We start from the raw sequence: 57,671 nt of genomic DNA, 5'->3' as shown, positions 1-57,671 counted from the left end.
TTCTTAAAATATAAAAGACAACTACCTGGATCCAGATCACCTGAAGAAAGGAAAAAGGATTACCAGGAGATATATAAGCCTTTGGATGACAAAGTGCTCAATCAACAAGCAGCTAGGTGCATGGATTGTGGTGTACCTTTTTGTCACAATGGTTGTCCTCTAGGAAATGTCATTCCGGAATTTAATGACGCCGTTTACCAAAAAGAATGGGAGCTGGCTTATCAAATACTCCGTGGAACAAACAATTTTCCAGAATTTACAGGAAGAATATGTCCGGCACCTTGTGAAGCAAGTTGCGTATTGGGCATCAATAAAGATCCGGTAGCAATCGAATTGATTGAAAAGAGTATAGCGGAAAAAGCTTATGAGTTAAACTTGGTAAAGCCAAACATCCCTTCTGAAAGAACTGGTAAAAAAGTAGCCGTAATAGGCTCTGGTCCTTCAGGACTTGCAGCAGCTGACCAAATCAATCAAGCTGGGCACGAAGTAACTGTTTTTGAAAAAGACAAAGAAGTAGGTGGCTTGCTTCGATACGGTATTCCTGACTTCAAATTGGAGAAATGGGTAATTGACCGTAGGGTTGATGTAATGAATGCTGAAGGAGTAATCTTTAGCAAGGATACTGAAGTAGGCTTTAATATTAAAGCTGAAAACATCCTTCAGAACTTCGATGCCGTGGTTCTAACTACTGGTGCACAACATCCCCGAGACCTAAAAATCAATAACAGGGATGCAAATGGGGTTCATTTTGCAATGGAATTTCTAGGTAAACAAAACCAAGTAAATTCAGGAGAATTGGAAAGCAATCCTATCCATGCAAAAGGCAAACATGTAATTGTAATTGGAGGAGGAGATACAGGAAGTGACTGTATAGGTACTTCCAATAGACATGGTGCAGCTTCAATTACACAACTTGAACTATTACCTAAGCCTCCACAGTCTAGAAATACCCTAAACCCTTGGCCGGAATGGCCAATGACTTTGAGAACCTCTAGTTCTCATGAAGAGGGTGCTGATAGAGTATGGTCTGTACTTACCAAAGAGTTTACTAAAGACGAAAATGGTAATGTTACAGGACTCACAGTTGTGGATATAGAATGGAAAGAGGAAAATGGCAGAATGCAATTTTTCGAAATCGAAGGAACTGAAAGAACACTTCCATGTGACTTGGCATTTTTAGCCATCGGATATTTGGGACCAAAATCAGGTTTATTGAAAGCCTTTGATATAGAGCTATTGGAAAACGGTCTTCCGAAATCCAAAAACTATCAAAGCTCTGTTCCTAAGGTATTCCTTGCCGGAGACATGAGAAGAGGTCAATCCCTCGTTGTTTGGGCCATTGCAGAAGGGCGTGAATGCGCTGTTGAGGTAGATAAATTCCTTCAGGGAGAGTCTTCTCTCGCCAGAAGAGATCAATCCTTCTATTCATACGAAGAGACGGCACAGGGCTAAAAAACCCCGCCATATCATTTAATACATTAATAAAGGCAACTCATTTTGGGTTGCCTCTTTTTTTGCCTTCAGTTATTGTTCATTTGAGATTTAGCAAGAATAAGCGCTGAACCATTTTGTCTATTGACTTTTATCCATTTTTTTTACAATCTCTCGAAGCAGATCATTCTGCTCTTTTTTTAACGAAATGAATTTGTTGACCCAAGTATAAATCAAATAAAATGCCCCAATTACTATTGACAAATAAAAGACCATAAAAAATATTGAAACATACGGAATAAGGCTCATAAGATTAAAGGTTAAATTAGTCTACATCAATTTTATGTACCAATATAATAAAAATGTAGTTCATAATTAAACTTTATCCCCCTGAATCAATACCTTTCATGCCCACTATCTACATAATCACATAACTCTGATACAAAAAGGTATACCACCATTCTACCATGAGCATAAATGTTACATTTTTAGAAGTGAATACCATAGCTTAAAGACAATAAAAAAAAGAATCCCCTATTTTCAATTTGATAATCGGATTAGGGAAATTATGCCAACTTATAGGGTATTTTAACCTATCATAAAAGCCTTAAACATAGCTAGATTTGTAATGTTAAGAATAAAAAACAATCCCAAAACCTATTTTCGGTTGAAAAATTGCTAAGTAAACCAGGAGAAAGATAAAATAAGCGATGAAAACTTAAGAACAACGAAAACACAAGGAATACTACACTTTAACCCGAAATATGCAATAGACAATCTATTACGTGCTGAAATCGCTTCAAACAGCCTGATTTTCTTGCGATTGCAACACTCATCACGAATCCTATTACATAATCCGGCTTTAACAATATAATTTTTTTAGGCATTAATTTTTATACCTCATCAAAATGAATACCGATAGAATTAAAGTCATAAATGAGAATGGAAATGAGTTGGCAACCTCCATCGATTTCCCTAACCATCAAAAGCCAAAACAATTTGCCCTATTCGCCCATTGTTTTACTTGCACAAGTCAACTCAATGCGGTTAGAAACATAAGCCAAGCCCTTAACAATAAAGGAATTGCTGTGGTACGTTTTGATTTTACAGGACTGGGAAAGAGTGAGGGAGACTTTGCCAATAGCCACTTTGAAGCCAATGTGGACGATCTAATTGCAGTAAACAATTACATTACCAAACATTATCAGGCCCCTAAGCTAATGATTGGTCATTCACTTGGTGGTGCGGCTGCAATTGTAGCGGCATCAAAACTTGATAATATACAGGCAATTGTGACCATAGGCTCCCCGGCTGATGTACAGCACGTCACAAAACAATTTGAAGGTCAAGTCAAAGAATTGGGGAAAAATGAAGAAGCAGAGGTGCTGATCGGCGGCAGACAATTTAAAATCAGTGGGGAATTTGTGGATGGATTCAAACAACACAATTTGCCCGAAACAGTTAAAAAGCTTCGGAAACCAATTTTGGTAATGCATTCCCCCATAGATGAAATCGTAGGTATTAATAATGCCCATGAAATTTACCACAACGCTAAACATCCTAAAAGCTTTGTTTCCCTAGACAGTGCAGACCATTTACTTACTAAAAAAGAAGACAGTATATATGTTGGAGACATGGTTGCCTCCTGGGCTTCTCGATACATTGACCTTAGTCCATTTGAAACACCCAACCCTAACAATCATCAGTTGGTGGCTCATTTAAATTTGGTGGACAATAATTTCACTACATTTATAAATACCAAAAACCACAGCATTATAGCTGACGAACCCAAAAGTGTGGGAGGCTATGATTTCGGAATGTCTCCTTTTGAGTTGGTATCTGCGGGTCTATCAGCCTGCACAGTGATGACCATCAAACTCTATGCAGAACGAAAAAAATGGGACTTGAAAGAAGTGTACACCTATGTAAACCATAGTAAAGAAGTAATTGAAGGAGAAAACAAGGATGTTTTTGCGAAATCGCTGGAGTTTGTTGGCAACCTGGATGAAAAACAAAGAGAGCGATTAAGAGATATTGCTTCAAAATGTCCAGTTCACAGAACTTTGCAACAATCTTCAACAATCAAAACTGAGATGAAAAATGAACAAATCGATAAAACATAAACCTTCACAAAATCGTTTTGAACTTGAATTAGAAAAAGGGCTAATTGCCTACATTTCGTATAGAAGAAAAAACGATCATCTGGACCTGATTCACTCTGAAGTTCCACAATCGCAAAGAGGGCAAGGCATAGGAAAACTGTTGGTTCTTAATACCCTTAAACAAATAGAAAAAGAAGGCCTTACAGCCACAGCTTATTGCCCTTTTATAAAGGCAATAATCAGGGACAGTGAGAAATGGAAAAACATTATCAATTATTAAATAGGGATAAAAATGGAAGATTTAAAAAAGGCTTATTTGGCTGGCGGATGTTTTTGGGGAATGGAAGAGCTATTCCGTACACAGAAAGGCGTTGAAGATACAGAAGTAGGATATATCGGTGGAGAAAATGATAACCCGACCTATAGAAATCACCCAGGCCATGCCGAAGGCATTGAAATTACTTATGACCCAAATGAGACGACATTTAAGGATTTATTGGACTATTTTTTCCGAATTCATAACCCTACGACCGTAGATCGTCAAGGCAATGATATTGGATCGAGTTATCGCTCAGCAATCTTCATCCAAAATGAGGAAGAAAAAAAAGTAGCCGAAGAAATGATTAAAATTGTCAATAATTCAAACAAGTGGGACGGTAAGGTAGCCACTACTTTAGAACCTTTTAGTACATTCTGGCCAGCGGAACCAGAGCATCAGGATTACTTAGTAAGGTATCCAAATGGCTATACTTGTCATTTTGAACGGTTTGAAGAAAGCTACCTGAAATAGAACGAATTTGAAAACACCCTAAAATAAGTATTGGGGTGTTTTCAAATTTTAACTCCACCTCTGCACTTTTAGCCTTGATTAAGCGCTAGTTATTTCATGAATAGTAAAATAAAACTTACTACCTTTCCCCTGTTCAGATTCCATCCAGATTTTCCCCCCATGTAGGTCCACAATCTTCCTACAATGAGCAAGCCCTATACCTGTTCCTTCATAATCCTTACCTGCATGTAAGCGTTGGTAAATAATAAAAATCTTTTCTTTGTATTCAGGTGATATTCCTATTCCGTTGTCTGAAACACAAAATTTCCAATCTCCTTCTTCTTTAGAAGCAGAGACACTTATTTCAGCTGGCCTATTTGGGTCTCTGAACTTTATTGCATTGCCTATCAGGTTTTGAAACAACAACTTGATCTCTACTTCATAACCCAATATTTTCGGAAGTTCACTCACCTTTATTACAGCATTTATTTCCTTTATCAAGGGGTCGAAGTCATCCTGTACCATTGCCAATACAACATTACAATCAACTGACTCTAATTTTGTGTTGGACCCTATTCTTGAATAATCTAACAAACCCTTAATTAGCTGACTCATACGGGTGGTGGCTTCGGTAATGAAATACATAAACTTGAGCCCCATCTCATCAAGTTCTGTTGAATAATTCTCCTTCAAAAGTCCTGTAAAACTCAAAACATTACGCAAAGGTTCTTGAAGGTCATGGGAAGCTATATAGGCAAATTGCTCTAATTCTTTGTTCTTATTTTGTAATTGTTGGTTGTATTTTTCTAGCTCTTTTTCAACCTTCTTTCTCTTGGTAATATCACGAATAGCAGCACTAACAAGCATTCCTTCTTCCGTTTCCAAAGGACTCAATGAAATTTCAACGGGGAAATTTTTTCCGGATTTTTTCTTCCCATACAATTCCATCCCCTGGCCCATATTTCTGGTTTTAGGTTTAGAAGTATATTTAGATCTATTGGCCCTGTGATATTTAAGAAACTTATCAGGAATCAATAGCTCCACTTCTTTTCCTAAAAGCTCTTCCTTTTTATATCCGAAAAGTTTTTCTGTCTGTGCATTAATCAATACTATTTCTCCGGCTTTATTTACAATTACCATTGCATCCGGTGCAGTCTCTAAAAGCGCTTGCGCCTTACTAATTGCTTTTTCGTATTGACTAACCAAACGAACAATACTAGAAATACCAGAAATTTTACCATTCTGATCTTTGATAGGTGAGTATTGTATTGAAGCAGCCCGTCTCTTCTTCTCTTTATTAATATAATCGGTACGAATAGGCTTTAATGACTCATTAAAGATTAAAGTTTCAACAATGTTTTCAAATCCCTGGTTTTCGCAGTCTACGAAAAACTCCTTGTAATTTCTACCTATCAATTCAGTTGCTGAATACCCTAGTAAATCACATGCTGCCTTATTGCAATAATTTATTTCCCATGCCAAGTTTAGTCCAAATATGGCATCATATGTACTGTCTAAAATGTGTTGTCCCATTAAAAGGTGTATTTACGAAGGGTTTAATAGAATACATGGAATTGAATGGCTTGTTCTTTCAATATTTCTTTGTACAATGGTAAACACATATCCGTTTTTAGATTTGAATTTATACTTTTAACAGGGCAATCTTGAATTTGCAAGCTTGAATAGCCATCCATTTATAGGTCTTGTTTAAGGTTTTTCCGAACAGCGCAAGGATTTCCAAATGCCAAAACATCATCAGGAATATTTTTCGTTACCACACTTCCAGCTCCTACGGTTACATTATTCCCAATATTCACTCCTGGCAAAATGACTGTATTTCCACCTATCCATACATTGTCCCCAATGGTAACTGGCTTCGAAGATGTCAAATAACGGGAACCATTATTTGCATCTACAATTCTTTCAGAAGCATTCAAAGGGTGGACAGAGGTATATATTTGCACATAAGGGCCAATCAATCCATTCTTTCCAATTGTGATGTAATTGTTGTCCAAAAACATGCAGTTTAGGTTTACAAAGGTATTTTGACCAATTGAAATATTAGGGCCGTAATCACAATAAAAGGGCGCCTCAATCCATACACCTATACCAATTTTCGCTAATAAAGCTGTCAGAATCTGCTCTCGCTCTTTTAAATCCTCCGAGTCAAGGTTATTGTATTGCTTTATGAGCTTCCTTGCATTATGATACATTTTCAGTAATTCCGGATCTCTGGAATTATAAAGGTCTCCATTAAGCATTTTCTCTTTCTCTGTCATGCTGATTTTTTCATTGCTCTTCTTTTCCCTTATCAAGCTTAACATTAAAGTGAGGCACCTTATAATCTTTGGGTAAATAATCGGCCGGTATGGTGGTCATGTTCCCATCCCTTGCTGCTCTGTAATGAGGCGATAAAATTTCAATATCACTTTCATTACACACGTCCTGAATGTTCTGGTGAAGGCTAGAATAGATAAGTGCCTGCTTGCTTGCCTCACGTGTATAAGCGTTGATCTGGTAGGCGACATAAAAATCTTCCAAACTGGTTTGCAGAACATAGGGCGCAGGTTCATCCAAGATCATGTCAGTCCTTCTAGCAGCTTCGATAAGCACCTTATGTACTTTTGGCCAAGGAACATCATAACCAATGGTCACCGTGGTATTTACGATTAAGCCTTTGTCTTTCGCCTCAATACTATAGTTGGTGGTGTTTTCTGTAAGCACTGAGGAGTTTGGAATGGTGATAACTTCATTTTTTATGGTCCTCACTCGAGTCACTAACAAAGTTTTTTCAATTATATCCCCAGTCACATTGTCAATCTTAATCCGGTCCCCAATTTTAAATGGTCGCATATAGGTAATCACTAATCCAGCTACCATATTAGAAATGGCGGAAGATGAACCTAAAGAGAATAAAACGCCAACAAATACTGAAACTCCCTTAAAAATAGCAGATTCCGACCCGGGTAAATAAGGGAAAATTAGCACAAACATAAAGGCGTACAATAAAAACTGAACAATGCTAAAGGTCGGCATAGCCCAATCAGAATGAAAATCGGACAAGACCAACTTCTCAGCCTCAATTTCCTGAAAGATGTACTTTACAAATTTAATGACATACTTCATCACAAAGTAAATCACTAGAATTTTAAAAAGGTTGGGAATATATGTCCAAATAGATATTAGCAGTCCTTTGAATGGTGACCAAATGAGATAAAATAGTGTATTGGCCCAATCCCGAGAAAATGGAAAAATACTGAAAATGATAGGCAAGGTGATGTATAACAAAAGGAAATAGACAAACCAACGCAAAACCTTAATTAAAAAAAGTAATATTTGGGTTTCTTGATCTACCGTAAGAAAGGTATAATCCTTATAGGATAAGTCTTGAAGCCATTTTTCCTTATTGGTATCAAAATTAATTACCAACCTCGTATAGCCCTTTCCTATAAGCCCAATGAAAACCCAGGCCACAAGAATTACAAAAAAAACCAAGCCTATCCTTGATAACAGCTTTAACCAACTGTTTTCGTCTTTGGCTTGAACAATTGCCGATTTAATTATTTGTTGAAAGTTTTCAGACAGTTCTTTCTTGCTCTTTCCGTACCAAAGCGCATCATTTTCCGATACACTTGCAATGATCAAATCCTTATAAACAATGTCATAAGTTTCTTCCGTGTCTGAAATCCGGATAGAATCCTCGATTAAAAAATCATCTTGGTAAAGTTGGTTAATTTTATTGCTGATACTTACCGCTCTTTCTTTAGGTGAAGCCGCACCCATTTTAGTGTAAATATAGAATAACGTATCATTTTTAAAACCCAATACTGGATACCCCTTGGCGGTATTTTTTAATGAATCAATTTGGGCGATTTTATTGGCAATTCTCCGTTTTTCGTTTTCTTTGATCGTTTCTAGCTGTTGGATCAAATCTATTTTTTGAAGGTTATCTGTGGTTTTAAGCTTTAATAGCTGGGCTTCTAATTCTGCCTTTTTCAAGGAGTCAGCAAGTCTCTCCTTTTCAACCTCAGCTAATTTTCTATCGTATTCGAGTAAATTCGCATTGTTAATTGAGTCATTTTTTAGGGCCAAACTATCTGTCTGCCCATAGGTAAACAAGGTCATCCCACACAAAAGAAAAAGACCTTGTAATACGTTTCGAAAATTCTTCCACATAGTAATATTATAAGTTATAAATATAGTAAAAGAAGGCTAAATAAAAAGATGCTTGCAGAAGACCCTCAAAAAGCAATAAAAATGTTTATTGTACCTTATTTTAGACATGTTTCAACATGTTTTGGTAGATTTAAGAATAAAATCTACCTTAACCTCTACCAGAATCGGCAGATGCCTGATAGATTAAATAAGATTTCTTCAGAAAAATGGAAGCAGATTTTGGAAAGAAAAAACATCTGAGGAGGCCTTTTGTTTTAATTTTTAAAGTCTTTAAAATACAAATCTATGCCCAGACCAAAATCGAAAGAAGAGCTTATAGCTTTAAGTCAAAAAAACCTTGACAAGCTTATTGGTATGGTAAATAATTACCCAGAGCAAAAAACAGTTCAAGAATTTCCTGCAGGAACATTAAACCGAAACATTAAAGATGTTCTGGCTCATTTACACACTTGGCACCTGATGATGTTAGAATGGTACAAAGTAGGAATGAATGGGGACGAGCCTGCTATTCCTTCTCTTGGATATACCTGGAAAACACTTCCTGAACTAAACAGGAAGATTCAAGACGAGAATAAAGGCCTCCCACTACCAAAGTCAATCAATTTGTTACTTGAGTCTCATGTTGAGATTCACAAAATAATGGACAAGCATACGGAGGAAGAGCTATTTGAGAAAAAAAGATACCATTGGACCGGTAGCACTTCACTGGCTGCTTACCTGATCTCGAATACTTCCAGTCATTATGATTGGGCAATAAAACTTATAAAAAAAGCACTAAAATGAAATACGGCTATACGATATTCTATGTTAACAATGTACAGGAAACCATTGCATTCTATGAAAAAGCATTTGGGTTCCAAAAGAAATTTGTGACCCCTGAAAATGACTACGGCGAATTAATCTCAGGAGAAACCACCATATCCTTTGCTTCGATAGGCTTAGGCAATGCCAATTTTAAAAAGGGATTTAACCTTTTGGACAAAAGTGATAAGCCTGTAGGCATGGAAATGGCCTTCGTGACCGAGAACATTGAAAAAGACTTTCAAAAAGCGATTGAGGCAGGTGCCAGCGAATTTGAATATATCAAAGAAAAACCCTGGGGCCAAAAAGTGGGTTACCTTAGGGACTTAAATGGTATAATTATTGAAATATGTACACCTATTGATAACAAATAGAGTTCACTCAAAATTATAGGATCTTCCTATTCACCCGCTTCATTCTTGAGCATCAGGGGCAAGTTCATAACAGCCTATGGTTGGAAAATTTCGTATTTCATTCCCCTCAAGATCAAAGAAGTTTTTTATAGGTGTAGCTGCACCAATTAATGGGGATCCATGAGCTGGGCGGTAATTTCCACCAGCCATGTCTACAAAATAAGAGGGCTTTAAAGGACTTACAGAAGTTATAATATCACCTCCACCAGAACCTGCCAACCTACCAAATACAGTATTGATAATAGTTGTAGCTGCCCTTCTATCTATTTTTCCCGGAACGGTACAGTTACTTATCACTGTGCCAGAAGTATCCTGAAAAACCACAATTCCAGGAGAATCACCAAGATTACACATTTGAATGATGGTGTCAGTAGCATCCTGAGCGATAGTAAGCCCACCTTTTGCCCTGGAAGAATTTACTACATCTATATTGATAAAATAAATACCTATTGGTGTTTTATCAGTCGGGCCATTGTTAACGGATTGACAGATAAACCGTGTACAACCATCTATCAGGATGTGTTTAAATCCTGAATTTTTAATCCTAAAGCTATCGTCTAAGCCATTATGAGATACATGTCGAAATGGGTTCATTGCATCCATATATCCTTTAAGGTAAAACCACTCATAGGTATGGGCCTCTGCTCTGATCTGAATTCCTAGGCTTCTTTTATTATCTAAACATTGCAAATCAGCATATTTTAAATCCACAAACGGTGCATTAGCAGCTGATAAAGGCGTTTCTGAGTCTATTATAGACGTATGGCATCGAAAATTTCGACCTTTTACCCCCCCTCCCTCAAACTTAATGGCTCTATGTTTACTATCGTATGTTTCAATATCCTGAAACAAGGCTTCCAAAAACCCTGAATCCTCAGCCCCTGGATGATTTTTAACCCAGAAAAAACCATCTTCCCAAGTAAGTACTGTACTACACTTCAACCTTATAAACCTATTTCCCTTACCATACATCCCGACTTGATAAGGATACCATGGCCCATCTCCATCAAAATCCGTTTCAATATCCATAATACAGATATTATGGGCTACTCCCTCTGGGTTAGTTTTCATCGTAACAGATGTCCCATTTAATCTGGCATCACCTACATCGCAAAATCGCTCAGAAGATTTATTGTTACTACCGTCAATAATCGGCCTTGGGCCTTTACCCCATGCACCTAAAGTTAGGTATGCAGGTCTCTTACCTCCAATCAAGGGATTTTGCACTTTGGTCCAATCTTCAATACGTTGACCTCTTTTCCACAAATAAAAATACCCAGCTTTACCTGTTGCAATTGCTGGGGCACTTCCATAAAAATGGTCCTGCCATCTTTTATAAGGATTATTTCTAGTTCCTTCTCCTTTACCATCTACCTTAAAGTCGAAATAAACACAGTTTTTAGCAGGAATCCTGTAAACCTTGCAAATGGTATCTTCAAAGTAGGTTTCAAATAATTTTACCCTTACCGTTAAATACCTCGTTGAAACAAAAAGCGAAGACTTTTCTATTTTCAACTCCCCCTGTGAAGAAATGGAAAAAGCCTTATCAGAATTCCCAGACCTGATTTCGAAACTATAAGAAGAGTCATCAATGGATGTTCCCCACCTTCTATTGAAAAATTTTTGATGACTCCATAAAAAATTTACCTTTCCAACATTATCTCCTTCATCACAGTCTTCTGGTAAAATATAATATTGATGGTAAATAGGTTCTTTGGAAGCAACTTCAGGAGCCGTCCGAATGTCTTCAATATGTGTAATTGGATGTTTAAATGAAGAATAATCTACCATAGTGCTCCCTATCATGCCTTTTGATAATTTTACCAGTCCTTGTATTTACCGGACTCAATTATTGAAAAAAACACCCTACTACTAAATTTAATGGTGCCTTAACTCGGAATATGCAATAGAACTTCTATTACTTGATGTAATTCCTTTGAACACTATTGCATAATCCGGGCTAAAATATAAAAATAACCCTTTGAGGTTCCCAATTCAAAGGTACAAATAATTTCTTTTAGCAAAACTCCTAGAAAGACCCCAACTAAGCTAAATACCTTCCCCTAAGTAGTAATACCCTAGAAAACCAGTCTATACAAACTTTAGAACTATCAGAAACCAGGGTCTTAAAACTATGAAAATGCTTTTTATTGTTGCCACCAATTGGGTTCACTGATAACCATACTATCCAACTCTATCTGTTCCCCAATTCTAGGTGTAATTATACCGATTCCCAGTTCCCTGGCTTTTCGAGAAACTCGCTCCACAGGATCTGTCCAGGTATGGTGAGACAACTTAAAAGCTCCCCAGTGAATCGGCATAATCATTTTAGCATTAACATCTACTCCCGCCATTGCCGTTTGTTCGGGAAACATATGCACTGTTGGCCATAATTCATTGTATTGCCCACATTCCAGTAAAGCCAGATCGAAAGGCCCATACCTCTCGCCAATTTCTTTGAAATGGGGTGCATATCCACTGTCCCCACTAAAGAAAAGGTTTTCGGTAGGTGATTGGATGATCCACGAAGACCATAGCGTTTGGGCCCTATCGGAAATACCCCGACCAGAAAAATGTTGGGCTGGGGTACAACGAAAAGTCAGTTCCTCAAAACTTACTTCTTCCCACCAATCTAATTCTACTATGTTTTCTTTTGCCACTCCCCAGGCTTCTAAATGTGCCCCTACACCCAATGGGGCATAGAAAGTCTTCACTTTGTCTTTTAACTTTTGGACGGAACCGTAGTCCAAATGATCATAATGATCATGGGTAAAAAAAACAGCATCAATAAAAGGTATTTTTTCTATAGCTATGGGAAGCTCATCACTAAAACGCTTGGTTCCCAACATCGGGTGGGGTGCAGGAACTGTTCCCAGCATGGGATCAACGAGAATGATTTTATTGCTTATCTGCAGGAGAAAAGTTGAATGACCAAACCAAACCAGTCTGGTTTTTGGCCCGTACTCTATTATATCTAAAGAATCAATTTTAAGGGTTTCAATATTTTGATCGGGAACAGAATGAGGTATGGTTTTTAACATTCCACCAATGGCTTTGAGCATGTCCCTTCCGCTTAAGTCCATATTGATATCTCCATAATTGACAAACTTTCCTTTTTTGAAGTGATCAGATTTGGAATAAGCCAATCTTTGCTCTTCACTGGCTTTTCCTCCAAATTCAGGGCTAAAATGAAGGAACAAAAACCCTCCGATGACAATTAGGGCAATGGTTCCAATGAATAATGCTATCATAGTGTATATAATCTTCTTAATTCTTTTCATTTATTTAAATTGTAATAGACTATCGCAAGTTGAAGACAGTGATTTCTAATCGGTCCTAAAAATACACGCTTTTCAAAGTAGTTCTTTAAAAATAATTCTTTCAATAAAGTTCAATTTATTCTGAGGGCAGTGTAGAAAAAATTTCATTCTTTACTCTTGTTAGAGTTTATTCTAAAGTTAACGGGTAAATAGCATTTCTGGTTGATTTAATTTTTTATATTAAAAAAGCCCCTGTTAAATCAGATCCTTCTAAAATGGAATTATAGAGCTGAATTTACAAATAGTATTTTCCAAAGGCATTTCTTCCCTGTTTTAAAATCCAACAGGATTTAATTACCTTCGTTTTTTCATCAAAATAGTTTAGAAAATGGAAATATCAGGAAAAATCATACAAGCACTTGAAGAACAATCTGGAAACGGCAGAAACGGAACCTGGAAAAAAAGAGACTATATTCTGGAAACACCTGGTCAATATCCAAAAAAGGTATGTCTTACGGTTTGGGGAGACAAAATAGACCAGTTTAACATTCAACAAGGGCAAGAAATTACGGCAAGTATAGAGGTTGAAAGTAGGGAATTTAACGGCCGCTGGTATACAGATGTTAAAATTTGGAGGGTAAATAATTCAGGAACTGCTAATGCCACTCCTACAGCTGCTGCACAAAAAAATGATATGCCAGATGTAACCACCTTTAATGACGATAGTGACGGTGATGTTTTGCCTTTTTAAAAGCTGGGTTTAAAGGGATGTTTCCTAACTAGAGCACAGAAGGTTTCAAATCGCAACTTGCTAATAGCCATTTTCCTCTACCATTTATATGGCACATTACAAATCAGAGGTTACCGGTTGGAAAACAAAAAAGGCGGGTGCTAATTAAAGCGTCCGCCTTATTTTAATTTTTATTCTTACTTACTATTTAACACCTTTTTCCAACCCAGCTCTTCAACATTCTTGGCAGATTCCTCTACTTTATCAGAAAGCGATTGCTTAAAGTTTACCAAATTTTCAGAAATTTCATCATCAAAAGCTGCAACGATAGAGGTTGCTAAAATTCCTGCATTCTTACCTCCATTTAGCGCCACCGTGGCTACGGGTATTCCTGAAGGCATTTGTAATATGGAAAGTATGCTGTCCCAACCATCTATGGAGTTCGAAGACTTAACCGGTACACCAATTACCGGCAAACTGGTTAAGGAAGCCACCATTCCTGGTAAATGTGCCGCTCCACCAGCACCAGCAATAATTACCTTAATGCCTCTTTTTTTGGCTTCTTGAGCATAATTGATCATGCGAACCGGAGTCCTGTGTGCCGAAACTATGGTCAGTTCATACCCCACATTCATCTCTTCCAGAAACTTAGCTGCTTCAGACATTATGGGGAGATCTGATTGACTACCCATGATGATTCCTACTCTTATCTCGCTCATGCTTTTATTTTTATAAGTTCTTTTATTCTTTCTGCTTTTTCCTTTAGTTGGCTTGGCTCATCCGCAAGAATTGTCACATGGCCCATTTTCCTGAAGGGCTTGGTTATCTTTTTACCATAAAGATGAAGATATACCCCCTTTTCTTTTAGGGCTTCATCCATCCCCTCCACAATAGCCTCTCCTGTAAACCCATCTTCACCTAATAGGTTGACCATGGCAGCAGGACATAGCAATGCAGTATCTCCCAGGGGCATCCCCATTATGGATCTTAAGTGCTGTTCAAACTGAGAAGTGTAGTTGGCTTCTATGGTATGGTGGCCACTATTATGGGGTCGAGGAGCTATTTCATTCACCAATAACTCACCATCCTTTGTCAAAAACATTTCCACTGCCAACAAACCGACCATATCAAGCTTTTGAATTACCTCTTCAGCCAATTCTCTGGCTTTCGCATCCACTTCAGGACTAATATTGGCTGGTGAAAATAAGAATTCTACCAAATTGTGTTCTGGATGAAAAGCACATTCTACTGAAGGGAAACTTTTTACTTCTCCTGCTTCATTTCTAGATACTATCACTGCCAGCTCTTTGTCAAAATCTATTAATTTCTCTAATAGGCCTGGCGCATCGAATGCCTTTTCCAAATCATCGGCATTCCTCATCATTTGTACTCCTCTACCGTCATACCCTTCTTTTCCAAGCTTATTTACTGCTGGTAAAAATTCAGCATTGCGTTTTACTTCCTCCTTGTTTTCTGTTAGAATAAATGGGGAGGTAGGGATGCCTTGGTCCAAATAAAATTGCTTTTGACTTCTTTTATCCTGAATAAGTGCAATAATATGCGGTTGAGGAAAGACTTTTTTTCCTTCCTCCTCAAGACGTAAAAGGGCCTCAGTGTTAACATGTTCTATTTCAATGGAAATAACATCACAATTTTTCCCAAAATTATATACAGCATCGAAATCTTTAAGGTCTCCATTTACAAAATTATTGCTAAGGTATTTGCAAGGCGCATTGGGATCTGGATCTAAAATATGAACCTCAAGGTTGTAATCAATGGCAGATTGGATAAGCATTCTTCCCAATTGTCCTCCACCCAATATACCAAGAGTTTGTTGCTGATAGTTTTTCTGCACGATGTTGTAATTTTACATTTATTATACTTCAAAATTAAGGAATATCCGGGATTATGTTGCAGTGATCAAGTGTAGCAAATAAAATTTATCTAATAAGAAGGAAGGAAATTCCCTTTAATTGGGTCCTTCAATGGCAAAATTCCTTTATGACCTAAAATAAAAAGGGCTACCCAAATGGACAGCCCTGATTTATGCTTTTTAATTCATTGCCATTGCTAGACAGATCTACCGCTAATAAGGCGAAACAATACGGCTATAACAGCCAATACTAGTAAAATGTGAATTAGACCACCTACACTATATACAAAGGCTCCTAATATCCATCCTATTACAAGAATAATCGCGATAATATACAATAATGAACTCATGGTTGTTTTGGTTAGTTTTGTTTATATATTTTAAGATTATATCTCCAATATTTATGCCAAAATAAATATCCATCCTTAACTTAACCTGCGTTCTCAATTTTTATACCCATCAATTCCATTAACTTTTGTGCATTGAAATTAGGGCAAGGTCCTTTCTTTATGGTATAGTCAAAAACAATTTCATCCTTCTGAATATCATGATGAAAGCTATAGTTAACCAAAAAGGGCAACTGCTCTTCCAAGGTGCTTAGTTCAATATCGTGTGTAGAAATAATGCCCTTCGCATTGCTATGTGCCAACTGTCTTATTAATGCCTCACTCCCAAGCACTCTGTCTGCAGTATTGGTTCCTTTCAAAATTTCATCAAGCAGATAAAATACTGGTTCTCCTGCAGATGCTTTTTCTAATACGCCTTTAATTCTTGCCAACTCAGCATAAAAGGAACTTACACTCTCCCCAAGGCTATCCGTATTCCTCATACTCGTATACAATAAGAAGGGACCGGTACTAAACGACCTAGCGAAAGGAGGAATCCCCATCCCAGTCAAAACTAAATTAACACCGAGTGTGCGCATAAAGGTTGTTTTGCCCGACATGTTAGAACCTGTAAGCAGTACTACCTTTTCATTTTCTTTCAAATCAAAATCATTGGCAACACAGGTCCCCGGGTCAATAAGTGGGTGCCTGATCTCTTTACCTATGAAAGTAAATTTTTCTTCCCACTTTACCTGAGTAGTCAAGTTCTCTTCTTCCATAAAAGCAGCCATAGAAACCAAGGCCTCCCAGGTTTCAAAGGTTTCTTCCCACTGCTTCATCTTTTGGCCTGCAAGCTGATTCCATTTTTTCAGTCGATACAAGACATAAAAATCAACCCAAAAAAGTAGGTTGAAAATCAGGTACAACATATTGGTTCTGTTCTCTACCAAGAAAGTGAGACTTTCCAATTCCTTAAGGGCCTTTGAGGCTAAAAAATCCTTTTGTTTAACAGGAGTTTGATGTTTGATAAGCAAAGGGTTTTCAAATTGCTCTCTTTCAAGGAGCTTCGCCCAGGCTTGTAATGTTTTTAGGTCATTGTCATTAGGCAAGGCCTTCATCGCCTCCATCAAAGGCTTAAATATGAATCCCAAAAGCCCCATTCCGACCAGAATGAAAATACTCAAGTATAAGGTAGAAAAGACACTGTACAGAGCACCAAATAAAACGACTAAGCCAACAATTGGCCCCAAAATCATAGGTAGAAAATACATGGAATGCCATGGCTGACTGTTCTTCAGCCAGGCATAAAACCTTGCTTTTCCGTCAGGAGCCTTGTCCTTTTTCATAAAAGCCTTTCCAAAGGCTTCAAAAACAAAAAGAAAGTCCTTTTTACCGCTCAGCTCAAACAATGCCTGTTGTTTCTCTGAAGCATTTTTTGGGTCTAGAGGCGTTTTCATCCAGCTAGCCAGTCTAGCTTTTCCTCCCCGGCTTACGGTATGATTCATCATTTGAAACAATGAATGCTCACCAAATAAATCCAAGTCACTGGCGAAAGGGTGCGAGGATTCCATAAATTCCGATCCAGTGTCAAATTCCTTCAACTCTCTCTTTTTACGCTTTTCCCTGTTCCCGTTCATCTCCTTAACAGCCTGATAAAAACGCTCTCTGTCCTTTTCCTTATTGAATTTTAGGATAAGGGATACAAAAACAAAGGTTACCGGAAAAAACAGGATGAGTAGCCAGTGTATTTCGGAGATGCCAACCACAAGAAGCACAAGCATTAACAGGAAAAGGCCAAGCCGCCCAAAGGACAACATAAGCACTTTGTCCCGGATTGTTTCTAATTTCTTATCCGGATCGGAAAGGTCAAATTCAGTATTCATGAAATAATAGATATTTTGTCAAAAGTCGGATATCTGGAAATAAACAATGGTTTTATTAATCACCAAATCAACAATTTCTCAGTCTAGGCCTATTAAAATATAAATGTAGTATAAAAAGTTAAAACTATTGGAGCGATTCCAATTAGCCCGGATGTAAAACCAAAGCCCAAAACCATTTCTTCATATTAGGGGCTTTGCATAAAATGACTCGTCGCCTACACCCTAATATGAGGGTGTAGGCGACAAGCCCGTTGGGTGACATAAAAATTCTATGGTCTATTAATAGGAGGGATTAAGCAGACACCTTTCTATCTGCAATAATAGGTCTCTGGTTTTCGGTCTTTATTTTCAAGCCAATTAACAAGGCGCTGATGGATGTGATAAGCCAAAAAGCATCTATTAGAAATATATCAGAATAGCCACTTGCCCAACTTACCCAAAGCCAATTTCCTGTTACCATTCCATTGGCCAATGGAACCAATAAGCCTAAAACACTACCCAAAATAAGGGTATATTTATTTGTCAAGGTATTGTTTCTCATAAAGGTAAAAATCAAGGTCAGTAGGAGCCAGGACCAGAAATAGGTTTGGAAAATAAAACCTACTCGATCTGCTGAGGGATCTTGAAGTCCTAGTTTTACCATAAGGAAAGTAAATGCAGTGACAGGATACATGCTTAGACATCCTGCCAGATAAAACCACACCAACCAGGTATTAAACTTTCGCTTGGCAGGGGATACATGTTTTTTATCCCTAGCCACCAACCATATCATCACCCCAGAAATAATCACAAAGCAAGTGACAATTCCCATAATAAAATAAATCAATTTGACGGCAATGCCCCCAAAATCTCCAAAATGTAGGCGTTGCAATACTGTCCTCGATCCATCTATATAAGAAACATCTTTAAAAGGATTTTCTTCGCTAACAATCTCTCCTGTGGAAACCTTATAAGTAATACTCCCTGAACTGGCGAATTTGCGGTCAAAGTCTGATTTACCTTCAAACTTAACATGCATGTTTTGGTCTCCATAATTGAAAATATGAGCGGAGCGGATGTCAAAATCTGGCCATTTTTCCTTGGTCTGTTTCAGGAATGGGTTAATGGAAAACGCACTTTGAAGGTTTTCTCCAGAAAGGGCATAGCTTGGAGGGTTAAACCCAAAATCATCATATGCCTTTTCTATATTGTCTTCATAAAGAAACTTAACAAATGCAGGTGACATCAACGTGGTTCCCACAATCAGATAAACCCCTGTCAATGCGAATATGAATTGGTACGGCAAGCCAAGAATGCCTAGCGCAGTATGGGCATCAGTCCAGAGGTTCTTGATACTGGCTTTAGGCCGAAACATAAAAAAATTACTTATAATTTTCTTCCAATGAACCAGGACACCCGTAATAACGGCAAATAAAAAAAAGAAGGCCACTATACCTGCCAGCAAATAACCTGATCTACCATAAAAATTAAGCTGCGCAAAAAAGTGTAAACGATAAAGAAATTCCCCCAAAGAGTAGGAGCTCCTATAATCATACGTTTTCATATCCTGCGTGTTCAAGTACATGAAAGTGCCTCTTCTTCGTCGTTTAGGACCTTTTTCTTCCAGGTTTATTGCTGGGGATATACTCAAAGACAAACGCTGTTCATCATAGTATTGATTAAAACTAATGTCCCTGTTTACCAAAGTATCATTGGTTTTAAGAGAATCAATCACCCGATCAAAATCCATGTCGCTCATCTTCCAACCTTGAGCCAGCGGTTCATTTCTCTCCCAACTGTTGATCTCATCTCGGAAGAAGGAAAAGGAACCGGCGAAGAAAATGACGTAAAGAGCCAGGCTGATGAAAATGCCTGATATGGTATGGGTATGAAAAAGAATATTGTAAATCCTGTTGCTCATCAGTGTGGAATTAATTGGTTGGGGATTGAAAGAAATAAACGATCGCTGAAAAACAGAGGCTTAGCAGCAAATAAACAGTCCATACTTTCCATCCTTTTTCTGCAATAAATGCCAGAATAAGTAGTGTAACCCAAAGTAAGAACCCACCAAATACAAGGGTATAAAGGACAGATGCCTTGTCCAAAAAAAAGGAAAGCGCGAGAAAGAAAGAAGAGGTAACTAAATAACCTCCAATTAAGCCCGCAGAAATCCTTGAAAAGCGGTGTAGGAAGTCCGGCGATAGGTGTTTTTTATTGGCTGGCATAACTAAAATAATTCAAGGATAAATAATATGCCAAAACCAATAAGTAACCAGACAGCTTTAATCTGTACTAGTGGAGAAATTAAAACCACCAGACTACCAATCGTCATTAGGATACAAAGGAAGGCGAAACTACCTGATCCTATTCCCAAGGCGAGAATTGAGCATATAAGTCCGATGACCAGAAAGATGGGGCCCAACGTTTTGGCTAATTTTACATTGGATATAAACCATGCCTCCAAAGCTGCCGGCCGTAAGATCACGGCCTTGCCAGAAGTTTGGTAAAAACATTCAAACCCTGCCAGGGTAAATAGTGTACTTAATGTAATCATCCTTATAACTTTCTCTAATTCTTTATTTTACCTTTTTTTATACAATCCGCCTATAATTGCCATTCTTAAACCTTAACAAGAAACACCATCAACCTATAGCAAAATAGCACTGCCTATTTTTGGCCTATATTGTTCCTTTACCAAATCCATTAATTAAACTCACATTATGCAATAGACCTTCTATTACTTAATCCGGGTTAAAACATCAGGGCGACCACGAAGCAATAATGGTCGCTCTGATGCAAAAAATTCATATAAAAAATTATAGGATCTTAGCTTAAAAGTCAGCTTAAAAAATACCCACTGTCGTAGTATGAAAGTCAATCCACCTCAATCACTTGAGTGGCACATCTCCAAATTGCTTTTAAACCAGAAGGATCATCAGCTTTAAATTTGTCTGTATAAGTTACTTCTACAAAATATTTTCCCTTACTGTCCATGTCCAACTTGGCCTTTCCTTTTTTGCCTGTAAGAAACTCCTGATTTTCTTTGTCTGGTCCCAAAACATTGATGGAAGCATCAGGCAGCACATTGTTTTTGTAGTTTACCTGGAAGGTAGATGAATTCGGTTTTCTTGTTAATGAGAGGTCCCTTGCTTGTTTTGAAACGGCTTTACCTTTTCCAGCCCATACCTGAGCAAAAGCATTGAACTGGTAAGCGGTAGTCCCTTTTAAAACCTTAGCAGTGTGACTTATTTGCAATTGGTATTCGCCTTTCTCCTCCACCTTAAAGCTACCTTCAAAATGAGCTTCTTTTGCCAATGGCTCCAGTTTGGTCTTTATCCCTGATGGGCTGATTAGCCAAAGTTCAAAATCCTCCACATCCGAATACCAGTCTGCGACCGATTCAATGGCATCTTCATGGTAATCCGCATAATAAACTTTGAACTCATGTGTATTTCCAAGCTCAGTAGTGGAAGAAGTGTGTATCCACAATGCATGAGCCTGCGCAGCAATAGCAAATAGGCTAAGCAGCAGGGTCAGGCAAACAGTATTGAATGTTGAATTTTTCATTTTTAAATAATTGTCTTATAATTTTCGAATCATTTCTATTAATTGTAGCTGTTCGTTGGCTTCGATGACTCCAGTTTTTAAGGTGTAAAACTCTTCTTCAGAGAATGAAAATTGAATGTCTTGGTGATAGGTTTCAATGATCACCCTGTCGATCCCATCAATGCAAGGGTATTTATAGGTTTCAAAATCTAATTGCTTTAAATACCTAATGAAAGCCGAAAAGTTAATCTCGTCAAAGCCTATCATTACCTGATGATACATTAGCCCCATTCTGGAACAGTCCATACATTTTGTGAAAATGAAATCCTTGTTTTGATAGATAATTTCGGTTTTACATGCTGACATATTCGGATATTTAGGGTTTTACAAGACTCTGATTTCTGATTATGTACTGATTTACCTAAGTGATCCATTTGATCCTCAAGTAGATGTTTCCTGAATTAGCTAGGTTGAATTTTTAAACTCAATTAGGGCCTGGGTTTAGTTGTCACATTCGCTGGCCGAAACAAATAGACAATTCACCCAGGACTTAAAATTTTTCTTAAGAATGGATTAATCTGCTGGGTCCAGGTGGCTGATTGCAGTAATTCTTCCTCCTTCCACTTTCAAACCTTCTTTGGCCGTAGCACTATTGGCATTGAATTCATACACCCAGCTTCCTTCTTCTGTGGTGATACCTATATAAGCCAGGCCGTCCTTTGCAGAATAATTATTGATCGTCACATTTACGATCGAAGCTTCTGCGGGAGTGCCCGTCACCCACGTAAAAGTCTTGTTATATACATCCGCTACACCGAAGCGATTGCCAACAGTATAAGCACCTTTCTCTTTATTCATGGTTACAATAAATTTACCGTTACCCGCATAGGTGTTTGCTGTGATGTAATAATCATCAGCCAGTTCCTGCACATTGAAATAGTAGGATTCGTCAAATGCTAATGTTCCCTTATTTATTCGTGTGATAGCCGAAGGAAGCGTAGAAGTCATTTGCCCATTAGAGGAAGCTACGGAACCTGAAAAACCATAGGCATCACCCTGCTCATCCACTTCCAGGCCTGAAAGAAAGTACCTGCCAAGAAAACTGGTTCGGTCATCTTTGATCACTGTATTTAATTCCATGCTCGGGTAATCAAACACTGCAATCCAGGCACTATCAGGATAGTTCGTTCCGAAAGTGTCATTGCAGCATGCTTTGATACTAAAGTAAGGAGCGAAAAGTTTGTCACCTACCTGAGTGACCCATGAGAAAAATGCTCTTTCCCCATTGTCAGCTATTTCTTCTTGATTCCAAGTGCCTTCATCGACAATCTGCAATTGATCAGCATCCATTCTATACCATGAGGCAAAAGGATTGGTCTCACTACGGCTTATTTTCACCATTACGATATCATCATCCATCGCACCAAAAGCCTGCACTGTTTCTGACTGGAAATCAGACAATTTCTCCAACTCACCTTCGGCATTCAATTCATAAGTAGTCACGGCACCCGGATTTCCCTGCCCGTAAAGCATGCTGAAGAATTTATTTTTGTGCGTCACATAATACCGGTATGTCCCGTCTTGTTCCACACCATTTCCTAGTGTGCTCACCGTTCCTTCGCTCAGGCTTTCAGCAGTCAAGAGATAATCTGCTACTCCATCAGAAGAAATAGGAGTGGATGCAATGATATAGCGGCTTTCAGCGGCCGGTTGGCCAGGGTCTGGTTCGGGATCATCTGTAGGATTACAGCTAGAGAATCCGACAGTCAAGGCTGCCGCAAAAGCTAATAGGTAGTTAAAATTGGTTTTCATAAGAATTAGTGTGTAAGAATTAATAAATAAAATATCTTATTTTGCCTGAGAAGCTTCGCCCTGGTTTCTGCAAGCTGAAATTATCATAGAGTTTATTGTCCAGTAAATTTTTGCACTCAGCAATCAGCTGAAGTCTGCCTTTTTCTCCAGTGGTAAAAGTGAGATTGACATCATGAGAAAGCTGCTGAGGTACATCAAATTTCTCAGCTCCCAAGCTTGGCCAGTAGAGGTAAAATGCATGCACATAAAGCAGGTTGTATCCGATGTTAAGGTCGTTCCCTCTGCCAAAAGCATCCTGAAGCATCAGACTTGCATCAGCATTCCCAAAGAGGTATGGCATATTAGGTACTCGATCACGATAGACTATACTTGAAGTCGTTTGACCTTCTTCAAATTCCGTATTGTTTCGAAGGTTTTGATAGGTAATATTGGCACCAGCGGAAAGCAGGTTTTTATAGGACCACCGGATTTCTCCTTCCACACCGATATTGGTCACGCTGTAGAGATTGTCCATCACTTGCATCGCTTGGTTGTTATTCAGTCTGGCACGGATGAAATCTTTTGCGTCACGGTAGAAACCATTGGCAGAAATGTCAACCCGATGATCTCTGTTGAGTTGTTTCCAGATACTCAGACCCAAGTTATAGTTGTAACTGGTTTCTGGCTTTAGGTCCAAATTCCCCTGCAGGTTCACCATGTCACCAAAGAGTTCTTCTGGTTCCGGTAGCCGGTAGCTTTTCTCGAAAGAGGCTTTGGCCTGAATATTTCCTGTGATAAAATAGGAACCAGTAATCCCATATCCCGGGTAGGTGAAATTTTCCCTTTCATTGCGATAGGCCACATCTCCATAATTCCCTGTGGGATTATAAGACAAGGTAAAATAGTTGGTCTGCTTGTAGATTTTAGTAAAAGCTGAAACGCTGGCTTTCTCTTCCCAATTCAACTGATAGCTTAAGCCTGTTATATTCTTTTGACTTTTACGAGGTTGCTCGTATTTATCATTATCTGGATTAAGTGCATCGCTCCCAATTCGATTAAAGCTATTGAATACATTGCTGATGGCAAACGTATGAATCCCAAAGTTGTAATGGGCATTTGCAGTGAGGACAGCGTTATTGTTATTAAACTTGTAGCGTGTGTACGAGCGTTCTCCTCCTGGCACCTCATATTCTTTGTACTGCTGAAACCAATTGTAGCGGCGATTGACCGTATCGATGTTTTGTTCAGATCCAAAATTGTAATTGGCATTGACATTCACATCCAATCCTTTCGTAAAAAGGTCTCTCTTTTGATATTTAAAGGTCGGCATCAGGATTGTTCCCCTGCGATGCCACTGTCCAAAGACTGACACCAATCGAGCTCCAGTCTGTACTTCTGAGTAATTTTTACCAGCAGTTAGACCAATTAATAGTTTGTCTGCATAAGATTTCCCTTGAACACCAAGTTGTGTAATTACCGTCTCATTGTGATAAGTATCGTGAAATCTACGGACCCGTTGATTTGGGTAATATTTACCTGTCTCTATATCAGCTACATCTACATTAACCCAATAGTTGTTGTCAGAATAGTTCTGAAAAGCATTCAATTGAAATATAAAGCCGGATTCTGCTACAAAAGCTGTATTGATAACGGACCTATGGGTATTGAAGGAACCATAAGAATAAGATGCATCTACATAATTTTTACGAACGTTTTTTGTAACAATATTCACAGCACCTCCAAGGGCATCAGCTCCCAAACCAATAGGAACTACACCTTTGTAAACTTCGATGCGCTCTGCAAGATTGATGGGGATATTGTTGAGTTGGAAAGAGGAACCAAAATCATCCATTGGAATCCCATCAATAAAAAATTTAACCTGCTTGCCTGAAAATCCATTAAGAGAGAAATTCATCCTTGAGCCAACTCCTCCACTTTCCCTTACCCTAACTCCAGAAACCCTGTCTAAAGCATGTCCCAGGTCCAAATTGGTATGGTGAAGCTTCCTTGCGTCTACAACTTCAACATTGAAGGCTCGTTCTCTGATTTCACTTAGCTCAGATTTGCCAAGTATTGTAAATTCCTCAAGGTCAGTAGCCTCTTCAGTTAATTGTATATTAAGGTTTTTGTTGTTACTGCTCGCAGAGATAATTTCCTCATAAGGTTCATACCCTAAAAATGAAAAAACGAGTGTAAATTCCTTATCTAAAGCTAAGTTCAATTTAAACTTACCTTCCTGATCAGTAATAAAGCCCTTATTTAAGGGTTGGACGCTTATCAAAACACCAGGAATCGCTTGTCCCTGTAGGTCGGTTACAATACCTGAAACAGTCCTGTTCTGTTGTGAAAAAACAGAGGGAGATTGCAAAAGGCATAAAAATACTAGTAACAATATTTTGTTATATTGCATTGCTTTTTAATTGGAGAATTAGGAAGTAGATTACCTGAAGCCTTACAGTTGCCGCTGTAAGGCTTCTTTTCTATCACTATTGTTATTTAGATTAATTTTAAATTAAAACAAATCTAAGGCTTGACAATTAAGTAGCCAAACGATTTAGTAATTAATTTTTATTTTTTTTCCTTGCCTACACACAAGTTATTTATTGAATGATATCCATTTAAGAAGCCGTTAATATTAACCCGAAATAGGCAATAGACATTCTATTACATGCTGAAATCGCTTCAAAATACCCAATCGTTGCTGTTTTCAATTTCACCTAGCGGTGCTATGCTAAAATCTCCAAACAGCCTGATTTTCTTGCGATTGCAACACTTCCTGTAAACACGGGACAGGCTTCAACCCTGACATTGTCAGGATTGAGAAATCCTATTACATAATCTGGGTTTAATCCAGTCACAAAATAAAAAAACTAGCTTCCCTGAGGCATTGCCTAGCCAATTAGAAGCATATAGAATTGAGATATTCAGAAAAACCATGAATTAATACCCGCATATAATTACGCATTGATAAGGAATTTGCTTATTTCTCTTCTTGTTCGGGCAAGGAAGTGTGGCCACTATTTTCTCTTTTTGCTTTCTTTTTTCTTCCCCACCATATTAAGGTGCCGGTGATCGGTAAAGATCCAATTATTGCGCTTAATAAAAAAGCAAAAATTTTGCCTGGCAAACCAGCAATGGCACCTACATGTAGGTCATAATTGATTCGCATAACCTTATCACCAATGGAGGCTTCTTCAAACCGATTGTAAATATGCTCTACAGGAAGTTCTTCCAAAGTGTTTTGGTCAAAATACAGGTAATCCATTTTCCAATAGGTCGAAGCATCAGGATTAGCATTAGCAGCAATGGCCGCGTTTTCAAACTCAGGAGGATGTACTTCTATCCATTCTGCATTTGGGTACATGCTTCTCATTTTCATCCATACAGCGTCCAATGCAGGAATCGAGTCTTGGTAAACGGCTATGGAATCTGAAAGTGGTGTATAATATTCCACATAATCTTCCCCTCCAGAGCTTACAAAAAATACCGCATCCCGAAACCAAACAAAGCCCCATACCAAACCAGTAATAGCAAAAATACTTGCAAAACCCATTACATAAAAGCCCATAACCTGATGCAGATCGTAATTCTTCCTCCTCCAACGTGCATTCCATTTGATTGTAATGCTGCTTTTGAGGTTTTTCTTTTTCCTTGGCCACCAGAGTATCAAGCCTGAAATAACCATAAACAAAAATACAAGTGTAAAGGATGCTACAACAGGTTGTCCAATGGTAGGGGGCAGCCACAAGTAAAAATGGCCATCCAGCACTATTCTAAAAAAGTCAGCGTAAACATCTTTTACCTTTAAAACTTCTCCCGTATAAGGATTGACGTATACGAAATAATAATAATGCTCTTCGAAACTATAGTAGATTGCCTGAGCAGCCCTATCTGGGCTAGGGTATAAGACCGCGTGCAAATGTTTATCTGCCAAAGCGGCATCAGCTTTTTCCCAAATAGAGCTAGGTGGTAAGATTGGGGAATTCTCTGCTGTAACAAATCTATAAGGCTGCAAAATATCCTGTATCTCTGATTGAAAAGCATATATACAACCTGTCACTGCCACAATAAACACCACAAGCCCAGAGGAAAGTCCTAGCCAGAGATGAAGTTTTCCCAGTATTTTTTTAAGCTTCATTAAAACCTATAGTTTAAACTTAGGGAAACATTTCTTGGATTTTGGGCTGTCACAGTAGACCATCCTGAGTAATATTTTTGATCAGTTAAGTTGTTTACCTTTAGCGCCAAAAAGTACTGGGAGCCGGTATAATTTAACGAGGCATTGAATACCTGATAAGCCGGTAATGCAAAACTGCCAATATTCGCCCTATTGATAGTCAGGTACTCACTGGCTGCATTGCCTCCAAGTCCAAATCCAAAACCTTTTAGGTCACCGGTCAAAAAGGAATAACTGGCCCAAAAGTTAATAAGTTGTTCAGGTCCTGCTTCCTCAGGCCTAAGACCTAAATAGCCATTTTCCTCGTAATCTTTAGTTACCTCTGATTTGTTTTTACTGTATCCTGCCACAAGGTTAAGGCCTTCTATGGGATTAGCTATTACACTTATTTCAATGCCCTGACTTTTAACCTCCCCACCTTGTATGCTATTGTTAACATTCGTTGGGTCAGTCATCACCCTGTTCCTAACATTGATATTATAAACGCTGGCGGTGGCAGCTACCTTGTTTTCATACAGATTTGTCTTCACACCCAACTCAACCTGATTGGCATTTTCTGGAGAAAATGTTTTGAGCCTTTGGTTACTCCCATCAGCATCAGCAACTGATCTAGGTGCCACATTCACAAAACCATTCATATAGTTACCAAAAACCGACACTTTATCTCGTATAGGTTGGTACACAAATCCAAATTTGGGAGAGAGTGCAGTTTGTGATTTGGCTCCATCTGCAGACCAGTTTCCTGTCTCACTTTTAAAATTGTCAACCCTTAGACTTGCCATAACAGAAAGCTTTGGCAAGACTTCCGCTACATCAGAAACGTAAGCACTCATAACGCGTGTAACACCTGTAGTATTCCCTTCAAAAGAATTTTTTAACAGATCATCCACACCCGCTTGGGTCAATACCCCTGTATCTTTTCCGTCGGAAAGCGTAACTGTTCCATTACCTACCCAACCAGTACTTCCATTGATTAAAGAAGAATGATAATAATCTAAACCAAAAACCAGTTTATTATGAATATTAGCAAGGTCAAAATTGCCAATGAAGTTTTGTTGAATATCTGTTGTTAGGCTTTGTCCATTTCTATCGGATATGTATCTGGTAAAACTATCTCCATCACTCGCATCAAACAAATAGTGGTAATAGCCATCTGATCGAGTGGAACTTCGAGAAACCACAGTTTGAGAAGTCCATTTTTGTGTGATTTGATAAAGGGCTTGCGCTTGTAATCCATAGGAGGAATTTTTCATTCCCAATTCATGGCCAGTAAATGAACGCTCATAATTTTTTTCAAACAAATCTATTTCTGAAAAGGATAAAGGGTTGGATCTGTTAAAAAAAATCATCGGAGCATTTACAGCATTGCTATTCAAAAACTCTGTATTGATCAAAAATGAAAGTCTTTCGCTGGCTTTAAACTTAAAGGATGGTGCAATAAAAAATGATTCTCTACCGCCAGCATCTTGAAAAGTGTTTCTGTTTTGGTAAGCCATATTAATCCTGACAGAAGAAACTTCATTTGATGGGGTATTTAAATCAGCCGTCAATCTATTCAAACCAAAACTTCCTGTAATTAGGCCAAGTTCACCATCAAATGTGTTCCCGGGACGCTTGGTGGTAATATTAATTAAACCGCCATATGAGATCACGGAACTTCCAAATAGCGTGCCGGAAGGCCCTTTTATAACATCTATCCGTTCTACATTGGCCGGGTCCAAGCCTCCATTGTTCAGGCTAGGCATTCCATTGACCATAGTAGGTTGAACCGAAAATCCACGCATGGAATAAAATTCTGCTCCATCACCACCTCTTCCGGTAGATTCCCAAAGCCGTGCTACTCCAGTAGCATTTTTGAGAGCCTCATTCATATTGGATACCACTTGTTCTTTAAGCAAACGAGAAGGAATAGAATTATATACCTGAGGGTTTTGTAGATCAGTCAAGGGTAATTTAGATACCGTAAATACACTGTCAGCATAAAATCGATTCATACCGATATCTGTAACAATTACCTCCGACAGATCTGAAGCCGATTCTTCCAGGCTGAATAGGATAGGCAGTCTATCGCCCGGTGAAAGCTGTATATTCTTTTCTTGCCTTTTGGCTCCAATAAAGGAGGCAAAAACTGTATATTCTCCCGGATCAATGTTTTTTATTTCAAAACCTCCGTTCCTTGCAGTAGTTACTCCTTTTGCCAAGCCAAGAATTCCAACATTCACATATTCTAAAGCCTGGCCATCTGAAGTGGTTACTACACCGTAAATACTTGCTTTTTGGGCGAAGATTGAAGTTAACCCAAAGAAGATTAATGCTATAGTTTGTAGAATGCTATGTTTCATAGAGTAATTTTTTTCAAAATTACTGACTGAAGCAATTGCAAACAAGATTAGTTTGGAATTAATCTAAATAAAACTCAATTGTTTTTAAAAATGGGATGAACGGTAAATATAGGTACTTTATTAGGCAGAAAAATATTCTTTACGTTTTCTCTTGGTAAAAAATACAATGAACTACTGGGGCAATAAATAAGAGCAAACAAGTAAGCCATTTAGGATCTTCGCATTAGGGCGTTTAAAATTCTTTGAAATCGCTTTTTTATGAAAAATATTTAACAGAGCGTACAGCTAACTGAATTGATTGATTTTGGGCAATTTTCTCTTGCAAGGCTAAAGATATCAAGCTTTTAGGGATAAATCCCCCATTATTACAAGCTTAGGTTGGGTTAAAATGCATTTTTTCCAGAGGTAATGACATTTATCAAGCAATGACCTCAGTGGTATAGCAATTTTTGCTTTTCAAAACTAAATATATGCTTTGTTAATTTATATAGTCATTTAATTGGTTTTTTATTAGTAAATGAAATAATACCACAGTACATTTCGAAAACAAAGTAACAAATCAAATCTTTCAGTATCAATCTTTGTCATGAATAATCCAAAAAAATATTTGTTCAACAGCCTCGCAATTGCCTTGCTAATTACAGCGGTTTCTTGCGTGACTTCTGATCATGAGGATATGGCACCAACTGCTAAAAGCATCCCTTCTGAAGAAATTTCAGGAATGATGGGGCTTATGGAAGAAGTCGATTTAATGGTAATGTCCGCCATGCAACAAAACTTGAGTCAGCAGAGGTTGGTACCTTTGTTAGATGAGTTAAGTTGTCCTGGAACAATTATTACAAGGGACGACAAAAAGGGAGAAATTAAAATTGACTTTGGTAATGGTTGTGTAAGCAACCGAGGAATGGAAAAACAAGGGAACTTGACAATTTATTACTCAGGAGGATTTCTAAGCAAAGGAAGCCAACTGACAATTGATTTCGAAAACTTCTCTTTGAATGGTCACCAAATGCAAGGCCAAAGGAAATTAGAAAACTTAGGCTATGACCCGATTAAAAAGTCCCTTAGGTTTTCTTCTGTCATGACCGATTTCAAATTGGTTAATTTAGAAGGACAGGCATTTAATTTAAATCAGAATTATATCAGGGATCTGGAGATTTCAACAGATTCAGACGGATTCAGAATTTACCTCCAAGGTAGTGGATCATTGTCAACTGAAAATTATATCACCGCTAAATTCGAAATCGTACGTCCTTTAAAATACATGCAAGAATGTATTGAGTCAGGAATTGCGGATCCAATCGAAGGAAGTCTTGAAATTAGTAGTGGTACAGAATACAGTACAATATTGAACTTCGAATCCGAGGGATGTAGCTCAATATAAGCATTAGACTTTTTATTATTTATTTTGTTGTGAGGAAGATTGATTGTAGATAGTTGGTTATTTTTTAATGTAGGGTTTGCCCGGAGTCTCAAAAACTTGGTAGTAACTGAGACTCCGGCATTTTTTCCTTATTTTTTTTCTACATTTTTTAATTCAATATTACCTTCGGGAAAGAAATGATGCACATCTCGTTGAGGAAACGGTACTTCAATATTATTTTCTTCCAAAGACTCTTTAATGTTTTCCATATTGTCCCAAAAAACCGGCCATAGGTCTCCAGCATCTGACCAGCATCTCACGGATAAATCTAAAGAATTGTCACCAAAATTAGTAAAATAAACCGCAGGAGCAGGGTCCGCATGAATTCTTTCATCCTTCTTTAAGGTATCAAGAATTATTTTTCTCGTTAACTTCAAATCTGTTCCATAAGCTACTCCAACAGCCATTTCTACTCTTCTTGTAGGCTTTTCGGAATAATTTGTAATGTTATTATTCGCCAGGTTTCCATTAGGAACTGTAACTACTTTATTGTCAAATTGCCTGATGGTAGTATAGAGAATATCAATTTTTTCTACAGAGCCAAGTGTGCCTTGTGCCTCTACCGTATCGCCTATTTTAAAAGGTTTGAACAATAAAATTAAAACTCCTCCGGCAAAATTAGCCAAGGAACCCTGAAGTGCTAAACCTACAGCCAAACCTGCGGCACCAAGAATTGCAACAAATGCTGTGACCTCTACTCCCAAGGTTGCAAGCACGGCAAGTATTAATAACACATGAAGTAGACCACTTAAAAAGCTTTTCAAAAAGCTAGTCAGAGACTCATCTAAATCAGACTTCTTAAAAATTTTATTGACTGCCTTCATCACCAAACCTATAACCCATTTACCAATAAAGTAAACGACAACGGCTTTCAAAATACTAATTAATGCAACCCACACTAAAGGGCTTGCATTTTCAATTATACCGCTCAGAGTATTGTTATCAAATTCCATAATCTAAAATGATTTTTAATGATTTAGTAAAAATTTCAAAATATAATTATCAAATCCAGCAAATAACTTGCCATCTAAAGGCCCAATGCCATGAAATTTTATATTTCTCAATTCCTGATGCTGCCAATATCTCTTCCCAATCCTTTTTCTTAAAGGATCTTAGTACAGATAGTGGGGCATCATTTTTAACCATTCTAGATCTTGAAAAAAAATATGTAAGCAATTTTATAGAATAATAGGCAAAAAAATTCCTGTGCAAATCGTTGATTACAAAGCCTATCCTAGTTTTATTTTTGAGGTTGCCTAGGATTTCCACCAATTCAGCACTTGTAAAATGATGCGTAAATAAAGTGCAAGTTTGAATGTCTACGGGTTCTTTAATATATTCTGAATCAAAAACATTCCCCTCCTTGAATTCAATCGAAATGTTTTCTTTTTTTACTTTTTCTTTGGCTAAGTGTATTATATTGGAGTTGGCATCTATACCTATAACATGTAAGTCAAGTCCATTTTTTACGGCCCATTTTTTAATATGAACTGCCATATCACCACCACCGCAACCAAGGTCTGCAATTGTCAGCGATTGAGCTTGTTGGTTTTCAATTAATATTTTGAGTCCAGAAGTGGTCACATTATTCCCCCCTAATAGTCTATTAATTGTTCTCAGCTCCTTGAGTGTTTGAGCTACTTCCCAGCCATTACACTCCAGGTCATCCATTATTTCCTTTTCTTCACTTCTGTGCGAAAATTTACTCATGGTTTTTCTATTAATAAACTTTCTAGGGTTAACCCAGGACCAAAACCCATGGCCAATACCTTTCCTTTTATGGATGAATCATTTAGTACCGACTCCAAAACATAAAGTATGGTAACGGAAGACATGTTCCCAAAATTCTTCAAAACTTCATGAGCATGGCCATTTTGTCCTTCATTTATACCGAAAGCAGTTTCAATTTTGCTTAAAATCTGCTTCCCTCCAGGGTGTATGGCAAAATGATTAATTTCAGAAAGTGAAAATTTTTGTTCCAACCCTTCGGCAAAGCGCTTGATTCCTCTCTCCAATAAGCTTGGTACGTATTTGCTAAGTTTCATTTGAAAGCCAAAATTCCCTATAGACCAGGCCATATCAGCCGCTCCATCAGGAATGATATTGGATTGGTATTTTTCAATTTGCATTCTGCCATCACCAGCTTGAACCAATACGGCAGCAGCCCCATCCCCAAAAAGCGCATTGGCAAGAATATTGTCCTCATTGTATTCCTTCTGAAAATGAATGGTACAAAGTTCCACTCCAACTACCAGAACATTGGCAGATTGGTCACTTTTACAAATTCTATCTGCCAACTTAATCCCATTGAAAGCAGCATAGCAACCCATAAAATGAATGGCATACCGTTCTACGGTATTGGGCAAACCCATGCTGTTGATAATGTCCATTTCAACTCCTGGAGCATACATTCCTGTACAAGAGATCAAAACCAAGTGCGTAATTTGACCTGCTTCCACATCACTTTTAGCTAAACAATTTTTTATGGCTTCTATGGCCAGAATAGGAGCGGTCCTTTTAAAAACGTCCATTCGACTTAAAGTATCAGGAAAAGGCTCTAGCGATTCATTTTTTGGAAAAAATTCGAAATCCTGAGGATTAATATAATTGAAGTCTTTTAGTACACTATACCTTTGAGCTATTCCAGATTTTCTATAAACAAAAGACAACTTTCGGCTTTCTCGAGCATCCAAACTGTGGGCTTTTTGCATAAAACGGCAAATCATTTCCTGTTGTATGGGTTTGCCTGGACTAGCAAGCCCTATGCTCTTTATTTGGCTCTTCATTTAAATTAGTTTAGCTTTAATTTATAGTACATTTCAATTTAAGTAAAAAAACCAATGTCAAAGCGAATTGTTATCTCACATTACGAATATGTTTAAGAAATCAAGCTGGGAGCACCTTAGAATTCCTTTTTCGTATTACTTAATGCCTGTTTTTTGGTTTGCTCTTTCTTCTGCTACAGAAGCTAAGTTTGCAAATGTTTTAATAGTGGGAATTATCTTACACCTATTTCTTTATCCTTCAAGCAATGGTTACAATAGTTATTTTGACAAGGATGAAAAAAGTATAGGAGGGCTAAAAAATCCAAAAAAAGTTACCATAGGCCTTTATTATCTTTCTTTGGTCTTTTTCGGTATTGCCCTATTGGGTGCATTAATGATTAACATCTCTTTTTTTGTAATGGTGCTTTTGTACGGTCTTGTATCCATGGCTTATAGCCATCCCTCCATTCGCTTAAAGAAATATCCTTATCTAAGCTGGCTCACAGCAGGCTTTTTTCAAGGCGCAATTACCTTTATTATGTGTGTAATAGGCTTTTTAGAAGGTGACTTAAACAATATATTAAATTGGGACCTATTATTGCCAGCCCTATTTACTACTTTACTTCTTTTAGGTTCTTATCCATTGACTCAAGTATACCAACATGAAGAGGACAAAAAGAGGGGAGACATTACTTTAAGTTTAAAACTTGGTATAATGGGCACTTTTAACTTTGCATCCATTTGGTTTATAATAGCAGGAGGAACTTTCATTTGGTATTTTAACCATATTGGTACAGCATGGGCCATTTGGTGGTTTCTAGGAAGCATGGCTCCTTTGGTTATTTTCTTTTTTATCTGGTTTAGTCTAGTAAATAAGAATCCGAATAAATATGCCAACCATTCTATGGCGATGACCATGAACAAGATTTCTGCCAGTACTTTAAACTTTTTCTTTATCTATTATTATTTAGCCCAATAAGAAAAGCCTAAAAATAGTGTTTTGCCCAAAGCTTAGCCATCCTATTTTACTTTTACATAAACCTATAAATTCAGGAATATGGAAGGACAAGGTTGATAGATAAATATTTTAGAATTGAATAATACCAAGCCTAATAGTTAACCTTAAGCATCAATTTCTTAGTGTATGAACTGATTAAACCATAAAGCAGTATACAAATTAGTTATTCGGGTCTATTATTTCCACAAATGGCCAAGGCAAAAAAAGATAATCATTATATTGCCGCAAAATAAAAATCAACCTATGTCCAATAATAGTGTCATTAAGGGATTGTGTTCCCTTATTTTAGCAATGTTCCTATTAGGAGCTTGCACCAGTAAACCCGGAGAGCCTAAAGTGCTCGTTTTTTCAAAAACTGACGGATTTTATCATGAATCCATACCAGATGGAGTTGCTGCCATAACTGAACTAGGAAAGCAGAATGGCTTTTTGGTGGAAGCCACCAAAAATGCTGAAATGTTTACCGAAGATGTATTAAAAGAATACAGTGCAGTAGTATTTTTAAGTACTACAGGAAATGTATTAAACATTAGCCAACAAGCGGAATTTGAACGCTACATCCAAGCTGGCGGTGGATTTGTAGGCATTCATGCTGCTGCCGATACCGAATACGATTGGAATTGGTATGGCAAAATGGTAGGCGGTTATTTTGTTGACCATCCTGGAATAAACGACAGCTACCCAAGTGTACAACAAGGGGAATTGACCGTGGTGGATAAATCGAACAGTAGTACTTCTTTTCTTCCTGAAAAATGGACTAGAACAGATGAGTGGTACAGTTATAAGAACCTCAACCCAGAGGTCAATGTTTTATTAACCTTGGATGAAAACAGCTATCAAGGTGGAAAAGACATGGGAGAGCATCCTATTGCTTGGTATCATGACTATGATGGAGGCCGAGCTTTCTATACTGGAGGTGGTCATACCAGGGCTTCTTATAAAGAAGCAGACTTTTTGAAACATATTCTTGAAGGGATAAAGTATGCCATTGGAGAGAATAAAAGATTAGACTATTCCAATGCCAAAAGCAAAATAGTCCCTGATCCTGATCGATTTGAAAAAGTAACCTTGGCATTAGGAAAGTTCAAAGAACCTACCGAAATGGCAATTTTACCAAACTTAGATATTTTGGTTTCTCAAAGAAGAGGTGAAATTTTACTTTACAATGGAGAGACCTCTGAAGTTAGCAAAGTCGCTCATTTAGACGTTTACTGGCAAACAGATGTGCCAAAAGTTAATGCTGAAGAAGGGTTAATGGGGATTCAGGTGGATCCAGATTTCGCCAATAACCATTGGGTTTACGTTTTTTATAGCCCAAGCGATGAGTCTGTAAACAGACTTTCCCGATTTAAATTCGAAGATGGAGAGTGGAAAATGGACACTGAGCAGGTTATTCTTCAGTTTTATTCTCAAAGAGGAATTTGCTGCCATACTGGAGGTTCTATCGCTTTTGATAGCAATGGTTTATTGTATGTTTCAGCAGGAGACAATTCAACACCTTTCAACCAGCCCAACCAAAAATATACTTTAAAAGGATATGGACCTTTGGATGATCGTCCAGGCTTTGAGCAATATGATGCTGCCAGGTCTTCAGGTAATACCAATGATCTAAGAGGAAAAATCCTTAGAATAAAAGTAAATGAAGATGGATCCTACAGCATCCCTGAAGGAAACCTGTACCCTGAAGGCACGGATAAAACCAGGCCTGAAATTTATGTACAAGGTAACCGAAACCCATATAGAATATCTGTAGATAAGAAAACAGGCTTTTTGTATTGGGGAGAAGTAGGGCCTGATGCTCGAGAAGATGATTTTGAAGTCAGAGGTTCCAGAGGATATGATGAAGTTAACCAAGCAAAAAAAGCTGGCTATTTTGGATGGCCTTTCTTTGTGGGTAACAACTACCCGTACAATGATTTTGATTTCAATACTGGTGAAAGTGGGAAACCTTTTGATCCTGCCAAACCAATTAATAAGTCAAGAAACAATACAGGTTTGACGGAGTTGCCTCCAGCCCAACCAGCATTTATCTATTACCCTTATGTCGAATCAGAAGAATTTCCTGAGGTAGGTACAGGCGGAAGAAATGCCATGGCAGGACCGGTCTATTACTCGGACCTATATCCTGATGGTGGTGGATTACCTTCCTACTACGATGGTAAATTGTTTATTTATGATTGGATAAGGGGCTGGATAAAAGCAGTGACCATGGACGAAAATGGTGACTACTTGAAAATGGAGCCATTTATGGATGATGTAAGACACAATGCCCTTATCGATCTCGAATTAGGTCCTGATGGCAAGCTCTACCTTTTGGAATATGGAAAAGGTTGGTTCAGCGCCAATGACGATGCAGCCATCTCCGTAATCAATTATAACCCTGGTAACAGAGCACCAGTGATTGCCTCTATCACTGCAGACAAAACCTCAGGTAGCCTTCCATTGGAAGTGAAAATAACTGCTTCTGTAAAAGATCCTGAAAATGATGCGCTAAGCTTTGCATGGGACTTGGGAAATGGCCAAACAATGGAAACCAAAGAACCGGAACTTACTTATACTTTTAAGGAAACAGGTGATTATGATGTCTCAGTAACAGCAACTGACACTGAAAACAAATCCACAAAAAGTAATACCATTAATATCTATGCGGGCAATATTGCACCTAGTATTAATGTAAGCTTCGAAGGAAATGGAAGCTTTTATTTCCCTAACAAAAAGGTAAGCTACAAGGTAACTGTCAATGATCCTGATGATCCATCAGTAGGAGAGGACCTTTCCAGTCTATACCTTTCTGCAGATTATATTGAAGGTTTTGACAAAGCTGAAGCAGCCTTAGGACACCAAGTCATGTCTGAAGCCATGGCAGGAAAAAGCTTGATGGAATCGCTCACCTGTAAAAGCTGTCACCAAATTGATGGAAAATCAGTTGGTCCTGGCTATACAGATGTTGCTAAAAAATATGCAGATTCTCCTGAAGCAGTGGACAAACTGATTAATAAAATCATAAAAGGAGGTTCAGGAGTATGGGGCGAAACAATGATGCCTGCAAACCCTACATTAAAACCTGGTGATGCTAGAAAAATTGTAGCCTTTGTACTTTCTTTAAATGAAATGGAAAGTCAAGAACCATCCTTGCCAGCCTCAGGTCAATTGGATCCGCTTCAAGGTAAAAAGAGGGTCAATAATGGAGTCATGCTTCTAAACGCTAGCTTTACAGACAAAGGTGGAGCCAATATCAAACCGCTTAGTACTTCTACCACTGTTTTTCTTAGGAATAACAATATTAACCTGGATGAACTTGATGAAACCTTCGGATATAATTCTGAGGAAATAAATGGTCAGAAGACCTTATCTTCTCCAATTGGAAAAGGCCTTTTAACCTTGAAAAATATAGACCTAACAGGTTTGGAAGGCATAGATTTTAAGGTAAGTTCTAAACGTGCTTATGACTTTGGTTATCAATTGGAAGCCCGCTCAGGAAGTCCAGAAGGAACAGTAATCGGTCAGATAGTAGTTAGAAAAGACGAAACAGAGCAGACTCTTGAAATGAGATTTAACGACAATGTTAAAGAAGAGTTTCAGGACCTTTATATCGTATCAGAAGCATTGAATGATAAAGAAACAGTAAATATGAACATTTTATCCATTGAAATGATTGGTAAATAAAGTCTCCTATTCATTGTATAAAAAAGCCTGTGAATATTTTCACAGGCTTTTTTTATGTCTAATTAAAAATTTTGAGGACAGGTATAAATAGGACAGGTTCTCTAACTTAAATCCGAAATATGCAATAGACAATCTATTACCTGTTGAAATCGCTTCACGTATACACGGGACAGGCTATTCCCCTGACTATTGTAAGGAAGGAGAAATCTGTTACATAATCCGGGTTAAAAAGAGAATTTTATTTGCTGATCAAATTCAACCTTTTGGGTTTACATTGTTCTTGGAAAACAGCTGCCGGATTCCAGAAAACATGAAAGGCAATAATGGAACACTATTTCTAATTTTAAACTCTTCCCAAAAAGTGCTGTCGTTGTCAAGAAAGGAAAGTATTTTCTCTGGGTCATTGCCTTTAAATAAACTGGAAAAGATATCTCTGCCAGTCACCTTTTTTGAAAGGAGAACATCTAGTAAAGTACGGTCATACCAGGCATAAACACTACTTTTCCAATTAAGACCAAGTATAGGAGACTGATTAATTTTCAGTTGCTTAACTACTTCAAAAACATTCTTTTGCACAAACTGGAAAGTATATCCTGTGCTGGCTTTGGTAAAGCCACCTGCAGTACCAATATTAATGATTCGCCCACCCTCCTTTAAACTGCGAGAAAATTTAGCCAAGGACATGGGAATTACCCCAAATTCCTCATGTACAATCTCGTATTTCTTAATTTTTAACGCCTTATCAATATATGCTTTTAGTGCCTTTTGGTAATTTTCTTCATCCAGAATACTTTCGCTAAATAATGTGTATTCCACCAATGCTTCCCTAGCACTTGTTGGCAATACATACATAAAGGTAGTCCCATGTTCCTGATCCAATCTAAAATCCATCAATGTGCCAATCTCCGGATTGAAAAAGGGAGTATCCGTTTTAATGTACCAACCCATAAAATGCTGTAATAGAGTATTTTGGGTATTCATTTCAGGATTAAACAAACCAGTAGAATTAAAAATATACTGGCCTGAATATTGACCTTGATCCGTGATAAGAACCGCATTGCCTCCATTAACTTCCATATCGAGTATGGCCTCCGTCTTGAAGCTAACGTTTTTAAAGGCAGAAGCATGATTCAGAATATGAGAATAAAAATCTCCGGCCTGAATCATTTTATACTTGTACTTTTTTAGCTCAAAGGTTTTGGATACTTCTGGTGAAAAAAACTGTAAGGTTTTCCATTGATGATGCACAATTGGTTCGAAAAGACCTTCACCCTTTTCCCAAAAGCACCAGGTTTTGTCATTGTCTTCCTTCTTCAGCTTATCAATGACCAAAATCTTTTTGCTTCGCAGCTCTTTATTCAACAAAAGCCTGTGCAACAAGCTTAAACCGGCTAATCCAGAACCTGCAATAATATAATCATATTCTAATTCCATTGACCTTTCTTGCTTTATACTTATACCGCACAAATTCAGTTTCCACTTGTCTTAAGCAGCAAAACACCAGATATTAAGAACATGTTTAAATTATTGCAAGGTATTTTACAACTGACATCAAAATTAAGAGACCTATCATATGGACTACAAAGAATTTATATACTTTCAATTTTAGTCATAAATAGGGTTCTTTTTTATCAGCCATAGCTCAGACAACCTCATTTATCAATTGCTGCTTATTTTCAAAAGCTTGAATATTATCTAGTGTTATAAGGGTTATTTGGTCCATGGCCTCCTTTGTAAAATAGGCTTGATGAGAAGTAATTAACACATTAGGAAAACTATTCAACCTCAATATGTAATCATCCTGAATAATGCTTTCTGACAGATCTTCAAAAAACAGTTTTTCCTCCTGTTCGTAAACATCTATCCCCAAATACCCTATCTTTTTCTGTACCAAGCCATCAATGGCATCCGCTGTATTTATTAGGGCGCCCCTACTTGTATTGATGATCATTACACCATCTTTCATTTGGGCCAGTGAACTGCTATTGACTATGTGTTTGGTACCGGGAGTTAATGGACAGTGCAAGGAAATTATATCAGATTGCATGAAAACTTCATCAATTGGCAAGTATTGAACTCCCATTTCCACCAACTCTTGGGATTCTGTAAGGTCATAGGCAAACAAGTTACAACCAAAACCTTTCATTATCCTGCAGAAGGCTGCTCCAATCTGACCGGTCCCAACTACGCCCACTGTTTTTCCATGTAGGTTGAATCCAATAAGGTTTTTTAAGGAAAAATTTCCTTCTCGCACCCTATTATAGGCCTTATGGGTTTTTCTATTTAAGGTAAGAATCAATGCCACAGAATGTTCAGCAACTGCTTCCGGTGAATAAGCTGGAACACGTACTACTTTGATTCCATGAGTTTTAGCTGATTGTATATCCACATTATTGAAACCCGCACAGCGCATGGCGATCAATTTCACCCCATTTTTTGCCAAAATCTCTATGGTATCCTGATCTATTTTATCATTGACAAAAGCACATATGACATCAAATCCAAGCGTTAAGTTGGCTGTAGAACTCGTTAAGGATGTCTCAAAAAAGGTAAAGTCATATTTTTTTTCACTGTTATAATTTTCAAAATATTCCTGATCGTATGATTTCGTACTAAATACGGCTATTTTCATTAGAGTAATTTCAATTTATAAATACCTAAGAATAAATGACGAATAAACTCAGCTATGCAAACAAGTTATAAACCCTTCTAGCCTAGCGGTCATTCCTTAATTCAATCCATTCTTATTAAAGTAAGAAATAAAAACATCAACCTGATAATAAGATTTAATTTTTCTGACTTCTAAATTTTTTAATAAAATAACCAAGGACAATAAGCAATATCAGAAAAGGCCAAAATGCTATCAAACCAATTATAAAATTTAGGAAACCTTGCCAGCCATTGTTTATAGCACTAAAGATTTTTGCTAAGAACCCTCCTCTTTGAGATGCATCATATACATATGGAAGTTCTTCATAGAATGATAAACTTATTGTGCTAAGGGATACCTGTTTACCTAAATAATTAAATTGTCCCTGAAGATTTTCTAAATCAGTCCGAATCTGGTTAAGTTTATTTTCGATTTCTAGAATATCCTTTATCTCAGTGGCACTTTCTAGAATTTTCAGGTAGCGTTTTTCTAGTAGTTTGTCGTTTTTTATTCTAGTACTTAAGTCATAATAATTTTCTGTTACATCTTTTATTGATGAATACTTGTTTTCAAGGCGATGCCCAATGGTGGAAAAAGTAACAAATAAACTATCATACACAGTAGATGGAACCCTAATAGTCAACTGGTAACTTATTCTTTCTTTGGTTCTTGATTGATTTTCATGCTCAATATAGGCATCATAACGAGGGAGGAGTTCTCGAATTGTTTGATAATCTTCCACTATGTCCTGCGATTGAAAATTAATTCCTCCAGTCTTAATAGTTTTTTTACTTATCTGCTCCGTTCCTGAAGTTATTGATGGCGGCGGGGGAGGTTGTTCGCTTATAGGTATAGACAATAATTCCTCAAAGGTCTCTTCGTCGGCCACCTCCATTATCATTTCTCCTTCTGGCCTATTACATCCATGAAGCGATAAAATTGCTATTATTAAAAATAACTGTTTCATAAAACTTAAATTTTACAATTTTTCACAAGCAAACCCACCTAATCATTGAACCCGGATTATGTAATAGGATTTCTCCGTCCTGACAATAGTCAGGGGTGAAGCCTGTCCCGTGTTTGCGGGAAGTGTTGCAATCGCAAGAATATCAGGCTGTTTGGATATTTTAGCATAGCACCCCTATGGTGAAATTGAAAACAGCAACGTAGTGGCTGATTTTGAAGCGATTTCAGCACGTAATAGATTGTCTATTGCATATTTCGGGTTGAACTAGTTTGGGAGTTTTTTCGGACTTATTAAACTCCTGCCAAAATTTTATTCCAATTTCCATCAATACTTAAATAACTGATAATCAAACCTATAATTTGCATCTAGAAATATAAAGAGTAAGCAATAAAAGGTTGTAATTAAAGTTAACGTTTTATTGCTGCTTAACCAGAGAACTGAATAAAAATCATGTTCTATTCCACCATTTCTAATGTTGGATAAGCAATCCGACCAAAAGCAGCATCAGTACCTATGGAAAAGCAAATGACATCCTTTTATAAGTCGTTTTGTCAGTCTTGACAGGAAATCCTGTAGTTAATTGAATATAAGCCCGTAAATTCGGCCAAGATGTTTATTTTTGTAATTCATTCTGCCATTGGTTGGATTTTTGTAGACTGTCGACAGGACTGCTTATGTCTTTCTGTCCTATACATTCAATCAGGTTGAAAGATAACTTATTAAAAATCAAATGGATATCAACTTCTATAAATACCAGGGAACAGGCAATGATTTCATCATGATTGATGGAAGGTCGTTTTCTCTGGGTCCAGATCCGATACCTTATATTCAACAACTTTGTCACAGAAAGTTTGGAATCGGTGCAGATGGGCTAATTCTGATTCAGACACATGAAGATTATGATTTCGAAATGTGTTATTACAATGCAGATGGATCACAAAGTATGTGTGGAAATGGCGCAAGGTGTGCAGTAGCATTTGCTTCATTTTTAGGCATTATTGAGCACGAAACCTCATTTTTAGCCATTGACGGAGCTCATACCGCTACTATTTCCGGTAATAGTGTAGCTTTGAGGATGGGTGATGTTAAAGAAATTAAGACTGTTGACCAGGATTTCTTTGCCAATACTGGTTCACCTCACCACATGCGTTTTGTAAATAAGGTGGAAGAATATGACGTAGTAAGCACAGGAAGACAAATCAGAAATGACAGTGAAAAATATCCTGAAGGCACCAATGTCAATTTTATTTCTGCTCTTTCCCCTGACACGATCATGGTTAGAACCTATGAAAGGGGAGTAGAAGATGAAACGCTCTCATGCGGCACTGGTGTTACAGCCTGTGCTTTGGTATATGGAGAACAAAAACAAAAAAACAATATAAATATTCAAACACCAGGAGGCAACCTTCAGGTAAGTTTTGAAAAAAGTGAAGATGGTAGTTTTCAAGAAATTGTATTGACTGGGCCTGCTGATCAGGTTTTCACAGGTACTATTTCTGTCAATTAAAAATCCGATTCAATTACAGAACACAATTAATTAGCCTAAGAGAAAAAGTATTTAAATAATATGTTAGAATCAATAGCAAAAGGGTTAGCGAAAGTCTTCGGTACAAAATCTGACCGAGACATTAAGACCTTAAGCCCTGTCGTAGCACTAGTTAATACCGCCTTTGCGCAATTGGCCAATATTTCTGATGACGAATTAAGAAATGAGACATCCAAGATAAAGGCATTGATCAATGAGGACTTAAAGTCATTTGATGACCGAATTTCTGAAATACGAGTTGAAATTGATAAGCTAAATCCAGAGGAGGTACAAGCCAAGGATGCATTGTTTAATAAAATTGATGCAGTAGAAAAAGAAAGGGATGAAGCTTTAGAAGTAAGCTTAGAAAAAGTTCTACCAAGGGCTTTTGCAGTAGTGAAAGAAACAGCTCGCCGATTAAAAGAAAACGGTAAGTTAATAGTTACTGCCACTCTCCAAGATCAAACCATGGCAGCCTCAAAATCCTATGTGGAACTTGACGGTGATCAAGCCACTTGGAAAAACAAATGGACTGCAGCAGGAGTGGAAGTCACCTGGGAAATGATCCATTACGATGTACAATTACTTGGTGGTGTTGCCTTACATAGAGGAAATATTGCCGAGATGGCCACTGGTGAAGGTAAAACTTTGGTTTCAACCCTACCGGCTTACCTCAATGCCCTTGCGGGAAGAGGGGTTCATATTGTTACTGTAAATGATTACTTGGCAAAACGAGATTCAGAATGGAATGCTCCAATATTCGAATTTCATGGTTTGAAAGTGGACTGTATAGATAAATATCCACCTAACTCTGAAGCCAGGAGGACTGCATACCAAGCAGATATCGTATATGGAACCAATAATGAGTTTGGTTTTGATTACCTAAGAGACAACATGGCCAGAGATTCCAAAGATCTGGTTCAAGGCAAACATCATTTTGCAATGATAGATGAGGTCGATTCTGTCCTTATTGATGATGCAAGAACGCCTTTGATTATTTCCGGTCCGGTTCCTAGAGGGGGTGAGCATGAATTCTACGAAATGAAACCAAGGGTATCTACCTTGGTGGATGAACAAAGAAAGCTTGTTCAAAACTACCTTTCAGATGCAAAAAGGCTGATTAAAGAAGGAAATGAAAAAGAAGGTGGCCTGGCATTGTTCCGCGCATTCAGAGGACTGCCAAAATACAAGCCATTGATTAAGTATTTGTCTGAGCCAGGAATCAGAGTAATCCTTCAAAAAACAGAAAACCACTACCTTCAGGACAACAAGCGAAATATGCCTGAAGCGGATGAACCTTTATTGTTTACCATTGATGAAAAATCAAATAGTGTAGACTTGACCGATAATGGTATTGAAACCATCACCAGAAAAAATGAAGACAATAGCTTCTTTATTTTGCCGGATATAGGAATGGAAATCGCCGAATTAGAAAAAGATGAGACGATAGAAGATCATGAAAAACTGGTCAGAAAAGAGGAGATCATCAAAGATTACGGAATCAAATCACAAAGGATACATACCGTAAATCAGCTGTTGAAGTCCTATTGTATGTTCGAAAAAGACACTGAGTACATCTTGGTAGATGGAAAAGTGAAAATAGTTGATGAGCAAACTGGTAGGGTTATGGAAGGCCGAAGGTATTCTGATGGACTCCACCAGGCCATAGAAGCAAAAGAAAATGTAAAAGTAGAGGATGCAACCCAAACCTACGCCACCATTACTTTGCAAAACTATTTCAGAATGTACCACAAACTTTCCGGTATGACTGGTACAGCGGAAACAGAAGCAGGAGAGTTTTGGGAAATTTACAAACTGGATGTAATCGTAATCCCTACAAATAAACCTATTCAACGTAAAGATCATCAAGACAAAGTATACAAAACAGTTAGAGAGAAATTCAATGCTGTAGTAGATGAGATCAACGAACTCACTGATGCCAATCGACCTGTTCTAGTGGGTACAACCTCAGTAGAAATATCGGAACTACTCAGTAGAATGCTTACCATAAGGAAAATCAAGCATCAGGTACTTAATGCGAAACAACATGCTCGTGAAGCAGATGTAGTAGCCGAAGCAGGAAAAGCCAAAACAGTAACCATTGCAACAAATATGGCAGGTAGGGGTACTGATATTAAGCTTACCGCTGAATCCAAGGGTGCTGGTGGTCTTGCTATTATTGGTACTGAAAGGCATGAATCAAGACGAGTGGATAGACAGTTGCGTGGTAGATCAGGTAGACAAGGAGATCCGGGTTCAACCCAGTTTTTTGTGTCTCTTGAAGATAATCTCATGCGTTTGTTTGGCTCAGAGAGAATTGCCAAGCTAATGGATAGAATGGGACTTGAAGAAGGCGAAGTAATTCAGCATTCTATGATTACCAAGTCTATTGAAAGAGCGCAACGAAAAGTTGAAGAAAATAACTTTGGGGTAAGGAAAAGGTTGTTGGAGTATGATGATGTCATGAACAGCCAAAGGGAGGTTGTTTACAGAAGAAGAAAAAATGCCCTTATTGGAGACAGGTTGGAGCTGGATATTCTCAATATCATGTATGATGTTTGTGAAGACCTTATTGAAATGGGTAAAACCTCCGATGACCTGAAAAACCTAAGAATGAACATTTTTAGCTCTCTAGGCATTGATCATCAATTTACAGAGGCGGAACTAAAGGATAAGGACACCACTAGTTTGACAAAAATCCTTTTCGACAAGGCTTATAAGAGTTATACCCATAAGAACGAAGGTATTATTCAAAGGGCCATGCCGATTCTAAAAGACGTACAAAAAAATAGAGGTGCAACAGTTAAGGAGATTATGGTACCCATTTCCGATGGTATCAAACAAATAGGAGTGGTGATCAATCTAGAATCTACTTTAAATAATGAAGGTAGGGACCTAATTCGAGCCATTGAAAAAACGGTAACTTTAGCCATAATAGATCAAAACTGGAAGGAGCATCTAAGAGACATGGATGACCTGAAACAATCAGTACAAAATGCTGTTTATGAACAAAAGGATCCATTATTGATCTATAAGTTCGAAGCATTTGAAATGTTTAAACGCTTCTTAGGAAAACTGAATGACGATATCGTTTCTTTTATTTCCAAATCTGACCTTCCAAAGCAGGATCCAGAGCAGGTAAAAGCGGCCCAAAACCAACAAGGTGCTGAACCTAAAGTAACGGCCTCTAAAGAAGAAGTAGGCAATACGCTAGGAAACCAAAGTGGACAGAGAGCAGCCATTGCCAACAGTAGACCAGCAGCCAACAGAGAACCCGTAAAACCACGGAAATCTGATAAGGTCTACGGCAGAAATGACCGTGTAACGGTAAAATACACCAATGGTAATTTAAAGAAAGACGTAAAATATAAAAGTGTAGAGCAGGATATTGCTGATGCTAAGTGTGTGATAATCGAAGATTAAATACCTTTATCATGTTTAAAAAAATAAACGTATGCCTATTGTCACTGCTTATTTTTAGTAGCTGTGGCATCATCAATATTCGAAAAAGCGGTGGAAACATCGATCGATACAACAACTATACGGAGGACCTTGAAGCAAGCAGAATACAGTTTGCCGAACTTCCTGAAAGCAGTTTTGCTGCGGAAAGTAGCAGTGCCGCTGCAATTGATTTAGAGCTCGATAGAAGAATAGATCAAATTGCTCAGGAAAACAGTAAAGAATTGTTTGTAAACGGCTTTACCATATTGATTTACAGTGGTGTAGATAGAGAAAAAGCCTTTGATATAAGAAATGAAGCCTATTCTGAATTTCCACAAACACAAACCTATATGGAATATCAACAGCCAAGGTATTTGGTTAAAGTAGGACGCTTCGTTAATAAAATTGAAGCTTTGGCAACCTATGAAAAAATGAATACCGTATTTTCAAGTGCCAGGATCATTAAAGATCGGTTTTTGAAATTCAATGAAGAAAAGAAAGAAGAAGTAAATATTGAAAATGTTGAAAGATAAAATTCACCAACTGTCCGATAAATACAAGTCGGAAGTTATTTCCGTAAGAAGACATTTACATGCCAATCCTGAGTTGTCCTTCCAAGAAACAAATACTGTTGCTTATGTGGAAGAAAAATTACGCGAGTTTGGTATAACTAACATTGAATCTAAAGCAGATACAGGCCTTGTTGTTATCATTGAAGGTAAAAACCCTAGTAAAAAAGTTATTGCATTGAGAGGTGATATGGATGCACTTCCCATTGTAGAAGCCAATGACGTTCCTTACAAATCCACCAATCCTGGCGTAATGCATGCATGTGGGCATGATGTTCATACTTCATCACTCTTAGGTACTGCAAGGATTCTTAACGAGTTGAAGGATGAGTTTGAAGGTACTATCAAACTGCTTTTTCAACCTGGGGAAGAAAAAATACCAGGAGGAGCATCTATGATGATCAGAGATGGGGCACTTCAAAACCCTACTCCAAAAGCAATAATAGGTCAACATGTTATGCCTTTCATTCCAGTAGGTAAAGTAGGTTTCAGAAAAGGCATGTACATGGCAAGTGCCGATGAATTGTACCTTAAGGTAAAAGGCAAAGGTGGTCATGGTGCAATGCCAGAAACCATTGTAGATCCAATCTTAATCAGTGCTCATATCCTGGTTGCTTTGCAGCAGGTAGTAAGTAGAAAAGCAGACCCTAAAACACCTTCTGTTCTTTCATTTGGGAGAGTTATAGCTGAAGGAGCTACCAATGTTATACCTAATGAGGTTAATATTGAAGGTACTTTCAGAACTTTAAATGAGGTTTGGCGAAAAGAAGCTCATGGGCACATGCTTAAAATTGCTAAGGGTATTGCCGAAGGAATGGGTGGAGAAGTGGAATTCGAAATTCGTAAAGGATACCCTTTCCTAAAAAACGAGCCAGAACTTACTCAAAGAGCCATTGATGCGGCAGAAACCTATCTAGGCAAAGAAAACGTATTAGACCTTGATATATGGATGGCTGCTGAAGACTTCTCATATTATACTCAGGAAATAGACGGTTGTTTCTACAGGTTAGGCACAAGAAACGAAGCCAAAGGTATCGTTTCAAGCGTACATACTCCAACATTTGATATAGATGAGGATGCTTTGGGTATTAGTACAGGATTGATGGCATTTCTAGCTATAGAAGAACTAAAACACCAATAAATCAACAAACTGCAATGAGAAAATCATTTTTGACTGCCTTTATATTTGGGCTAGTTGTCCTCAATACTTATGGTTGGGGACTAACTGGCCATCGAGTGGTAGGGGAAATCGCCTCATTTCACTTGTCAAAGAAGGCTGCAAAAAGTATTCAAGATATATTGGGGCCTGAATCTCTTGCTATGGTAGCCAATTGGATGGATGAAATAAAGTCTGATCCTTCCTACAATAAGCTAAACTCTTGGCATTATTTGACTGTAAAAACAGGCCAAGGCTATGATCCTTCCATTCAGGAAAAGTCTGGAGATGCTTTTGGTAAGACTAAAATGATTATTGCAGCGCTTAAAAATGGAGAACTAGACCTGGAAGAAAAAAAAGCTTACTTAAAAATGCTCGTTCATCTTGTAGGTGACCTGCATCAGCCCCTACATGTTGGGACAGGAAAAGACAGGGGTGGAAATGATGAAAAAGTTACTTATTTCAATGAAAACACCAATTTGCATACTGTCTGGGATTCAAAGATCATAGACGGGAAAAACCTTAGCTACACCGAACTGGCTCAACACCTAAATAGACGAATCAATAAAAACCTTATTAATCAATACCAAAATGCTCCTATGGACAAGTGGTTAAAGGAAGCAGTAGATTTACGACCAATAATTTATGACTTACCTGATAATAGCCGTTTGTTTTATTCTTATGGATATAAAACTTATCCTATCATGGAAGAAAGGTTAATTGCTGGAGGTATTAGATTAGCAGGCATATTGAATGAGATATTTAGCTAATAATAGCTTCCTGCTGCCAAAACAGCCATATCTATACTTCTAGGCTTGCAAGAGTTAAGTGAAATCGCACAAGAGGCCAAGGTAGCTCCTGTTGTCATGACATCATCTACCAGAAGCAAGCTATTATCCTTGATTTCATCCTTATTCTTGGTTTCAAATACCTCTGAAACATTTTCCCATCGTTCAATCCTTGACTTGTTGGTTTGTGTTTCAGTGGGTAGTTTTCTTAATAATAGGTTCTTGCATTCTGTCTCAAGTGCATCAGCAAGACCAATAGCAAATTGTTCACTCTGATTATACCCTCTAATTTGCAGCTTGCGCTCATGCAAAGGAACAGGCACTATATAGTCCCAAACATCCTTATAACCGTTCTTTTTCAACAAATAGCCATAATTTAGACCCAAAACCCTAGCAAGCTCTGCTTTGTTTTTGTATTTAATTTGATGCAAAAGCTTTTGGCTGTAACCCTTTTTAGAAAAGCGGAGATAAGCCATTACCTTATTCACAGGAGCAAGACCAAGCAATTTTATTTTTAGGTCATTTTCCTCAGGAATCAGGTGATAATTGGTCACTGGAAGCTGAGAAACACATATTTTACACAATTGATCTTCAAATGGAAATAGGCTTCGTTTACACAAACAACAAGTTTCTGGCAAAACTAATGATAAAAAATCTCTCCAATATTTGAAACGCATACCTAAAATGGGTTGTTTATAATTGATGAGCCATTTTACCTGCTATATTTGTAAACAAATGGCCTGTATCAATTTATAGAAAATTTTGAATTAATGAAATAATCATAGATTCAGGAAAGATAAAAAACAACAAATCAAATGGCATTGCTAAAAAAAGACCTGGATTTAGAAAGAAGGTGGTCAAAACTTCTTTCAGGTTTACATGAAATATTTGGAAAAAAACCCTCCGATCTGAATGCCGTATTGTTTATAATAGGAGTGCAGGAATTGGGGAAAGGACCACGCCATTTTACAAAGGAGGAAAAGCAAGACTTAATGCATATTGCTGTTTGCAAGGTGTTGAGCTTCTCAGACTTTTACACCTTGGATTTTATAGATCAGGATGGCTGGCCTCATTGGAAGTTAATAAAAAAATTGCCACATTTAAATACTGCTGAGCAAGAAAAAATGCTTAAAATCCATGTACTGGATTATTTTGAAGACGAATTTGAAATTGATATTAAATGAAAATAATATCCTATAATGTAAATGGAATTAGGGCAGCATTAAAAAAAGGCTTTGCTGAATGGCTTGAAACAGAAAATCCGGATGTTATTGGATTGCAAGAAGTAAAGGCATTAGAAAATCAAGTGGATATTGCCATTTTTAAGGACCTTGGATACCATGTGTATTGGTATCCTGCTGTTAAGAAAGGATACAGTGGTGTAGCCATTTTAAGCAAGCTAAAACCAGACAACTTAACCTATGGTATAGATGTAAGTAAATACGATGATGAAGGCAGGACAATTAGAGCTGATTATGCTGATTTCTCCTTTCTCTGCGCCTATTTCCCTTCTGGAACTACTGGAGGCTTAAGACAGGAGTTTAAATATGCTTTCTTAGATGATATATACGGTTACACTCAGGATTTAATCAAGGAAAAGCCCAATCTTATATTAAGTGGGGATTATAATATCTGTCATAAACCAATAGACATACATAATCCGGTAGCCAATAAAAACACTTCTGGCTTTCTTCCAGAAGAAAGGGAATGGATGGACAAGTTTACTTCCAACGGTTTCGATGATAGCTTTAGGTTATTGAATCCAAATCCGGACCAATACAGCTGGTGGAGCTATCGTGCCAATGCAAGGGCCAATAACAAGGGCTGGAGAATAGACTACCACATGACCACTCCTTCTATGAGTGCTAAAGTAAAAAAGGTAGATATATTGCAGGAAGTGTCCCATTCGGACCATTGTCCAATAGTAGTTGAAGTTTAGCTAATAATAAAATAAAGTCGTGGTAAAAGCCTAATAATACGATGAAATCAATAAAAATTTCCATTCCATCTTTGATTGAAAATATTACTATCGTTGAAAGTTTTATTGATAATGCCCGTGAAAAGTTCAATATTAACGATGACATCTACGGCAATATCATGATTTCTGTTACCGAATGTGTGAACAATGCAATCGTACATGGTAATAAAATAGACAAAAAAAGAGTTGTCAAACTAGAACTCCTATTTCTAGACAATCAGATAAAATTTATCATTGAAGATGAAGGTGATGGTTTTGACCATCAAAAGCTTAACGACCCAACAGCATTAGAAAATCTGGAGAAATCCGGAGGAAGGGGAGTGTTCATAATGAAACATCTCAGCGACGAGGTAGAATTTGAGAATGAAGGAAAAAAGATAACCCTCACTTTTTATATGAACTAAAATGGCTATTAATTTCTTTGAAGAAGAAATAAAATCATCTTTAACAGAAAGAAGACAAGTTAAAGCATGGATCAAACAAATCGCAACAAACAAAGGATTTAAGGTTAACACCCTAAATTACATTTTTTGTACGGACGATTACTTATTAGATATAAATGTAAATTATCTAAACCACGATACATTTACAGATATTGTAACTTTTGATCAATCTGAGAAGGATACTGAAATTGAAGGTGATGTTTATATAAGCGTAGAAAGAGTTAAAGAAAACGCCAAAAACCTTAATACAAGTTACAAAGAGGAACTCCTAAGGGTCTTGGTCCACGGATTACTTCATCTTTGTGGGTACAAAGACAAAACAGAAAATGAGAAAAAGGAAATGAGAAACGAAGAAAACATCTCGCTCTCATTGTACTCACCAACTGTTCCACGTGGAACAGTAAATTAAAATCATTTAAACAAAGGTAAGTGTTTCACGTGGAACACTAGATCAAACGAATATGTTTCCAATATACGATGTTATAGTAGTAGGTGCAGGTCATGCAGGGTGCGAAGCAGCACATGCAGCAGCAAAGATGGGTTCTTCTGTTTTATTGTGTACAATGAACATGAATACAATTGCCCAAATGTCTTGCAATCCTGCAATGGGTGGAGTAGCTAAAGGTCAAATTGTAAGAGAAATTGACGCTTTGGGTGGTAAATCTGGGATAATATCAGACAAGTCTACCATACAATTTAGAATGCTAAATCGCTCAAAAGGCCCAGCAATGTGGTCTCCAAGAAGTCAGAACGACAGGATGCGGTTTGCGGAAGAATGGAGATTAACACTAGAATCAACTCCTAATGTAGATTTTTGGCAAGAGATGATTACAGGTTTAATCGTTAAAGATGGTAGAATAAAAGGAGTTAAAACAGGCTTAGGGATAGAAATTAAAAGTAAATCGGTAGTTCTAACAAATGGTACTTTCCTAAATGGAGTCATTCATATAGGAGAAAAAAAGATGGGAGGCGGTAGAACAGGGGAGGGCGCTTCAAAAGGAATTACCGAAGACCTTATAGAATTGGGCTTCGAATCAGGAAGAATGAAAACAGGGACTCCTCCAAGAGTAGATGGAAGAAGCCTTGATTATTCTTTGATGGAAGTACAAGAGGGAGATACTGACCCAGAGAAATTCTCCTATTCTGATTCAACTACGCCTGTTCAACAACAAAGAAATTGCTGGATTACATACACCAACAAAAAGGTTCACGAAACATTGGAAACCGGTTTCGATAGATCCCCGATGTTTAATGGAAGAATTCAAGGTCTAGGTCCGAGGTATTGTCCATCCATAGAGGATAAAATAAACCGCTTTGCTGAGCGTGAAAGACATCAGATATTCGTAGAACCAGAAGGGTGGAACACTGTTGAGATATACGTCAATGGATTCTCAACCTCCCTACCGGAAGATGTACAATACAAGGCATTAAGAAAAATAAAGGGTTTTGAGAATGCGAAAATGTTCCGTCCAGGTTATGCAATAGAATACGATTTCTTTCCTCCAACACAGCTTAAACTAACATTAGAAACAAAAAGGATCGAAAACCTTTTCTTTGCTGGACAAATAAACGGGACAACCGGATATGAGGAAGCGGCAGCTCAAGGTTTAATGGCAGGAATAAATGCCCATAATAAAACCAAAGAAAAAGAACCCTTTATCCTTAAGAGATCGGAAGCTTACATCGCAGTACTAATTGATGACCTTATCAATAAAGGTACAGAAGAACCTTACCGTATGTTTACTTCGAGAGCAGAGTTTAGATTGCTGCTAAGACAGGATAATGCTGATTTAAGGCTAACACCTTATGGATATAAGCTTGGTTTGGCTAATGAAAAAGAGTATAGACAAACTAAGGAAAAAGCAGAGAAAACAGAGGAATTGACAAAGAAACTTGAAAAGTTCAGGCTTTCACCAGACGAGTTAAACAATGGTTTAGAAAACCTAAACACCGCACTAATCAAAGAAAAGATTACTGTGGAAAAATTAATTAAAAGACCAAATATAGGATTACAAGACATTATCAATATAAGCACTTCACTAAAAGAAGAAACAAAAAGCTACTCTAAAGCAGTAAAAGAACAGACAGAAATTCTTATCAAATACAAATCCTATATTGATAAGGAAAAACAAATGGTTGATAAAATCAATAATTTAGAGGATTTGCAGATTCCAGCCAATATTGAGTACGACAAAATTAAAGCCCTTTCTGCAGAAGGACGACAAAAATTAGGTAAAATACAACCTCAAACCATTGGGCAGGCATCTAGAATTAGTGGTGTATCACCAGCAGATATGTCAATACTTACCATCTATTTAGGAAGATAACATGTACGAAAGGTTAACCAAATGTCCACTTTGTAAAAGTGAACAGTTTATTAATCATCTTGTAGTGAAGGACCATGCTATTAGCAAGGAATCATTTATCATATGCGAATGCCAAAATTGTAACATTTGGTTTACCAACCCTAGACCTAATGAAGAGAACATCGCTAAGTATTATGACAAGCCATCTTATATCTCACATCAGGATAAAAGTAAAAACTTAACTGATATCGTCTATAAGGCAGTTAGAAAATATACTTTAAGCCAAAAATTAAATTGGGTCAATAACAGGCAAAGCACTAAAGGTAGAATACTTGATTATGGCTGTGGAATAGGCCTCTTTGTGAAAACATGTTCCGAAAATGGTTGGAAAGCCTTTGGTATGGAACCCAATGAAAAAGCTGCAACATTTGCAGTAAAGAATATCGGCATCAATATTATCTCTGGGTTGAAAGACCTTGAGAAAGAGAAAAAGTTTGATGTTATAACCTTATTTCATGTACTTGAACATGTACATAAACTAAATGAAACAATAGATATATTGCTCAGCAGACTAAAGAAAAGAGGTCTATTGTTCATTGCTGTACCCAACAGAGATTCATTGGATGCCAAATCATTCAAAGAAAATTGGGCAGCCTTGGACGTTCCAAGACACCTATACCACTTCAATAGCAGTTCAATGGAATACCTCTCAGACAAACACAACTGCAGAATAGTAGATACAATACCGATGAAATTTGATAGCTACTATGTATCCTTATTGAGCCACCAATATTTAGGATCTAAGAATAAATACATAGAAGCAATCAAATCAGGATACAAATCTAATCAACAGGCAAAATTAAATGGTAACAATTATTCAAGTTTGCTATTTGTGATCAAAAAGAAATGAACCAGTTTATCTTCAAAATATCATTCATTATAATTGCCTCCATATTGGGTTCATGTGCCAAACAAAGTTCACCTATGGGAGGACCAAAGGATGAGGAGCCACCTATACTTATCTCTTCAAATCCAATTAATGAAAGCATTAATGTGAAACCAGAAAAGATAGATCTAGAATTTAATGAATATATAAAGCTAGAAAACCCTTCTCAATCCATAATAATCACTCCTAAAGTAGAAAAAGACAAGGTAGAATTCCTGGCAATAAAAAATAGAGTTCAAATTTCATTGAATCAGGAATTAGAGGACAACACAACTTACGTGTTCAATTTTCAGAAAAGTATTCAGGACGCTTCTGAAGGCAATCCGGCAGAAAGACTAAAACTTGTATTTTCAACAGGTGAAACCATAGATAGCTTAACTGTAACCGGTAAAGTAGATTATTGGTTTTCTAAGGACAATGAAAATTACAAAGACCTGTTAGTAGGTTTATACATTAATGAGGACACTACAGACCTCTTTACGGCTGCTCCCTATTATATCGCTCAGGTAGACACAGCAGGTAAATTTGAAATAACAAATATAAAAGCAGGAACCTTTAGAGCCTATGCATGGTATGATGATAACAATTCTTTAAAAGCAGAATACCGTAACGAGCCTTATGGATTTATAACTGAACCAATAGAAGTAAAAGAAAATCTGAATAACCTTCATATAAATATCAACAGAGCAGATCTAAGCCCACTTAAAATAAACAGATCCTCTAGTTCAGGAAGTAATTTTGATGTAATACTAAGCAAAGATTTAGCTAGATATGAAGTAAAACATCCCGATAAGAATGAAAAGCTATTCTTTAGATTAAAAGAAAATAACTTAAGATTTTACCACACAGAACTATTGAATGACAGTACTCAGGTTGAATTACAATTGATCGATTCAGTAGGAGCGAAGGTGGATACAACCCTATATGCTCGTTTTGAAGAAAGTGAAAGAAATAAAGAAAAGCTTGAAGTCACTTCAAAGGGTCCAATAAAATTCACCAAATTAATTAAGGCCAAATTAGGGTTTAATAAACCACTAATAGATATCAATTACGATTCTTTATACTTGAGTTACGATACAGCAAGTACCATCCCTATAACACCTGATATGGTTTGGCTTACAGATAGTACAAATAGTTGGACAGAATTAAACATTTCCATACCTATAAACGATTCCATACCTTTTGAAAAATACAAACTAATAGCAGCAGATTCTACCTTCAAAGATGTTGAAAACCTATGGAATGAAAAGCCATTTGAAGCCAATTATAACCGTCTCAAAAGTGACAATTTAGGGGATGAAATAAGTGGTATTATTGATACTGATGAAAGACCTATAATGGTTCAATTATTGGATACAAAAGGAGATGTAGTAGTAGAGCAATACCTTGAAGAAAGCAACAAATTTATCTTTACTAAACTGGAAGCTACAAATTATCAATTGCGTGCCTATGTAGATAGAAATGGGAACAAGGCATGGGATCCAGGTAATATCAACTTAAAGATTCAACCTGAACCTGTGTATTTCTTCCAAGACGAAAAAACGGGTAAAAGAGAACTACTATTAAGAGGTGGATGGACAATAAATGAACAGACTATTAGGAAAAGAAGGGAATCCGGTCTACTTATTAACAAAAATGAGCACAAATACATAGATATTGAGAGATTACCATTAGAAATAATGGAAATTAATGAAGAATATTTTATAAACAATTGATTTATAGATGTTTATAAATATTTAGCATGAATTCAAATTCTGTTGATAAGCTCAATTCTAAAGTGGATAAGTATATAGATACCTGTTTATATCAACATCCAAAATCAGGATTAATCACAATTTTAACCAACAACTTTATCAGCTGGGGATAACCTTTCACTTGTTATCAATTATCCACATAGATACCAACCGAATACTTATACCCCATAGAATTACATGATTTATACACATAATATTTTTAATCAAATACAGTAGGCACAACATCAGTAACTTAGATATAAAAAATGATGTGCATAAGTAGTGAATAAATACACAAATACCTGCACAATAAAGTTAGTAGTGAAAAACTTGAAGGTTTACCAACATATCCACTCTATAATAATAACAATAGATTTTTTGATTTATAAATTTCTTAAAATAAATAAGGTGTGTATAAATCGGAAACCTTGAATTCTAAATCAAGCATCTCATTAAGAATTAACTTAAAAAAATTCATCATTAAAAGTCTTTACAATTTTAAACAGAAGTAATTTTCCTTTAAAAAGATGACCAGTATTTTTTAAAAGTCTTAAAGCTTATAGACAGGCTTTAAAATCTTTTTGTACTAGAATTTTAAACAAAAAAAGTCGATCTGCGACTAAGTATTTAAGTGAAATATAGCTAGTAAGTTTAGTTAATAGTTTAGTCTACCTACCTAAATCCCTTACTACAAACTT

Annotated in this window: 47 protein-coding genes (1 of these 47 cut by a window edge); 23 read left to right on the top strand and 24 right to left on the bottom strand. The window is 37.3% G+C overall.

Translation table 11 applies throughout. The annotated features are described in order from the left end of the window. The 4 genes from AC13EX_RS12870 to msrA all read left to right on the top strand — a co-directional run. Positions 1-1,452: the 3' portion of a glutamate synthase subunit beta gene (locus tag AC13EX_RS12870; protein WP_048641480.1), read on the top strand. 18 nt of this gene lie to the left of the window's left edge; only the last 1,452 of its 1,470 coding nucleotides appear in the window; its start codon lies off the left edge, out of view; it ends in the stop codon at positions 1,450-1,452. A gap of 887 nt (positions 1,453-2,339) precedes the next feature. Further along, positions 2,340-3,554 carry a bifunctional alpha/beta hydrolase/OsmC family protein gene (locus tag AC13EX_RS12865; protein ID WP_482892989.1) on the top strand — a complete coding sequence of 405 codons (1,215 nt, stop codon included), beginning with the start codon at positions 2,340-2,342 and terminating at the stop codon, positions 3,552-3,554. Continuing rightward, complete coding sequence (locus tag AC13EX_RS12860) at positions 3,532-3,813, top strand: GNAT family N-acetyltransferase (RefSeq protein ID WP_482892988.1); 282 nt, start codon at positions 3,532-3,534, stop codon at positions 3,811-3,813. Before AC13EX_RS12865 ends, AC13EX_RS12860 begins: the two co-directional genes overlap by 23 nt. Before the next feature lie 12 nt (positions 3,814-3,825). Beyond that, positions 3,826-4,323 carry a peptide-methionine (S)-S-oxide reductase MsrA gene (gene msrA, locus AC13EX_RS12855; RefSeq protein WP_482892986.1) on the top strand — a complete coding sequence of 166 codons (498 nt, stop codon included), beginning with the start codon at positions 3,826-3,828 and terminating at the stop codon, positions 4,321-4,323. Positions 4,324-4,401: 78 nt separating this feature from the next. Here msrA and AC13EX_RS12850 read toward each other — a convergent pair whose 3' ends face one another. The 3 genes from AC13EX_RS12850 to AC13EX_RS12840 all read right to left on the bottom strand — a co-directional run bounded on the left by AC13EX_RS12850 (position 4,402) and on the right by AC13EX_RS12840 (position 8,478). After that, on the bottom strand, positions 4,402-5,835 hold the full coding sequence (locus AC13EX_RS12850; protein WP_482892985.1) for a PAS domain-containing sensor histidine kinase: 1,434 nt from the start codon (positions 5,833-5,835) through the stop codon (positions 4,402-4,404). A gap of 161 nt (positions 5,836-5,996) precedes the next feature. After that, positions 5,997-6,617, bottom strand: coding sequence for a sugar O-acetyltransferase (locus AC13EX_RS12845; RefSeq protein WP_482892984.1), 621 nt, complete (start codon positions 6,615-6,617; stop codon positions 5,997-5,999). Then, positions 6,592-8,478 carry a mechanosensitive ion channel domain-containing protein gene (locus AC13EX_RS12840; RefSeq protein ID WP_482892983.1) on the bottom strand — a complete coding sequence of 629 codons (1,887 nt, stop codon included), beginning with the start codon at positions 8,476-8,478 and terminating at the stop codon, positions 6,592-6,594. Before AC13EX_RS12840 ends, AC13EX_RS12845 begins: the two co-directional genes overlap by 26 nt. A gap of 285 nt (positions 8,479-8,763) precedes the next feature. Between AC13EX_RS12840 and AC13EX_RS12835 the strand changes: the two genes are divergently transcribed. Together AC13EX_RS12835 and AC13EX_RS12830 are read left to right on the top strand one after the other, a co-directional pair. After that, complete coding sequence (locus AC13EX_RS12835) at positions 8,764-9,261, top strand: ClbS/DfsB family four-helix bundle protein (RefSeq protein ID WP_482892982.1); 498 nt, start codon at positions 8,764-8,766, stop codon at positions 9,259-9,261. Then, a complete protein-coding gene (locus tag AC13EX_RS12830; protein ID WP_048641485.1) occupies positions 9,258-9,653 on the top strand; it encodes a VOC family protein in 396 nt (131 codons plus the stop codon). The genes AC13EX_RS12835 and AC13EX_RS12830 overlap by 4 nt, the downstream gene beginning before the upstream one ends. 39 nt (positions 9,654-9,692) lie before the next feature. Here AC13EX_RS12830 and AC13EX_RS12825 read toward each other — a convergent pair whose 3' ends face one another. Together AC13EX_RS12825 and AC13EX_RS12820 are read right to left on the bottom strand one after the other, a co-directional pair. Further along, positions 9,693-11,498 (bottom strand): hypothetical protein, encoded by a 1,806-nt coding sequence (locus AC13EX_RS12825; RefSeq protein ID WP_482892981.1) that lies wholly within the window; start codon positions 11,496-11,498, stop codon positions 9,693-9,695. 341 nt (positions 11,499-11,839) lie between these two features. Beyond that, complete coding sequence (locus AC13EX_RS12820) at positions 11,840-12,973, bottom strand: MBL fold metallo-hydrolase (RefSeq protein WP_482892980.1); 1,134 nt, start codon at positions 12,971-12,973, stop codon at positions 11,840-11,842. A 367-nt stretch (positions 12,974-13,340) separates the two neighbouring features. On the opposite strand from AC13EX_RS12820, the gene AC13EX_RS12815 reads away from it, so the two are divergent. Next, complete coding sequence (locus AC13EX_RS12815; RefSeq protein WP_048641488.1) at positions 13,341-13,703, top strand: DUF3127 domain-containing protein; 363 nt, start codon at positions 13,341-13,343, stop codon at positions 13,701-13,703. A gap of 176 nt (positions 13,704-13,879) precedes the next feature. Here the strand turns inward: AC13EX_RS12815 and purE are convergent, their stop codons facing one another. From purE to AC13EX_RS12785, 6 genes are all read right to left on the bottom strand, one after another. After that, a complete protein-coding gene (purE, locus tag AC13EX_RS12810) occupies positions 13,880-14,401 on the bottom strand; it encodes a 5-(carboxyamino)imidazole ribonucleotide mutase (protein ID WP_339717435.1) in 522 nt (173 codons plus the stop codon). After that, on the bottom strand, positions 14,398-15,537 hold the full coding sequence (locus AC13EX_RS12805) for a 5-(carboxyamino)imidazole ribonucleotide synthase (protein WP_339717433.1): 1,140 nt from the start codon (positions 15,535-15,537) through the stop codon (positions 14,398-14,400). Before AC13EX_RS12805 ends, purE begins: the two co-directional genes overlap by 4 nt. 215 nt (positions 15,538-15,752) lie before the next feature. Beyond that, positions 15,753-15,905, bottom strand: a complete 153-nt coding sequence (locus AC13EX_RS12800; RefSeq protein ID WP_157470385.1) for a lmo0937 family membrane protein — start codon at positions 15,903-15,905, stop codon at positions 15,753-15,755. An 80-nt stretch (positions 15,906-15,985) separates the two neighbouring features. Continuing rightward, complete coding sequence (locus AC13EX_RS12795; protein ID WP_482892979.1) at positions 15,986-17,764, bottom strand: MutS-related protein; 1,779 nt, start codon at positions 17,762-17,764, stop codon at positions 15,986-15,988. A 292-nt stretch (positions 17,765-18,056) separates the two neighbouring features. Further along, the gene (locus tag AC13EX_RS12790; RefSeq protein ID WP_482892978.1) at positions 18,057-19,664 is read right to left on the bottom strand and encodes a PepSY-associated TM helix domain-containing protein; all 1,608 of its coding nucleotides are present in this window, start codon (positions 19,662-19,664) and stop codon (positions 18,057-18,059) included. 10 nt (positions 19,665-19,674) lie between these two features. Continuing rightward, positions 19,675-19,968: a hypothetical protein gene (locus AC13EX_RS12785; RefSeq protein ID WP_048641493.1), complete on the bottom strand. Its 294-nt coding sequence runs from the start codon at positions 19,966-19,968 to the stop codon at positions 19,675-19,677. A gap of 27 nt (positions 19,969-19,995) precedes the next feature. Here AC13EX_RS12785 and AC13EX_RS12780 point away from each other — a divergent pair, with 27 nt between their 5' ends. Then, positions 19,996-20,250 carry a hypothetical protein gene (locus AC13EX_RS12780; RefSeq protein WP_157470387.1) on the top strand — a complete coding sequence of 85 codons (255 nt, stop codon included), beginning with the start codon at positions 19,996-19,998 and terminating at the stop codon, positions 20,248-20,250. 367 nt (positions 20,251-20,617) lie between these two features. On the opposite strand, the gene AC13EX_RS12775 is transcribed toward AC13EX_RS12780, so the two are convergent. The 6 genes from AC13EX_RS12775 to AC13EX_RS12750 all read right to left on the bottom strand — a co-directional run bounded on the left by AC13EX_RS12775 (position 20,618) and on the right by AC13EX_RS12750 (position 29,599). Beyond that, a complete protein-coding gene (locus AC13EX_RS12775) occupies positions 20,618-21,310 on the bottom strand; it encodes a DUF4198 domain-containing protein (protein ID WP_482892977.1) in 693 nt (230 codons plus the stop codon). Between the two features lie 15 nt (positions 21,311-21,325). Then, positions 21,326-21,655 carry a DUF6686 family protein gene (locus AC13EX_RS12770; protein WP_339717423.1) on the bottom strand — a complete coding sequence of 110 codons (330 nt, stop codon included), beginning with the start codon at positions 21,653-21,655 and terminating at the stop codon, positions 21,326-21,328. A 207-nt stretch (positions 21,656-21,862) separates the two neighbouring features. Further along, positions 21,863-23,101, bottom strand: a complete 1,239-nt coding sequence (locus AC13EX_RS12765) for a DUF4374 domain-containing protein (RefSeq protein WP_339717421.1) — start codon at positions 23,099-23,101, stop codon at positions 21,863-21,865. Positions 23,102-23,120: 19 nt separating this feature from the next. Then, the gene (locus AC13EX_RS12760) at positions 23,121-25,490 is read right to left on the bottom strand and encodes a TonB-dependent receptor (protein ID WP_482892976.1); all 2,370 of its coding nucleotides are present in this window, start codon (positions 25,488-25,490) and stop codon (positions 23,121-23,123) included. 570 nt (positions 25,491-26,060) lie between these two features. Further along, positions 26,061-27,218 (bottom strand): PepSY-associated TM helix domain-containing protein, encoded by a 1,158-nt coding sequence (locus AC13EX_RS12755; protein ID WP_482892975.1) that lies wholly within the window; start codon positions 27,216-27,218, stop codon positions 26,061-26,063. After that, on the bottom strand, positions 27,218-29,599 hold the full coding sequence (locus AC13EX_RS12750; protein ID WP_482892974.1) for a TonB-dependent siderophore receptor: 2,382 nt from the start codon (positions 29,597-29,599) through the stop codon (positions 27,218-27,220). Before AC13EX_RS12750 ends, AC13EX_RS12755 begins: the two co-directional genes overlap by 1 nt. A gap of 586 nt (positions 29,600-30,185) precedes the next feature. Here AC13EX_RS12750 and AC13EX_RS12745 point away from each other — a divergent pair. Further along, positions 30,186-30,983 carry a hypothetical protein gene (locus AC13EX_RS12745; protein ID WP_048641500.1) on the top strand — a complete coding sequence of 266 codons (798 nt, stop codon included), beginning with the start codon at positions 30,186-30,188 and terminating at the stop codon, positions 30,981-30,983. A 128-nt stretch (positions 30,984-31,111) separates the two neighbouring features. On the opposite strand, the gene AC13EX_RS12740 is transcribed toward AC13EX_RS12745, so the two are convergent. From AC13EX_RS12740 to AC13EX_RS12730, 3 genes are read right to left on the bottom strand one after another with little or no spacing between them, the layout of a single operon-like run. Further along, complete coding sequence (locus AC13EX_RS12740; protein WP_157470391.1) at positions 31,112-31,975, bottom strand: mechanosensitive ion channel family protein; 864 nt, start codon at positions 31,973-31,975, stop codon at positions 31,112-31,114. A gap of 49 nt (positions 31,976-32,024) precedes the next feature. Then, positions 32,025-32,732: a methyltransferase domain-containing protein gene (locus AC13EX_RS12735; protein WP_482892973.1), complete on the bottom strand. Its 708-nt coding sequence runs from the start codon at positions 32,730-32,732 to the stop codon at positions 32,025-32,027. After that, the gene (locus AC13EX_RS12730) at positions 32,729-33,808 is read right to left on the bottom strand and encodes a type III polyketide synthase (RefSeq protein ID WP_339712952.1); all 1,080 of its coding nucleotides are present in this window, start codon (positions 33,806-33,808) and stop codon (positions 32,729-32,731) included. Before AC13EX_RS12730 ends, AC13EX_RS12735 begins: the two co-directional genes overlap by 4 nt. An 88-nt stretch (positions 33,809-33,896) precedes the next feature. Here AC13EX_RS12730 and AC13EX_RS12725 point away from each other — a divergent pair, with 88 nt between their 5' ends. Together AC13EX_RS12725 and AC13EX_RS12720 are read left to right on the top strand one after the other, a co-directional pair. Continuing rightward, on the top strand, positions 33,897-34,766 hold the full coding sequence (locus AC13EX_RS12725; RefSeq protein ID WP_482892972.1) for a UbiA family prenyltransferase: 870 nt from the start codon (positions 33,897-33,899) through the stop codon (positions 34,764-34,766). A 282-nt stretch (positions 34,767-35,048) separates the two neighbouring features. After that, complete coding sequence (locus AC13EX_RS12720; RefSeq protein ID WP_482892971.1) at positions 35,049-38,471, top strand: ThuA domain-containing protein; 3,423 nt, start codon at positions 35,049-35,051, stop codon at positions 38,469-38,471. Positions 38,472-38,726: 255 nt separating this feature from the next. Here AC13EX_RS12720 and AC13EX_RS12715 read toward each other — a convergent pair whose 3' ends face one another. The 3 genes from AC13EX_RS12715 to AC13EX_RS12705 form a co-directional block, all read right to left on the bottom strand. Continuing rightward, positions 38,727-39,905 carry a lycopene cyclase family protein gene (locus AC13EX_RS12715; protein WP_482892970.1) on the bottom strand — a complete coding sequence of 393 codons (1,179 nt, stop codon included), beginning with the start codon at positions 39,903-39,905 and terminating at the stop codon, positions 38,727-38,729. A gap of 208 nt (positions 39,906-40,113) precedes the next feature. Then, positions 40,114-41,103 (bottom strand): 2-hydroxyacid dehydrogenase, encoded by a 990-nt coding sequence (locus AC13EX_RS12710; protein WP_482892969.1) that lies wholly within the window; start codon positions 41,101-41,103, stop codon positions 40,114-40,116. 154 nt (positions 41,104-41,257) lie between these two features. Beyond that, positions 41,258-42,088: a DUF4349 domain-containing protein gene (locus AC13EX_RS12705; protein WP_482892967.1), complete on the bottom strand. Its 831-nt coding sequence runs from the start codon at positions 42,086-42,088 to the stop codon at positions 41,258-41,260. A gap of 730 nt (positions 42,089-42,818) precedes the next feature. Here AC13EX_RS12705 and dapF point away from each other — a divergent pair. Genes dapF through AC13EX_RS12680 form a run of 5 tightly spaced genes read left to right on the top strand, consistent with a single transcriptional unit; the run spans position 42,819 to position 49,549 of the window. Then, a complete protein-coding gene (dapF, locus tag AC13EX_RS12700) occupies positions 42,819-43,595 on the top strand; it encodes a diaminopimelate epimerase (protein WP_339712937.1) in 777 nt (258 codons plus the stop codon). 60 nt (positions 43,596-43,655) lie between these two features. Further along, a complete protein-coding gene (secA, locus tag AC13EX_RS12695; protein WP_482892966.1) occupies positions 43,656-47,036 on the top strand; it encodes a preprotein translocase subunit SecA in 3,381 nt (1,126 codons plus the stop codon). 11 nt (positions 47,037-47,047) lie between these two features. Beyond that, the gene (locus tag AC13EX_RS12690; RefSeq protein WP_482892965.1) at positions 47,048-47,587 is read left to right on the top strand and encodes a hypothetical protein; all 540 of its coding nucleotides are present in this window, start codon (positions 47,048-47,050) and stop codon (positions 47,585-47,587) included. Beyond that, positions 47,574-48,764 (top strand): M20 metallopeptidase family protein, encoded by a 1,191-nt coding sequence (locus AC13EX_RS12685; RefSeq protein ID WP_482892964.1) that lies wholly within the window; start codon positions 47,574-47,576, stop codon positions 48,762-48,764. Before AC13EX_RS12690 ends, AC13EX_RS12685 begins: the two co-directional genes overlap by 14 nt. Positions 48,765-48,778: 14 nt before the next feature. Further along, complete coding sequence (locus AC13EX_RS12680; RefSeq protein WP_482892963.1) at positions 48,779-49,549, top strand: S1/P1 nuclease; 771 nt, start codon at positions 48,779-48,781, stop codon at positions 49,547-49,549. On the opposite strand, the gene AC13EX_RS12675 is transcribed toward AC13EX_RS12680, so the two are convergent. Beyond that, positions 49,546-50,187 carry a ComF family protein gene (locus tag AC13EX_RS12675; protein WP_482892962.1) on the bottom strand — a complete coding sequence of 214 codons (642 nt, stop codon included), beginning with the start codon at positions 50,185-50,187 and terminating at the stop codon, positions 49,546-49,548. The two genes, AC13EX_RS12680 and AC13EX_RS12675, sit on opposite strands and share 4 nt — an antisense overlap. A gap of 201 nt (positions 50,188-50,388) precedes the next feature. Here AC13EX_RS12675 and AC13EX_RS12670 point away from each other — a divergent pair, with 201 nt between their 5' ends. Genes AC13EX_RS12670 through AC13EX_RS12640 form a run of 7 tightly spaced genes read left to right on the top strand, consistent with a single transcriptional unit; the run spans position 50,389 to position 56,955 of the window. Next, complete coding sequence (locus AC13EX_RS12670) at positions 50,389-50,751, top strand: hypothetical protein (RefSeq protein ID WP_048644432.1); 363 nt, start codon at positions 50,389-50,391, stop codon at positions 50,749-50,751. Next, a complete protein-coding gene (locus tag AC13EX_RS12665; protein WP_048641514.1) occupies positions 50,748-51,506 on the top strand; it encodes an exodeoxyribonuclease III in 759 nt (252 codons plus the stop codon). The genes AC13EX_RS12670 and AC13EX_RS12665 overlap by 4 nt, the downstream gene beginning before the upstream one ends. 41 nt (positions 51,507-51,547) lie before the next feature. Further along, positions 51,548-51,949, top strand: coding sequence for an ATP-binding protein (locus AC13EX_RS12660; protein WP_482892961.1), 402 nt, complete (start codon positions 51,548-51,550; stop codon positions 51,947-51,949). Between the two features lies 1 nt (position 51,950). After that, positions 51,951-52,397, top strand: a complete 447-nt coding sequence (ybeY, locus tag AC13EX_RS12655) for an rRNA maturation RNase YbeY (protein WP_482892960.1) — start codon at positions 51,951-51,953, stop codon at positions 52,395-52,397. A 52-nt stretch (positions 52,398-52,449) separates the two neighbouring features. Further along, positions 52,450-54,315, top strand: a complete 1,866-nt coding sequence (gene mnmG / locus AC13EX_RS12650; RefSeq protein WP_482892959.1) for a tRNA uridine-5-carboxymethylaminomethyl(34) synthesis enzyme MnmG — start codon at positions 52,450-52,452, stop codon at positions 54,313-54,315. A gap of 1 nt (position 54,316) precedes the next feature. Then, a complete protein-coding gene (locus AC13EX_RS12645) occupies positions 54,317-55,204 on the top strand; it encodes a class I SAM-dependent methyltransferase (RefSeq protein ID WP_482892958.1) in 888 nt (295 codons plus the stop codon). Beyond that, entirely contained in the window at positions 55,201-56,955 is a 1,755-nt protein-coding gene (locus AC13EX_RS12640) for an Ig-like domain-containing domain (protein ID WP_482892956.1), read from the top strand. The genes AC13EX_RS12645 and AC13EX_RS12640 overlap by 4 nt, the downstream gene beginning before the upstream one ends. The last annotated feature ends 716 nt before the right edge of the window (positions 56,956-57,671 follow it).

Source organism: Cyclobacterium sp. L-R, assembly GCF_056859355.1.
The sequence above is the reverse complement of the archived record's forward strand: the minus strand, read 5'-3'. Positions and strand labels throughout refer to the sequence as shown.

Bases quoted from the DNA above. Each gene is read 5' to 3' on its own strand.
- AC13EX_RS12865 (WP_482892989.1), top strand. From the start codon at position 2,340: ATGAATACCGATAGAATTAAAGTCATAAATGAGAATGGAAATGAGTTG.
- AC13EX_RS12860 (WP_482892988.1), top strand. From the start codon at position 3,532: ATGAACAAATCGATAAAACATAAACCTTCACAAAATCGTTTTGAACTT.
- msrA (WP_482892986.1), top strand. From the start codon at position 3,826: ATGGAAGATTTAAAAAAGGCTTATTTGGCTGGCGGATGTTTTTGGGGA.
- AC13EX_RS12850 (WP_482892985.1), bottom strand. From the start codon at position 5,835: ATGGGACAACACATTTTAGACAGTACATATGATGCCATATTTGGACTA.
- AC13EX_RS12840 (WP_482892983.1), bottom strand. From the start codon at position 8,478: ATGTGGAAGAATTTTCGAAACGTATTACAAGGTCTTTTTCTTTTGTGT.
- AC13EX_RS12835 (WP_482892982.1), top strand. From the start codon at position 8,764: ATGCCCAGACCAAAATCGAAAGAAGAGCTTATAGCTTTAAGTCAAAAA.
- AC13EX_RS12830 (WP_048641485.1), top strand. From the start codon at position 9,258: ATGAAATACGGCTATACGATATTCTATGTTAACAATGTACAGGAAACC.
- AC13EX_RS12825 (WP_482892981.1), bottom strand. From the start codon at position 11,498: ATGATAGGGAGCACTATGGTAGATTATTCTTCATTTAAACATCCAATT.
- AC13EX_RS12820 (WP_482892980.1), bottom strand. From the start codon at position 12,973: ATGAAAAGAATTAAGAAGATTATATACACTATGATAGCATTATTCATT.
- AC13EX_RS12815 (WP_048641488.1), top strand. From the start codon at position 13,341: ATGGAAATATCAGGAAAAATCATACAAGCACTTGAAGAACAATCTGGA.
- purE (WP_339717435.1), bottom strand. From the start codon at position 14,401: ATGAGCGAGATAAGAGTAGGAATCATCATGGGTAGTCAATCAGATCTC.
- AC13EX_RS12800 (WP_157470385.1), bottom strand. From the start codon at position 15,905: ATGAGTTCATTATTGTATATTATCGCGATTATTCTTGTAATAGGATGG.
- AC13EX_RS12795 (WP_482892979.1), bottom strand. From the start codon at position 17,764: ATGAATACTGAATTTGACCTTTCCGATCCGGATAAGAAATTAGAAACA.
- AC13EX_RS12790 (WP_482892978.1), bottom strand. From the start codon at position 19,664: ATGAGCAACAGGATTTACAATATTCTTTTTCATACCCATACCATATCA.
- AC13EX_RS12785 (WP_048641493.1), bottom strand. From the start codon at position 19,968: ATGCCAGCCAATAAAAAACACCTATCGCCGGACTTCCTACACCGCTTT.
- AC13EX_RS12780 (WP_157470387.1), top strand. From the start codon at position 19,996: ATGCCAAAACCAATAAGTAACCAGACAGCTTTAATCTGTACTAGTGGA.
- AC13EX_RS12775 (WP_482892977.1), bottom strand. From the start codon at position 21,310: ATGAAAAATTCAACATTCAATACTGTTTGCCTGACCCTGCTGCTTAGC.
- AC13EX_RS12770 (WP_339717423.1), bottom strand. From the start codon at position 21,655: ATGTCAGCATGTAAAACCGAAATTATCTATCAAAACAAGGATTTCATT.
- AC13EX_RS12765 (WP_339717421.1), bottom strand. From the start codon at position 23,101: ATGAAAACCAATTTTAACTACCTATTAGCTTTTGCGGCAGCCTTGACT.
- AC13EX_RS12760 (WP_482892976.1), bottom strand. From the start codon at position 25,490: ATGCAATATAACAAAATATTGTTACTAGTATTTTTATGCCTTTTGCAA.
- AC13EX_RS12755 (WP_482892975.1), bottom strand. From the start codon at position 27,218: ATGAAGCTTAAAAAAATACTGGGAAAACTTCATCTCTGGCTAGGACTT.
- AC13EX_RS12750 (WP_482892974.1), bottom strand. From the start codon at position 29,599: ATGAAACATAGCATTCTACAAACTATAGCATTAATCTTCTTTGGGTTA.
- AC13EX_RS12745 (WP_048641500.1), top strand. From the start codon at position 30,186: ATGAATAATCCAAAAAAATATTTGTTCAACAGCCTCGCAATTGCCTTG.
- AC13EX_RS12740 (WP_157470391.1), bottom strand. From the start codon at position 31,975: ATGGAATTTGATAACAATACTCTGAGCGGTATAATTGAAAATGCAAGC.
- AC13EX_RS12735 (WP_482892973.1), bottom strand. From the start codon at position 32,732: ATGAGTAAATTTTCGCACAGAAGTGAAGAAAAGGAAATAATGGATGAC.
- AC13EX_RS12730 (WP_339712952.1), bottom strand. From the start codon at position 33,808: ATGAAGAGCCAAATAAAGAGCATAGGGCTTGCTAGTCCAGGCAAACCC.
- AC13EX_RS12725 (WP_482892972.1), top strand. From the start codon at position 33,897: ATGTTTAAGAAATCAAGCTGGGAGCACCTTAGAATTCCTTTTTCGTAT.
- AC13EX_RS12720 (WP_482892971.1), top strand. From the start codon at position 35,049: ATGTCCAATAATAGTGTCATTAAGGGATTGTGTTCCCTTATTTTAGCA.
- AC13EX_RS12715 (WP_482892970.1), bottom strand. From the start codon at position 39,905: ATGGAATTAGAATATGATTATATTATTGCAGGTTCTGGATTAGCCGGT.
- AC13EX_RS12710 (WP_482892969.1), bottom strand. From the start codon at position 41,103: ATGAAAATAGCCGTATTTAGTACGAAATCATACGATCAGGAATATTTT.
- AC13EX_RS12705 (WP_482892967.1), bottom strand. From the start codon at position 42,088: ATGAAACAGTTATTTTTAATAATAGCAATTTTATCGCTTCATGGATGT.
- dapF (WP_339712937.1), top strand. From the start codon at position 42,819: ATGGATATCAACTTCTATAAATACCAGGGAACAGGCAATGATTTCATC.
- secA (WP_482892966.1), top strand. From the start codon at position 43,656: ATGTTAGAATCAATAGCAAAAGGGTTAGCGAAAGTCTTCGGTACAAAA.
- AC13EX_RS12690 (WP_482892965.1), top strand. From the start codon at position 47,048: ATGTTTAAAAAAATAAACGTATGCCTATTGTCACTGCTTATTTTTAGT.
- AC13EX_RS12685 (WP_482892964.1), top strand. From the start codon at position 47,574: ATGTTGAAAGATAAAATTCACCAACTGTCCGATAAATACAAGTCGGAA.
- AC13EX_RS12680 (WP_482892963.1), top strand. From the start codon at position 48,779: ATGAGAAAATCATTTTTGACTGCCTTTATATTTGGGCTAGTTGTCCTC.
- AC13EX_RS12665 (WP_048641514.1), top strand. From the start codon at position 50,748: ATGAAAATAATATCCTATAATGTAAATGGAATTAGGGCAGCATTAAAA.
- AC13EX_RS12660 (WP_482892961.1), top strand. From the start codon at position 51,548: ATGAAATCAATAAAAATTTCCATTCCATCTTTGATTGAAAATATTACT.
- ybeY (WP_482892960.1), top strand. From the start codon at position 51,951: ATGGCTATTAATTTCTTTGAAGAAGAAATAAAATCATCTTTAACAGAA.
- mnmG (WP_482892959.1), top strand. From the start codon at position 52,450: ATGTTTCCAATATACGATGTTATAGTAGTAGGTGCAGGTCATGCAGGG.
- AC13EX_RS12645 (WP_482892958.1), top strand. From the start codon at position 54,317: ATGTACGAAAGGTTAACCAAATGTCCACTTTGTAAAAGTGAACAGTTT.
- AC13EX_RS12640 (WP_482892956.1), top strand. From the start codon at position 55,201: ATGAACCAGTTTATCTTCAAAATATCATTCATTATAATTGCCTCCATA.